The organism is Saccharicrinis aurantiacus (assembly GCF_947489045.1).
GTDB lineage: Bacteria > Bacteroidota > Bacteroidia > Bacteroidales > Marinilabiliaceae > Saccharicrinis > Saccharicrinis aurantiacus.
In genome coordinates this window covers 1-56,009 of the sequence record NZ_CANLCN010000026.1, presented here as the reverse complement: position 1 = coordinate 56,009, position 56,009 = coordinate 1, and the positions used below count along the sequence as shown (strand labels likewise).

General features: G+C 34.7%; 37 protein-coding genes and 1 tRNA gene. 26 read left to right on the top strand and 12 right to left on the bottom strand.

Going from position 1 to position 56,009, the window contains the following annotated elements; genetic code table 11:
• Positions 1-2: 2 nt before the first annotated feature.
• Positions 3-76, top strand: a tRNA-Met gene (locus QMO11_RS20080).
• Between the two features lie 226 nt (positions 77-302).
• On the opposite strand, the gene QMO11_RS20075 is transcribed toward QMO11_RS20080, so the two are convergent.
• Together QMO11_RS20075 and QMO11_RS20070 are read right to left on the bottom strand one after the other, a co-directional pair.
• Positions 303-3,242: a glycoside hydrolase family 2 protein gene (locus QMO11_RS20075; RefSeq protein WP_282039605.1), complete on the bottom strand. Its 2,940-nt coding sequence runs from the start codon at positions 3,240-3,242 to the stop codon at positions 303-305.
• A 154-nt stretch (positions 3,243-3,396) separates the two neighbouring features.
• Positions 3,397-5,520 carry a hypothetical protein gene (locus QMO11_RS20070; protein ID WP_282039603.1) on the bottom strand — a complete coding sequence of 708 codons (2,124 nt, stop codon included), beginning with the start codon at positions 5,518-5,520 and terminating at the stop codon, positions 3,397-3,399.
• Positions 5,521-6,023: 503 nt separating this feature from the next.
• Between QMO11_RS20070 and QMO11_RS20065 the strand changes: the two genes are divergently transcribed.
• Both QMO11_RS20065 and QMO11_RS20060 read left to right on the top strand, forming a co-directional pair.
• Positions 6,024-8,759 carry a TonB-dependent receptor gene (locus QMO11_RS20065; RefSeq protein ID WP_282039602.1) on the top strand — a complete coding sequence of 912 codons (2,736 nt, stop codon included), beginning with the start codon at positions 6,024-6,026 and terminating at the stop codon, positions 8,757-8,759.
• A gap of 92 nt (positions 8,760-8,851) precedes the next feature.
• Positions 8,852-10,048, top strand: a complete 1,197-nt coding sequence (locus tag QMO11_RS20060; protein WP_282039600.1) for a hypothetical protein — start codon at positions 8,852-8,854, stop codon at positions 10,046-10,048.
• An 83-nt stretch (positions 10,049-10,131) separates the two neighbouring features.
• Here QMO11_RS20060 and QMO11_RS20055 read toward each other — a convergent pair whose 3' ends face one another.
• Positions 10,132-11,262 (bottom strand): AI-2E family transporter, encoded by a 1,131-nt coding sequence (locus QMO11_RS20055; RefSeq protein WP_068471728.1) that lies wholly within the window; start codon positions 11,260-11,262, stop codon positions 10,132-10,134.
• A gap of 269 nt (positions 11,263-11,531) precedes the next feature.
• Between QMO11_RS20055 and QMO11_RS20050 the strand changes: the two genes are divergently transcribed.
• Both QMO11_RS20050 and QMO11_RS20045 read left to right on the top strand, forming a co-directional pair.
• On the top strand, positions 11,532-12,962 hold the full coding sequence (locus tag QMO11_RS20050; protein ID WP_282039597.1) for a hypothetical protein: 1,431 nt from the start codon (positions 11,532-11,534) through the stop codon (positions 12,960-12,962).
• Positions 12,913-13,908, top strand: a complete 996-nt coding sequence (locus QMO11_RS20045) for an endonuclease/exonuclease/phosphatase family protein (RefSeq protein ID WP_282039595.1) — start codon at positions 12,913-12,915, stop codon at positions 13,906-13,908. Before QMO11_RS20050 ends, QMO11_RS20045 begins: the two co-directional genes overlap by 50 nt.
• On the opposite strand, the gene QMO11_RS20040 is transcribed toward QMO11_RS20045, so the two are convergent.
• Both QMO11_RS20040 and QMO11_RS20035 read right to left on the bottom strand, forming a co-directional pair.
• Complete coding sequence (locus tag QMO11_RS20040) at positions 13,897-14,415, bottom strand: TrmH family RNA methyltransferase (RefSeq protein WP_282039594.1); 519 nt, start codon at positions 14,413-14,415, stop codon at positions 13,897-13,899. The genes QMO11_RS20045 and QMO11_RS20040 overlap by 12 nt on opposite strands.
• A gap of 1 nt (position 14,416) precedes the next feature.
• Positions 14,417-15,841, bottom strand: a complete 1,425-nt coding sequence (locus QMO11_RS20035) for a CCA tRNA nucleotidyltransferase (RefSeq protein WP_068471730.1) — start codon at positions 15,839-15,841, stop codon at positions 14,417-14,419.
• Between the two features lie 147 nt (positions 15,842-15,988).
• Between QMO11_RS20035 and trxA (QMO11_RS20030) the strand changes: the two genes are divergently transcribed.
• The 5 genes from trxA (QMO11_RS20030) (at position 15,989) to QMO11_RS20010 (ending at position 21,250) form a co-directional block, all read left to right on the top strand.
• A complete protein-coding gene (gene trxA, locus QMO11_RS20030) occupies positions 15,989-16,348 on the top strand; it encodes a thioredoxin (RefSeq protein ID WP_068471731.1) in 360 nt (119 codons plus the stop codon).
• Between the two features lie 15 nt (positions 16,349-16,363).
• Complete coding sequence (trxA, locus tag QMO11_RS20025; protein ID WP_282039592.1) at positions 16,364-16,807, top strand: thioredoxin; 444 nt, start codon at positions 16,364-16,366, stop codon at positions 16,805-16,807.
• Between the two features lie 94 nt (positions 16,808-16,901).
• Positions 16,902-17,516, top strand: a complete 615-nt coding sequence (locus QMO11_RS20020) for a thiamine phosphate synthase (protein ID WP_282039590.1) — start codon at positions 16,902-16,904, stop codon at positions 17,514-17,516.
• A 385-nt stretch (positions 17,517-17,901) separates the two neighbouring features.
• Positions 17,902-18,561, top strand: a complete 660-nt coding sequence (locus QMO11_RS20015; protein ID WP_282039589.1) for a thiamine phosphate synthase — start codon at positions 17,902-17,904, stop codon at positions 18,559-18,561.
• Between the two features lie 262 nt (positions 18,562-18,823).
• Positions 18,824-21,250 carry a TonB-dependent receptor gene (locus tag QMO11_RS20010; protein ID WP_282039588.1) on the top strand — a complete coding sequence of 809 codons (2,427 nt, stop codon included), beginning with the start codon at positions 18,824-18,826 and terminating at the stop codon, positions 21,248-21,250.
• 25 nt (positions 21,251-21,275) lie between these two features.
• Here QMO11_RS20010 and xseB read toward each other — a convergent pair whose 3' ends face one another.
• The gene (gene xseB, locus QMO11_RS20005; RefSeq protein ID WP_068471736.1) at positions 21,276-21,482 is read right to left on the bottom strand and encodes an exodeoxyribonuclease VII small subunit; all 207 of its coding nucleotides are present in this window, start codon (positions 21,480-21,482) and stop codon (positions 21,276-21,278) included.
• 295 nt (positions 21,483-21,777) lie between these two features.
• On the opposite strand from xseB, the gene QMO11_RS20000 reads away from it, so the two are divergent.
• Complete coding sequence (locus QMO11_RS20000; RefSeq protein WP_282039586.1) at positions 21,778-22,914, top strand: BamA/TamA family outer membrane protein; 1,137 nt, start codon at positions 21,778-21,780, stop codon at positions 22,912-22,914.
• 291 nt (positions 22,915-23,205) lie between these two features.
• On the opposite strand, the gene QMO11_RS19995 is transcribed toward QMO11_RS20000, so the two are convergent.
• Positions 23,206-27,408: a hybrid sensor histidine kinase/response regulator transcription factor gene (locus QMO11_RS19995; protein ID WP_282039585.1), complete on the bottom strand. Its 4,203-nt coding sequence runs from the start codon at positions 27,406-27,408 to the stop codon at positions 23,206-23,208.
• A gap of 140 nt (positions 27,409-27,548) precedes the next feature.
• The gene (locus QMO11_RS19990) at positions 27,549-29,735 is read right to left on the bottom strand and encodes a glycoside hydrolase family 3 C-terminal domain-containing protein (RefSeq protein ID WP_282039583.1); all 2,187 of its coding nucleotides are present in this window, start codon (positions 29,733-29,735) and stop codon (positions 27,549-27,551) included.
• A gap of 305 nt (positions 29,736-30,040) precedes the next feature.
• On the opposite strand from QMO11_RS19990, the gene QMO11_RS19985 reads away from it, so the two are divergent.
• From QMO11_RS19985 to QMO11_RS19950, 8 genes are all read left to right on the top strand, one after another.
• The gene (locus QMO11_RS19985) at positions 30,041-32,518 is read left to right on the top strand and encodes a glycoside hydrolase family 2 TIM barrel-domain containing protein (protein ID WP_282039582.1); all 2,478 of its coding nucleotides are present in this window, start codon (positions 30,041-30,043) and stop codon (positions 32,516-32,518) included.
• An 882-nt stretch (positions 32,519-33,400) separates the two neighbouring features.
• Positions 33,401-36,502 carry a SusC/RagA family TonB-linked outer membrane protein gene (locus QMO11_RS19980; protein ID WP_282039580.1) on the top strand — a complete coding sequence of 1,034 codons (3,102 nt, stop codon included), beginning with the start codon at positions 33,401-33,403 and terminating at the stop codon, positions 36,500-36,502.
• Positions 36,503-36,589: 87 nt separating this feature from the next.
• Entirely contained in the window at positions 36,590-38,368 is a 1,779-nt protein-coding gene (locus QMO11_RS19975) for a RagB/SusD family nutrient uptake outer membrane protein (RefSeq protein ID WP_282039579.1), read from the top strand.
• A 14-nt stretch (positions 38,369-38,382) separates the two neighbouring features.
• Complete coding sequence (locus QMO11_RS19970) at positions 38,383-40,014, top strand: hypothetical protein (protein WP_282039577.1); 1,632 nt, start codon at positions 38,383-38,385, stop codon at positions 40,012-40,014.
• A gap of 58 nt (positions 40,015-40,072) precedes the next feature.
• A complete protein-coding gene (locus QMO11_RS19965; protein ID WP_282039576.1) occupies positions 40,073-40,630 on the top strand; it encodes a hypothetical protein in 558 nt (185 codons plus the stop codon).
• Between the two features lie 617 nt (positions 40,631-41,247).
• Positions 41,248-42,111 (top strand): YitT family protein, encoded by an 864-nt coding sequence (locus QMO11_RS19960; protein ID WP_282039574.1) that lies wholly within the window; start codon positions 41,248-41,250, stop codon positions 42,109-42,111.
• A 16-nt stretch (positions 42,112-42,127) separates the two neighbouring features.
• Complete coding sequence (locus QMO11_RS19955; protein WP_282039572.1) at positions 42,128-42,988, top strand: YitT family protein; 861 nt, start codon at positions 42,128-42,130, stop codon at positions 42,986-42,988.
• Positions 42,989-43,078: 90 nt separating this feature from the next.
• Positions 43,079-44,344, top strand: coding sequence for a M23 family metallopeptidase (locus tag QMO11_RS19950; protein ID WP_282039570.1), 1,266 nt, complete (start codon positions 43,079-43,081; stop codon positions 44,342-44,344).
• Positions 44,345-44,426: 82 nt separating this feature from the next.
• Here QMO11_RS19950 and purN read toward each other — a convergent pair whose 3' ends face one another.
• A complete protein-coding gene (gene purN, locus QMO11_RS19945) occupies positions 44,427-44,999 on the bottom strand; it encodes a phosphoribosylglycinamide formyltransferase (protein WP_282039569.1) in 573 nt (190 codons plus the stop codon).
• Between the two features lie 171 nt (positions 45,000-45,170).
• Here purN and QMO11_RS19940 point away from each other — a divergent pair, with 171 nt between their 5' ends.
• From QMO11_RS19940 to rprY, 5 genes are all read left to right on the top strand, one after another.
• The gene (locus tag QMO11_RS19940) at positions 45,171-45,407 is read left to right on the top strand and encodes an acyl carrier protein (protein WP_027470525.1); all 237 of its coding nucleotides are present in this window, start codon (positions 45,171-45,173) and stop codon (positions 45,405-45,407) included.
• A 20-nt stretch (positions 45,408-45,427) separates the two neighbouring features.
• Entirely contained in the window at positions 45,428-46,675 is a 1,248-nt protein-coding gene (gene fabF / locus QMO11_RS19935; RefSeq protein ID WP_282039566.1) for a beta-ketoacyl-ACP synthase II, read from the top strand.
• On the top strand, positions 46,647-47,435 hold the full coding sequence (gene rnc / locus QMO11_RS19930; RefSeq protein WP_068471750.1) for a ribonuclease III: 789 nt from the start codon (positions 46,647-46,649) through the stop codon (positions 47,433-47,435). Before fabF ends, rnc begins: the two co-directional genes overlap by 29 nt.
• Before the next feature lie 92 nt (positions 47,436-47,527).
• Positions 47,528-49,132, top strand: a complete 1,605-nt coding sequence (locus QMO11_RS19925; protein ID WP_068471751.1) for a sensor histidine kinase — start codon at positions 47,528-47,530, stop codon at positions 49,130-49,132.
• Complete coding sequence (gene rprY / locus QMO11_RS19920) at positions 49,105-49,788, top strand: response regulator transcription factor RprY (protein WP_068471752.1); 684 nt, start codon at positions 49,105-49,107, stop codon at positions 49,786-49,788. Before QMO11_RS19925 ends, rprY begins: the two co-directional genes overlap by 28 nt.
• Before the next feature lie 73 nt (positions 49,789-49,861).
• On the opposite strand, the gene lepA is transcribed toward rprY, so the two are convergent.
• Together lepA and sucC are read right to left on the bottom strand one after the other, a co-directional pair.
• Positions 49,862-51,649, bottom strand: a complete 1,788-nt coding sequence (gene lepA / locus QMO11_RS19915; protein WP_068471753.1) for a translation elongation factor 4 — start codon at positions 51,647-51,649, stop codon at positions 49,862-49,864.
• A gap of 178 nt (positions 51,650-51,827) precedes the next feature.
• Positions 51,828-53,015 (bottom strand): ADP-forming succinate--CoA ligase subunit beta, encoded by a 1,188-nt coding sequence (gene sucC / locus QMO11_RS19910; RefSeq protein ID WP_282039560.1) that lies wholly within the window; start codon positions 53,013-53,015, stop codon positions 51,828-51,830.
• A 141-nt stretch (positions 53,016-53,156) separates the two neighbouring features.
• Between sucC and QMO11_RS19905 the strand changes: the two genes are divergently transcribed.
• Positions 53,157-53,687, top strand: coding sequence for an RNA methyltransferase (locus QMO11_RS19905; RefSeq protein ID WP_282039558.1), 531 nt, complete (start codon positions 53,157-53,159; stop codon positions 53,685-53,687).
• A gap of 56 nt (positions 53,688-53,743) precedes the next feature.
• Here the strand turns inward: QMO11_RS19905 and QMO11_RS19900 are convergent, their stop codons facing one another.
• Positions 53,744-54,865 (bottom strand): DEAD/DEAH box helicase, encoded by a 1,122-nt coding sequence (locus QMO11_RS19900; RefSeq protein WP_282039556.1) that lies wholly within the window; start codon positions 54,863-54,865, stop codon positions 53,744-53,746.
• 359 nt (positions 54,866-55,224) lie between these two features.
• Between QMO11_RS19900 and QMO11_RS19895 the strand changes: the two genes are divergently transcribed.
• Positions 55,225-55,866 (top strand): helix-turn-helix domain-containing protein, encoded by a 642-nt coding sequence (locus QMO11_RS19895; RefSeq protein WP_282039554.1) that lies wholly within the window; start codon positions 55,225-55,227, stop codon positions 55,864-55,866.
• Positions 55,867-56,009: the final 143 nt, after the last annotated feature.

Here is a 56,009-nt window from a genome sequence, read left to right as displayed (position 1 = left end):
ATGCCGAGGTAGCTCAGCTGGTTAGAGCGCATGATTCATAATCATGAGGTCGGCGGTTCAAGCCCGCCTCTCGGTACATAGAATACATCAATAATGGTAAGCCTTGCAGATACTCTGTGAGGCTTTTTTTTGTGCTTTAAAGTGGACTTTCGAATCTTTATTATATTACTGCTTGAATAGTTCTTGTGTGAGGGATTGAACTAGCATCCTTTGTGATATTAATCTTGTAGGTAGTGATTTATATTTGGAGCTAAAAAAACGAGACCATCTTATCTTGAGATAGTCTCGTTGTAAGCAATATGTTATTTATCTTTCCAACTACTTAAAGTAAATGCGTTTAACCAAATACCTTTGTTTGTTTCTGCATCTTTAAAAGTTATTGTAACCGGGTTAATACCATCGGATGTAAATATAGTGGTAGATTCTGCAACTCTGTCAAATTGCATATTTTTACCATTTGTTGGTTCTACAGTAGAGTAGAGTTCATCATTAACACTGATGCTTATTTTATTAGCATACGGCATTGATGTGATACGAGCTGATTTTAATTTGTCGACATTTGTATCCATTAAATCAGAGTTTGTTTTTGGCGCATGATGAATGGTATTTAGCTTATATGTGCCTTTCGGAATATTTGTAAAACTTAGTTCTAAACCTTTTTCATCTATAGCCATAACACCTTCGCCATATGTAAAACCATACTTGCCAATGACATTCATTTCTCCCAACCAGCGAATTACACCATTATTTGATGCTGTGCGTATGTTTGCTTTGATTCCACCAAATATATCCAAATCTTTTGAGGAAGGTTTATTGTCCTCACTGTTCCAAGGTGTCCATCCGAATTGAATTAATTGGTCGTTTGCACCTAAATCCACTTTGATGTTTTCAAAATCGTAAATTGGTTGTGCATTCGCAATTATCATATCGTTTTCTTTGGGGGTAGAAATAACTGTTGCTTTTGCAGTTTTTAAGCCCTTACTTTTTGCAGAGATTGTGATTTTCCCAGTATTAGTGTCAGCCTGTATTAAAACAGGAGCTTCACCGTTCTCAATGAACATTGGGTTAGCATTTATGTTTGCGTTATCGCCATAAATTTTTGCTGGCCCTGAAATGCTAAATTCTACCTCTCCAACAGAATCTCTAACAAGAGTTCCATTTTTGTCTAAGACTTGTGCATAAGCAACTAATATATCAGATCCATCAGCTTCGAACTTTCGGTTTAAAGTATCTAAAACTAAATTTAAGTGATGTGGTTTTAATGGAGTTTGTATAGTTTGAGTGACAAACTCATTCCCGTTTTTATAACCTATAGCCTTAAGTTTTCCTTTTTTATAATTATCTATCTTAAATAAATAAGGAGGATGATCTAAACCAATATAGCTTGTATCACTTGATGGTTTTTGCTTCATAAATGATTTTCCATTAAGAAATAATTCAATCTCATCGGCATTACTATAAATATTGAGCTCCTTTACATTTGGAGTCCAGCCCTCTTCGATGTGTAAATAAGGTTCTTCACACATCTCTGATGGATACCAAAGTAATCCTTTTTTAGGTTGGCGAAAGATTGTCATAGCGCCACTTCGGGTTCTATCTTTCATGCTTTTGTATTTGGGGTGAGTAGGGTGAAATGTATAATAGGCATGAGCCGTCCAGGAGATGATACCTGCCATTTTTGGATCGCGTTTATGTACGGCCACTGTTGCTGGTCCATGATGACCTTCCATTGCAAACATCGGTTCTGATCTGTCCCAGATGAATGGGCCATATAGCATATTTGCATTAATGTCAGTTAAACCAGAGGCTTGCCATCCGGTCCATCTTGCCCCTTGTGAGGCTGTTAGTCTTACTGGATCTTCTTGTTTAATAGCGCAATGAATTTGAGGTACATAACCACGATGATTAATACCAGCTCCCCATATTACAATTGATGGATGATTGCGATGATTACGCACCATCATGCGCGCAGATAGTTCTAAATTATCAAACCATTTTTCTGTAGCATTCATTGTAGTCCATGTTGGAGCTTCCTCATAAACTAAAATTCCTAACTCATCACATGCTTCCATAATAGCATTATCGTGAGGATAGTGCGCCGTTCTCATTACGTTAAATCCAAGTTGCTTGAATTGCAGCATATCTTTTTTATGGAGAGAATTTGGTAACGCATCGCCTAGATAGGCATAATGTTGATGGCGATTAAAGCCAACTAGCGTTATAGGTTTACCATTAAGTATGAATCCTAATTCATTATCTAAGCGAAAAGAGCGAATTCCTAGTCTATTTTCAAGGCAGTCAATGCTTTTTCCATCAATAAGCACCTCGGTATTTACACGGTATAAGTAAGGATTGTCAACATCCCAAAACTGTACATCATCCTCTATGCTACCAATCTGATTAAACTCAAATTCACGGCCAGCTTCAATGGTTTCTTCTGCTTTAAGTTTTAAAACTACTATTCCCTCGTTATTAATGATGCGTTGAATCACCTCGCATTTTCTAGAGGTAGAGTTTTCATTTTTCACTACGGTTTTAATATCGATAACCGCATTTTTATTCACTACATCAACAGTAGGAGTGGTTATATTTATACCTGCTTTTAATGCTTCCCAGTTAAAAGTAATATGTACTTTATCGGTTTCAACCAGATAAACATCGCGGTATAGTCCACTAAATTTAACGTAATCAAAAGGTCCTGGGTCTGGTGGAATGTTCTCGTTGCGACGGTTGTCAACCATTAGGGTAATTTGATTACTTGCCCCACGATTCACGAAATTGCTTATATCGAAGTGAAAAGGCGTATATCCAGTTACTGCAAACTCACCAACATGCTTGCCATTAACCCAAAGGTTGGTAACTTGATGCGCTCCTTCAAATTCGAGAAATACTTTTTTATCGGAATTGCTGCTAACTTTAATATCGCGGCGGTACCATCCTACCGTTCGGTGGAAGGTAGGTTGTTCTTTACTATCTTCACATAAATCGAGGGTTAAGGAGGTTGGTTTTAAAGTGTGAGGTACACTAACCATTTCCCAATTACTGTCGTTAGTACTTGTTTCATAAAACTTAGCTTCAGGATCGCCTAAATGAAATCGCCAGTTGGTATTAATGCATTCTTTCGAACGTTGAGAGTTTCGGTAACCATAAGGCAGTTTTTTGTTTTCTGCATTTATATTACCTATTAAAATAAAAGCTAGTAATAAGCTTATGAATAGGTATTTGCTTTTTAATAATATCATGGATAATTATTTATAGAGGCAAATTACTAGAATTATCTGATAACAAGGAGGTGATAATTGTTTGGCAAGGAGGGGGTTTTTATGCCTCAGTATTTTTAAATAAAAAACCACCACCTAAATTAATAGATGGTGGTAAAAAAAACTAAAACTACTCTTATTGTAGAATTATCTTATTGGTATAAAATGCCCTTACACCTTTTAATCGCACAATATATAGTCCCTTGGGAAAATTAATATTAGTTAAAGTAAGTTTGGTATCATCATTATTAATAGCTTGACTATAAACGATTGAGCCATTTAATGACAGAATATCTAATTGATTAAAAACCCCGTTTCTACTCATATTAATATTCAGCGTATTATGTGTGAGTACTGTTGGATATATAGTGACTTCTGATAGTTTATCTTCATCTACTTTAACATTTGATTGCTCATCTAATAAGTCGACTTGAAGAACTACAGAGCTAATTTGTCCACCATTATCTGAAAAGTTTATTGTTACAACATTTTCTCCCTCGGCAATTAAATCAATTGGCACCGGTATTTCAATCATTCCAAAGAATGTTTCACGAGCTTCTTGGTCATATCCTGCCCAATTATCAGGTACAGTTACATTGCTTCCGTTTAGCGTAACGCTTGGTTTTTTACTTTTATCATGCGTTCTACCAATTGACATTCTGATATAAGCATAACCCCCATTTAAGTTTGTTTCAACATTGTTAAACGTAAAAGATTTTTCTCCGTCAATTTGTACTATATGGTTTTCGCAATAGTATTTTGATGTTCTTATATGGTTATCTTGTTCTAGAGTATTGTTGAAATAATATTCCAAAATAACAGTTTCTCCAGGTAAAAGTATAACATTGGTTGGATTCTCACTTAGTGTTGTTTCTGAATATTCATGAGGTTTAATTGGATCACCTGCCTTTTCTATCCAGTATATTTTAAGTGATTTTTTCACAACTTGACTAAGGCCACCAGCGATGTTAAAACCATCGAAATTATCTAAGTAAATATTTTCTTCTTCATCGCCCAGGTTATTTAGGGCTAATTGAAAACGGTTGCCATCAACTAATGCGTGTGTTTGAATATCAGGATTCATTGTTTTTACCAATGCTCTTTTACCTTCAAAGTCTTTCCATAAATCGTAAAAGGTAATTTTGGGTGTGTACATCCATTCGGTTGCATTAGTGATTGGCTTACCCATATATTCGTCAGTAGGGCGAAGGGTAACTGCTCCATATGGTGTATATCCATTATTATTGTAATGCCATTCTGATTTATCCGTGTTAAATGGTACAGATATCAACAGGTCATTCTCTCTGTTTAAGAAATTAAATAATAGGTGGTTATTTGAACGAACCGATTGTACAGCTTTGCCATCATCCCATCCTGCTGGGTAAATACCACCTTCATCAGTTCCTTTAAAAATACCTCCATACTCAGATAATGCGTGTGGTTTAACAGTTCCCCATTTTATCCAGCTGTAAGTTTCAATCAAATCCAAAACAGCCTCGCTATTAGAACCGGAACGTTGAACAGGACTGCCTGTTACATTTGTACCATCATAAAGGTGTGTTGCAAAACCATCCATATTTTCACCTGCGATATCCATAAAGAGCTTTTGATTATCATCCCAGTGGCCAAAATCAGATTTTTCCATTTCTGGCCATGCCGATGAGTAACCAATTATTTTCATGTTTTTAAGTTCAGGTGTAGCATGTATTGCTTTACCAACTTCGCTGAACACCTCAGACATTTGTTCCTTAATGGTTGTTTGTGTTACACCACTTCCTTCAGGGATATACTCCCAAGCATGAACGAATGGTTCATTCATAGGCTCAAAATACTCAGCAACTGAGCCGTTAGAAACTTTATTCATATAGTATTGAGCTGCCCATCTACCAGCTTCTACAGCATCAATATCATAAACATAAGTGGTACTAGGGTGTTCTGTTTGAATATAATTTTTGACTACTTGTCTTTCTATTCCTGGATTTAGATGTGCCTCTTCAGGCGGAAATACACCCGGATCTGTTTTACTATCTGAGAAAGCTCCCCAAAAGCCACGTGTTTTCATCACATTGTAATCTTCATAGAACTGATCTAACTCTGTATCCGATTTTGTGGAGTGTAAATTAAAATATTTGGCTCTATCTATTTCAGAAACATCTCCTAAATGCCTTTGTATCTTGGGAGAGAAAGTTACTTTAGTTTGAGCACTAGCTCCATTAACAATTGCTAATAGTAGAGCTCCGCCAAGTAGAATTCTTTTCATATTTATAGAAATTTTAAGTGGTAAGAAATTCGTTAACTATATATTCTTTTTACAAAGCAACTTATTATCGCACTAAATGGAGAAACAGATAAACGTCTATAAAGGGGGTATTTTTCTACCTGCTAAGTGAAGACTATTTATAGGCTTAATTTTAATCAACAATGTTCTTAAAGTTTATCATGCCAAAAGTAACTTGAGTTGAGATGAGCTTTAAAAAGGTGTTAAATTTTAACACTCATTAAGGTTTTGGTTTTGCTGATGTGATTCTATAGTTAGTTTTATTCAGGGCTCTATTACGCAGTATCCGTAATTTATTAACATTATAAAGATCTCTTCTTTAGTGGAATTATGTATTAACATAATCTAATGTTAACTATATATCAACCTACTCTTGCTAAACTGTCAATTTACATATTCTAACATTTTTAGGAATAATTATGGCATCTATTCGTGTGAAGATTTAATAAAAATATCAGACAGAATATTACAAACTCAAATTGAAAATGAAAAACAAATTATTGTTATTAACGGTACTCTTGGGATGGAGTATTGTTATGTCGGCCCAAAACGGAATAATAAAAGGTATTATTACCGATAAACAAACGGGTGAAGAATTAGTAGGAGCGGCAGTTGTGATTGATGGCACTACAATTGGTACAATCACAAATTTTATGGGAGAGTATGAACTCCCTCCATTATCTGATGGTACTTATAATGTAAGAGCACAGTTTATTTCATACGATCCGATATTAATTAATAACGTAACTATTAGTAACGGAGAAGTAAAAACAGTTAACATTCAATTATCCGCAGCTACAATGGATATTGATGAAGTACAAGTTGTAGCTAAAGCCAACAGAGAATCTGAAAACATGCTTCTAATGGAGCAGAAAAATGCAGTTATTGCAGCTCAAGCAATTGGTGCACAGGAGTTATCTCGAAAAGGTGTTAGTGATGCCGAAGGTGCTGTAACAAAAATATCAGGGGTTTCGAAGCAAGATGGCGTAAAAAATGTTTTTGTACGTGGTTTAGGAGACAGAACAAACTCAACCACCTTAAATGGTTTTCCAATGCCATCTGAAGATCCTAGTTATAAGAATATTGCTTTGGATATGTTTCCTTCAGATATCATTCAAAGCGTTAGTGTAGATAAAGTTTTCTCTTCAACAACCACAGGGGATGTTGGTGGAGCTAACATTGATATTAAAACCAAAATATTACAAAGCGATCAGGAAGTTGCCATTAGTGTTTCTGGAGGTGCGAATGCTCAAGTTTTAGACGGTAATTTTATGAAAGCTGATGGAGTGAATAGTTTTGGCTTTGCCAATAATTATAGTGGCCCAACAGGAACACATCCAACAAGCTTCGATTTTCAGAATAACCTTGACCCATCGGCAGTTGATTATCGATTTAATCAAAGTTTAGGAATATCGGCTGGGAAAAAAGTAAAAATTAATGATAACGACCTATCAATGTTTATTGCTACCTCTTATAGTTCGTCTTTATCAAATCAAGAAGGCGCTCAAAGATCAATGATTAACGATGGTACAGTAGATAAAGATTTATCATTCGACAAGTATGATATTAATACTAACCATATGGTTATGGGTAATCTTGATTACCAGTGGTTGAATGGAAACAATATCGCATACAATATTCTATTAGTACATACCAATAGCCAGTATTTTGCTGAGTTTGAAGGTTACGATAATGATGCGCTTCAGTCAGGAGCTGCACGTGACTCCTTATTACTTCATCGTCAGCAAGTCAATGATAACCTATTAATGGTGAATCAACTTTATGGTAGTTTTAATTTGACTCATAACTTGAAACTTAATGCAGGACTTGCCTATAACTCAATTAATAGTAACGAACCAGATCGTAGAATTAACTTTTTATATCTCGATGATGGGCAATATCAGACCTATACCCGAAAAGGTATGAACCAAAGGTATTTTTCGGTTTTAAATAGTAGTGATTTAAACATGCGAATGATGTTTGATCTGGATTTAAACGAAAACTCTGATAAATTATCGCAGCTATCCTTCGGATACACAAATCGTCTCGTAGCCGATAGTTTTGATGCGGTACAATATGAGATGCGACTACAGAATGTTGAGACTATTGTATTTAACTCTAAAGAGGATGTGTCGTTTGATTATATATATAATGAACAACGATTTAATGAGGGTGAAATCTTTCTAGAGCGTATTAATTCCATCTACGATGTTAATAAATATGTTCATTCTGGACTTGTTAATGGAGTACATGAGTTTAACTCTAAACTTGTTGGTATGGCCGGAATTAGAGTTGATTACGTTGATATCTTTGTTGATTTCGCAGGTAGTGTTGCTGATGACGGGACTTTGCACGGACGTGAAACCAACGGTAGTCAAAACTTATTTATACTACCAAGTGCAAACTTAAAGTATAGTATTAACGATAAACATGCTTTACGATTTGGTGCCAGTAGAACATACACTATGCCTCAATCTAAAGAACTTGCTCCTTTCGAATATATCGGGATGACATTTAAAGAGCGTGGTAATCCAAACCTACAGCCTGCTACTAATAATAACCTTGATGCCAAGTGGGATTACTATTTGTCAGCGGGAGAGATTATCTCTATAGCAGGTTTTTATAAACACATCCAAGATCCGATAGCACGATACAGTTCAAATAATGCAGGAGGTTTTCTATTATATGATAACGTTGGAGATATGGCTACAGCAGCAGGTATCGAATTTGAAATGAAGAAGAACCTTTTGTATAACAACGAAAGCGAAATTGGTAAGTCCCATAAATTAACATGGGGTTTAAATGCATCGTATATATATACCAATGTAAAATTAAGGGTTGACCCAGGTTCTCAGCCAACAGACCCCAACTCACAGCTTGAAGGCGCTGCCCCTTATATAGTTAATACCGATTTATCATACACATATAAAAAGAATAATAGTTCAATTACGGCTACAGCTCTTTTTAACTACTTCAGTGATAGAGTATACTCCATCGGATACGATGGTATGCCAACTTTAATGGAAAAAGGTATTCCAACATTAGACTTTGCAGTAACAGGAAAAATAAATAAACATATTGGTGTTTCTGTTAAGTTGTTGAATGCCTTGAATCCAGAATTTGAATATTACAGAACTATTGAAAATACTGGGCAAAGAATAGAATTAGAGGAGTATAAAAAGGGAAGTTCACTTAGCATAGGCTTAACATATACTTTTTAGTAGCTTAACATAATATAGCGTTATTTGACCTTTATTTGCAGAAGAATATTTTAATAAACGATTATAATTTAAATCAAAAACAGTAACAGAAAATGAAAAAGTTTTATTTAGGACTAGCAGTTGTAGCAACTCTTTTTGCTGCATGTAATGATGATGACAACACAAATGGTGGTGGAGAGCCAACAGCAGAAAATGAGTTAATAGGAGAAATTAAAAATGACTCAATATTAGATGCGTCTGTTGAATACATCCTTAAAGGTACATTACGTATTAGTGATGGAGGTAAATTAACAATTCCTGCAGGTACTACAATAAAAGCTGAACCAAGTTTCTATAGCTATATTATGGTTGAGCAAGGAGGTAAAATATTTATTAATGGTACGGCAGCAGAACCTGTAACATTAACTTCTAATGCTGCAAACCCAAAAGCTGCTGATTGGGGTGGATTACACATCAATGGGTATGCTCCAATTTCTGGTGTTACTGAAGGAACAACAAATCGCGCAGAAGTAGATGCCAATGTAATATATGGTGGTACTGATGCTAACGATAATTCTGGTTCTATTACTTATATGAAGTTAATGTATACTGGAGCACGTTCATCTGCTGATGTTGAGCATAATGGTTTAACATTAAATGGTGTTGGTAATGGTACTACTATTGAAAACATTTACATTCCTTACGGTGCTGATGATGCTGTTGAGTGGTTTGGTGGAACTGTTGATATCAAAAACCTTTTAGTTGTAAATCAAGATGATGATATGTTTGATGTTACTGAAGGTTGGAGTGGTACATTAGAGAATGCTTACGGTATCTGGACAAAAGGTTTTCACTCTACAGAGGCTGATCCTCGTGGTATTGAAGCTGATGGAAACATGGATGGAAATGGTCCTGATCATGTAGGTCAATCTGACTTTGTTATGAAAAATGTTACAATTATTAATAACTCAGAAACAGAACGTTTCTCTAATACTCCTGATGGTGCAAAAGGTTTACGTGAATTAGTTAAAATTCGTCGTGGAGCTAAAGCAACTCTTGAAAACATCTTATTAAAGAACGGTGACTGTGATGTATTAATTGATTTTCAAGATGGACGTGGTGATGGTTTAGCTTCATCATCAATTACTTATACTGTTGAGGATGTTACTTTTGATGATGCTACTTATGGTGAAGATGGCGTAAGAATGCCTGTTGAAGGTGATGCAACTGTTACTGAAAGTGATTCAAATGCAGGTTGTCCTAATCCACAAGAGTTATTCGAATGGACTGGTTTTACTGAGTGGAACTAAATAATATTGTTTGATAACTTGTTTTAAACAAGTTATTAAATCTTCAGAGAGCAGCCATTTTCCCATGGCTGCTCTTTTTAGTTTTATTCAAAGTTTTTATCTGAGAATATATCCGCACCTTCTTCTTCATCAATATCTTTTTGCAGTACAAAACGGTTGTAGTACGAAAACAACAGTGTTGTAAGAGGCAATGCCACTAACATACCAAGAAGCCCAAGTAGGCTACCCCATATCGAAAGTGAGAGTAATATTATAGCTGGATGCATTCCGTAAACACGGCCCATTATTTTAGGAACAAGTATGGTTTCTTGTATAATTTGTACAATTGCCATAACAATTGCTGCTGCCAATAATATCTGCCAAAAACTCTGATTCGATTCCATGGCCTTTAGTAAAGCAAGAAGCATTACCGGAAAAAAACCAACTACTTGTAAATAAGGCACAATATTTAAGGCCCCAATAAAAAGACCTATCATAACAGCCAATGGTAAGCCAATAATTTTAAAACCTATTGCTAGCAGTATTCCTACAATTAAAGCAACTAAACCTTGGGCTCTAAAGTAAATATTCATTGCCGATGATAGATCATCAAACACATGCTGTACTGATTTTCTATAAGTAGGCGGTATAAGATTCACCCATCCTTTTGATATTTTAGAGAAGTCGATTAGTAGAAATACCAAATAAACCAATACAATTAATGCACTGATTACGCTAACCGCAAAGTTTATCGATCCTGAAAAAATATTCCAAGCTTGGCCAAATATCTTTTTTAGAGAGCCTGCTATATTTTGAGGGTTGAGAATATCAGAAAAATCCGTTTGGTTGATATAAACCGAAATCCAATCAATTACCTCCTGTGGTAATATCTTATCTACCCCACCTACCTGAAGATAGTTGCGTATTAAAAAAACCATACGGGTCATTTCATTAATAAACTGCGGTACCAGCAAAATAACCAATAAATAAATGGTGCCTAAAACTATTATTAATGAAGCAAGTACAGATAAACCACGTGACTTAAACCGGGCTTTCTTTTGCAGGAAATTCACAAGAGGGTTCATTAAATAAGCCAATAATACAGCAATTAAAAAGGGAATGAGTACACTACTTAATCGTTGTAATAAATAATAGATTATAAAGAAAACTGCAACAGACAGTACCATTCTAACTACCCTGTCGAATGTATATGGTTTATGTGAATTGTTACTCATGTTGTTATTCGAATTTAGATTTGCTTGGAAAGATAATTATTATGTAGTGACATAAAAAATAAATACTAAGATTGTACGTTAGCTCTAATGTAGTAAATACTAGATAAATGTTATAAGTTGTAAAAAAATGTTATTTTTGTGAAATTAATTTATAGGCAACTTACTAGCTTTTATTTTATTGATAAATAGTTGAACTAAAACATAAATTAGATAGATGAAATATTATGTGAAATTATACTTTTGCATTAATATTCAAAACTAAGCAGATTATGACTCGAATAATTAAGTATCTATTCATATTAACAGTCTTTGTAGCCGGTTTCTCTTGTGAAAGGGAGTATTCGTACAATACAGGAGCTAAGGCTTTTGAGTTTTCGGTGGATACATTAATGTTTGATACCGTTTTTTCTGAGATTGGCTCAGCAACCCTTAATTTTAAGATTTATAACCCACACCCTGAAGATTTTATTATCGATAAGATAGAATTAGCGGGAGGTGATGTAAGTGAGTTTAGACTAAATATTAATGGTTTTGCCGATAATAAAGTTGAGAATTTACGAATAAATGCAAACGACAGTCTTTATGTTTTTGTGGATGTAACTATTAAACCTGATGAAACTAATAACCCTTTTGTAGTTAACGATTCTATTATTGTTGTTTCAGGAGCATTGAATCAGCAAGTGCAACTATTAGCATATGGTCAGAATGTAGAGGTGTTAAAGAAGCATCATATAACAGAGTCAACCACTTTTACCAATGAGAAACCTTATTTGATTTTTGATTATGCGGTGGTTGATGAGAATGTAAATCTTACCATAGAATCAGGAACAAGTATTCACCTCCATAATGATGCTAGTTTAATTGTATTTGGTTCCATGCAAGTTGATGGTACTTTTGAAGAGCCTGTATTATTTCAAGGACACCGATTAGAAGAATTTTATAAAGAGACCCCGGGCCAATGGAATAAAATCCATTTTATGCCGGGAAGTAAAGATAACTCAATCAATTTTGCTGAAGTTAAGAATAGCATAATGGGAATAGTTGTTGACTCAGTAGGTTTAGGCAACGATCAGCCATTTGCAATTGATAATACTTTAATTGATCATGCCAGTAAATATGGTTTAATTGCTCAAAACTCAAATATTACGGCTTCTAACTTGGTAATTGGTCATTGTGGAATTCATTCTTTGGCCTTAACATTTGGTGGGACTTATAACTTCTACCACAGTACTATTGCCAATTACTTTTCTCTTCGAAATTTCTTTAGAAACACACCTGCGCTTCTACTAAATAACTATTTCATTGACGATGATGAAACAGAAATCATAAACCCATTGTTGGAGGCCAATTTTTATAATTCCATTATATACGGAAACAATACAAACGAAATTGGTTTAGATTTTAAAGAGTATGGTGGTGACAATGCTAGTGCCTACAATTATTATTTTGAAAGTAGTGCCATTAAATCAGGAAGTACCGACATATCCAATGAGGAACATTTTAAGGATGTGATTGCCAATACAAATCCTAATTTTATTGCAGAAAAAGAATTTAATTATCAGTTAGATACATTGTCGATATGTAAGGATGCTGCCAATGTTGAAATTTCTGAAAATTACCCAACAGATATACTTAATACAAGCCGCCTAAATGACCAAGGACCTGATATGGGAGCTTACGAAAGAATTGAGGAGAATTAGATGCATTTTCATATTCGTAGCTCTTTTTATATGCAGTAACAGTTTATTACTGCACTCGCAGCAACGAAATATATTATTTTACAACGTCGAAAATCTTTTCGATGTTAAGAATGATTCTTTAAAGCAAGATGATGAGTTTTTACCCAATGGGGTTCGTCATTGGAGCTTTTCAAAATACCAGCAGAAACTTTTTAATATAGCCCAAGTAATCTTTGAATCGGATGGTTTTAATTTGCCAATGCTTGTTGGTATGTGTGAGGTGGAGAATAAAGCCGTATTAAACGACTTGATATTTAAAACGGGTCTATCAAATGTAAATTACTTTCCTATACATATTGAATCGCCTGATTTACGAGGGATTGATGTTGCTTTATTGTATAAAAAGGATCTGTTTACCATTGATTCTGTTGAAGCCATTCCTGTTGTTTTTGAAGCGCCTGCCCGTCCAACAAGAGATATATTACATGTTTTTGGTGTAACTAATGATTCCATAGGTTTGCATATTTATATAAACCATTGGCCTAGCAGATATGGCGGTGTAATGCAAACACATCAAAAAAGAATTAAGGCGGCAAATGTTTTGGCTCAGTCAATTCAGCAAGTTTATAAAAAGGATGCGGATGCTAAGTTTGTAGTTATGGGCGACTTTAATGATAATCCGGATGACGAAAGTTTAAAGGACTTGGTGCAAAAAGCAGAACTAGTAAATTTAAGTTCAAGTAAAAACGGCAGCATAAAACATAAGCATGCATGGTATTTATTCGATCAGTTTTTGGTGTCCGAAAATCTACAATCGAAAAGTAGCTTTAGGATAATTGATTTCCCCTATTTACTTGAGAAGGATGAAACAAATTCGGGCTTTAAACCCAAGCGAACTTACTTGGGTTATAAGTATCATGGTGGCTATAGCGATCACCTACCCATCATGCTTAGTTTAGATTTCTAATACATTTTGTGAGCTCCAAGCATAAAGGCTTGCGCAACATGCCTGTGTAACGTTCATCGATTTTATAACTCCAGGCATGGGAATATGATAAAATGACTCGCACATATTAAGAAGCGTTTCAGACATGCCATGAACTTCGTTACCCAAAACCAGCGCCATTTTATTAGGCAAGGCAGAAGAGTGCATATTCTGAGAGCCTTTAGTGGTTTCTATTCCAACAACAGTGTAATCGTCAGGAAGGTGGGTTTTAATTTCGTGTGCGCTACAAAACAGCCAGTTTACCTGACCATATGCTGCTCCGGCTATTTTCTTTATTTTACTGAGGCGTACTTCACTATCCTCTTTAACTAAAAGAACCTTAGCGCAGGCAAAATTTGCGGCTAAGCGAATGATATGCCCCATGTTTTCTGGGGTTCTGAATTGGTCTGCAATAATTATAGGATAGGCGCTACCTTCCTTTAATTTGTAGTCTATTTCAGAAAATAATTCCCCAGATTTAGTATTCATCCTAGTTTTTCTTCAAAGTTAAGCCTAGTTCCTGACCTTTTACTTTCATCAATTCATAGGCTTGTTCAAAATTGTTTTCGATGTCACCATCTAAAATAGCATCCTTAATGGCTGTTTTTATATCGCCAATCTCTCTACACGGAGTTATATCAAAAGCTTCCATGATGTCCTCACCACTAACCGGAGGCTGAAAGTTTCTTACTTTATCCTTTTCCTCTATTTCCTTTAGCTTGCGACGCACCACTTTAAAGTTTCGCATGTAGCGCTTCACTTTTTCTTCGTTTTTAGAGGTAATATCTGCTTCGCAAAGTGTCATTAATGATTCTATATCATCGCCCGCATCAAACAATAATCGTCGAACCGCCGAGTCGCTTACAATATCTTCTGATAAAACAATAGGGCGCATATGTAGGAAAACCATTTTTTGCACAAACTTCATTTTATCATTCATCGGGAATTTCATCCTTTTGAATATTTGCGGCACCATTTTTTGTCCGATGTGATTGTGGGCATGAAATGTCCAACCTAATTTTTTATCAAAGCGCTTGGTCGCAGGTTTAGCGATATCGTGAAATATAGCCGACCATCGCAACCAAACATCATCCGTGTTGGGTACAATTCTATCAAGCACTTCAAGCGTATGGTAAAAATTATCCTTATGTCTTTTGCCATTCACTTCATCAACGCCTTTCATGGCCGCAAATTCAGGCAAAATTTTCACAAGTAGACCCGTTATATCAAGAAGCTTAAAGCCCATTGAAGGCTTATCGGCCATAATCATCTTGTTCAACTCATCAACAATACGCTCTTTCGAGATAATATCAATGCGTTCAACATTATTTTTAATTCCTGCAAAAGTATTCTCTTCAATTTTAAAGCCGAAGCGCGTTGCAAATCTAATGGCACGCAACATTCTTAAGGGATCATCAGAGAATGTTATTTCCGGATCAAGAGGCGTTCTAATAATACCATTTTCTAAATCCTCCATTCCATTAAATGGATCAACAAGTTCGCCGTAATTATCTTTGTTTAAGCTCAGCGCCAGGGCATTGATTGTGAAATCTCGTCTGTTCTGATCATCCTCAAGTGTACCATCTTCAACAATAGGGTTTCTTGATTCGCGTTGATAAGATTCCTTACGCGCACCAACAAATTCAACCTCAACATCTCGGTATTTAAACATCGCAGTTCCATAATTTCGGAATACCGAAACTTTTACACCACCTAGTTTTTTGGCCACTTTTTCAGCCATTTCAATACCACTGCCTAGCACAACAATATCAATATCTTTGGATGGTTTATCAAGGTATATGTCACGCACATAGCCCCCTATAACATAGGTTTCTATTTTCTCGAATTGAGCAACACTTGCAATGGCTTTAAAAACAGTGCCATCTATATATTTTTTTACATTAATATCTGCCATAATGTGAAATTAGGATGACAAAATTACAACTTTATTATGGCTTTGAGCATAAAAATGTAGTAATTTGACTTTGGTACAGTTATTGATATCTAGATATTGAGATTATTAGATATTTAATTTGTAACATTATTATTAAAAAATATAATTATGGTAGAGCATTTAACTAAGGAAACATTTAAAACTAAAGTTTTTGACTTTGAGGCAAGTAAAGAGTGGAATTTTTCGGGAGACAAGCCAGCCATTATCGACTTTTACGCAGATTGGTGTGGGCCTTGTAAAGCAGTGGCGCCTGTTTTAGATGAATTGGCTACCGAATTTTCAGGTAAAGTGGATATTTATAAAGTAGATACTGAAGCACAAAAAGAGTTAGCGGGTATGTTTGGCATACAAAGCATCCCATCAATATTATTTGTACCAAGTGAAGGGCAGCCACAAATGGCACAAGGTGCATTGCCAAAAGAAAGCTTTATAAAAGCGATTAACGACGTGTTAAAGGTTTCATTATAATTGAAAATTAGTATTATGAAGAAGGTACTATTTATATTTTCTGCTATTCTATTTTCTGCCACTGTTATGTTTGCAGCTAATGGAGAAGGAGAGAAGGAAGGTGTTATTTACTTGAATAAAGAATCTTTTAAAACCGAAGTATTCAATTACGAAACCCAAAAGGAGTGGAGTTACAGTGGTGATGTACCAGCTATACTTGATTTTTATGCAGACTGGTGCGGACCCTGTAAAATGTTAGCACCCATTTTGGATGAGTTGCAAAAAGAATACAAGGGTAAGATTCAGGTTTTTAAGGTAGATACTCAGAAAGAGAAAGAGTTAGCAGCTGTTTTCGGAATTAAAAGTTTACCAACCATTGTGTTTATTCCTACAAATGGAGAACCACAGGCTGCCATGGGTTTTAGAGATAAAGCAGGTATGGAAAAAATGATTTCAGAGATTCTTAAAGTTGAAAAGTAGCATTAGAGCTCACAACTTCAATATATAAACGAAGGATAATCCTATTAAAGGCTTATCCTTTTTTTGTATTATTGATGCAGAAAACTAACAATGCATGAAGCTAATTGTAATCACAAATCCAGATGAAACTGAAAATGAGGCAGCTCTTATTAGCGCTATTATTGAGAGCAAACTAGCTGATATTCATTTCCGAAAGCCTTCGTTTTCTGAAGAAGAGGCCGAAGCTTACCTTCTACAATTTCCCTTGGGTATTAGAGAAAACATTGTAACCCACACCCATCCTCAATTAACAGAGAAGTTGCAATTAAAAGGCGTTCACTTTACAGGAAATACCAAGCATACCATTGCGTATTATGATGCCATTGATTGTTCAAAAAGTATATCTACGCACAGTTACGATGAAATTACGGAATGCCATACATCTTTAAATTACTATTTCCTTAGTCCCATATTCCAAAGTATCTCAAAGCAAGGATACGGCGGAAATGCTTTTGATAAATTAGAATTGGCAGCTTTTCTGAGTAATCACAAAGAGAAATCAATTATTGCCTTAGGTGGTATTGACATGCAGCATATTGCAGCATGCAAAAGTCTGGGTTTTGCCGGTGTGGCAGTCCTTGGCTCAGTATGGCAGCTTTATCAGAAAACTAAAAGTATAAACGAGGTATTAGCTTATTTGAAAACGCTACGTTCGGTTTGGGAACAATAATACAGCACTGATAAATTGGCGTGAAGAAATTTTACGCCCCTATTTTTTATTGAGGTCGTGAAATTATTTCACGGTCACTCTTTTTTTTGAGCTCGTGAAATTTCTTTAAAGCTTGCCCAAGCCTTTGGTGAAGCTTTAAAGAAATTTCATTGCTCCAAAAAATGCTTTTTCTTCCAATGAGGAAATTTCATTGCGTGTTTTACGCTTTGGTGGAGCTTTAAAGAAATTTCATTGCTTCAAAAAATGCTTTTTCTTCCAATGAGAAAATTTCATTGCACGTTTTATGCTTTGGCCGAGCTTTAAAGAAACTTCAGAATAAATAGATTCGTATAAATCTCCCAAAAGCTAAATCATTGAGTATATTTGCGGCAAATTCTTATTTATTATGAATAAACCAATAAGCAAACTTCAGTTTATTACTTTACAGGATGGAACTAAAACACCCGAACAGCAAACCGTCGAATATTGTGCAGGTGGCGGTAGTTGGGTTCAGTTGCGATTAAAAGATCTTTCGGAAGAAGAAATTACGGCTGAGGCGGTTAAATGTTTAAAGGTTTGTATTAATTCCGAAGCTACTTTTATTGTGAACGATCATGTGCATATTGCTGAAAAGATTGATGCGGATGGTGTGCATTTGGGTAAGAATGATATTAGTGTTTCTGAGGCTAGGGCTATACTAGGACCTGTTAAAATTATTGGTGCCACAGCAAATACTTTCGAAGATGTAAAACGCTTGAGCGAAGAGGGTGCTGATTACATTGGCCTAGGTCCGTATAAATTTACTACCACCAAAAAGAACCTCAGCGCAACACTAGGATCTGAAGGATATCAATCGATAATTGAGCAGTGTAAAGCGGCAAATATTACCACTCCTATTATTGCCATTGGCGGAATCACTCCAGATGATCTGCCTGAAGTTTTTGCGACTGGTATACATGGTGTTGCACTTTCATCTTACATTGCCGAGCATAACAATATTGGTTTAGAAACGCTAGAGTTACTGAAGCAAATTGGTAAGCTACATTCATTGAATTTTAGAAAATAATAAACTCCCCTTATTTAGAATTATTCTTAGTAATATTTGCTAATAAGATATTAAGGTCTTATTTTCGCACCCGATTTCTATAATGGGGTGCCACATTATTGGCTGAGAGTATACCCTTTGAACCTGGGCAGGTAATGCTGCCAAGGAAAAGTATATGCCTAGCAGGCATTCTCCATTACAGTATCTCAATTACTTATTTTTAATATTCAATGTATCTAACTAAATTGAAGGGTACATCACTTACATTTAAATCCATCTAAGAATGAAAAATTTAATTCTTTTAATGCTATTCTGCATTATTAGTGCGTATTCATTTAGTCAAAACACCCTATCCGGAATAATTACGAATACTAAGGGCGAGCCTTTGGCAGGCGCCAATATTGTTTTAGAGAATACAAAATTTGGTATGAGTACCAAGTCCGATGGTTCTTATGTTTTTAAAAATGTGAAGAACGGAAACTATAAAGTTTCAGTTTCGTTTATCGGCTATGCAGCCTATTCTAACGAATTTAGTATCACTGGCGACCTTAACTTACCCATAGTGTTGGATGCTAAAAATCAGATTACTGATGAGGTAATTGTATCGGCAATACGCGCGGGAGATAAATCGCCAGTTGCCAAAACCAATATTACCAAAGATGTTTTAAAGTCGCGCAACGCTGCAGACGATATACCTATTATGCTTAGTTTAACACCTTCAGTTGTATCTACTACTGAATCAGGTATAGGTATTGGTAATACCAATATGCGCATTAGGGGTACCGATGCAACGCGTATAAATATTACGGTAAATGGTATTCCGCTTAATGATCCTGAAAGTCAGGGTGTATATTGGGTAAATATGCCCGATTTCTCTTCTTCGGTAGAAGAAGTTCAGATACAACGCGGAGTAGGTACTTCTACAAACGGGGCAGCCGCATTTGGTGCCACCGTTAACTTTAATACCACCAGTTATCATGCAGAGCCATTGGCAGAAATAAGCACCACAATGGGTTCGTTTAATACCTATAAATACGGTATTAATGCCAGTACTGGCTTAATTAAGGATAAATATTCGTTTGATGTTAGATATACCGATTTACAATCGGATGGTTATATCCGTCATGCCTTTTCTGATCACAAATCCTTATATATGAGCGGAACCATGAAATTGAATAATGGTCTTGTAAAAGCCAATATTATACATGGTGATCAGCGCACAGGTATTAGCTGGTGGGGGATAGATCAGGAAACCCTTGAAAATGATAGAAGGTATAACCCGGCTGGCGTTTATACGGATGAAAATGGCGAGGAGCAATACTACGAAGATCAAACTGACAACTATATTCAAACACATTACCAATTGTTTTATAGTGCCAATTTAAACGATAAGCTACACCTTAATACTGCGGCATTTTATACACGAGGCGATGGATATTATGAGCAATATAAAGAGGATGAAGCTTATGCGGATTACGGATTGCCCAACGTGACATTACCTGATGGAAGCGAGATGAGTAGTACTGATTTAATCAGACAAAAATGGTTGGCGAATGATTTTTATGGTTTCACAGCTTCGCTACTTTATAATACATCGCGTGCAAACTTCACTTTAGGTGGAGGATGGAACCGCTTTGATGGTGATCATTTTGGCGAGGTTATTTGGCAACGTTATGCAGGTGCTTCTGAAAAAGGAGATCAGTGGTATTTTAACAATAGCATTAAAACCGATGGAAATATTTTTGCCAAGGTAGATTATAGCTTAACGGATCAATTAAATATTTATGCAGATATGCAATATCGTGGTATTAATTATACCATGAAGGGAAGCGATGATGATTTGTCCTCCTTAAACCAAGCGCATAATTACAATTTCTTTAACCCTAAGGCAGGTATTTTTTACACCTTTAATAAGCAAAATCAAGCCTATGCTTCATACGCTGTAGCCAACAGAGAACCCTCTCGCGCTAACTTTAAGGATGCGAATGGCGATTTAAACGCTACGCCGCAGTCAGAACGATTAAATGATTTAGAAATTGGATACCAATACAAGTCGCCCAAGTTTGCTAGTAATGTGAATTTCTATTACATGCAATATAAAGATCAGCTTGTGCCTACAGGCGAAAAAAGTGATGTGGGTTACGATATAATGACCAATGTTGATGACAGTTACCGAACTGGTTTAGAGATTGAAGTAGGCGTTAAAATACTTCCGTATTTACGATGGGATGGGAATACTACTTTGAGTATGAATAAGATTAAGGAGTTTACCGAAACGGCTACCTTAGTTGTAGAGGATGATTGGTCGGTTGTAAAAGATACCTTAATACAGCATAAAAACAGTACCATTGCTTATTCGCCATCAGTAACAGCAAATAGTATTTTTACCATTGAACCTATAAAAGGAAACTCAATAAAAATTATTAGTCAATATGTGGGCGAACAATATTTTGATAATACCGAAAGCGAAATAAATAAGCTTGATGATTATTTAATTTGGAATGCTGTAGTGACACAACAATTTAAACCATCGTGGATGGATTTGATTGAAGTTCAGTTAACTGTAAATAATATATTCAATCATTTATATTCAAGTAATGCTTATAGTTGGGGACAAAATTATTACCAGAATGGTGAAATGGGCTCGTGGAACTATTATTATCCACAAGCAGGTACCCATTTTTATGCACGCGTAAGATTAATGTTTTAATATACTGTGAATGAAGGTGAGTAAACTACTCATCTTCATTCATTAATTTCAATACGTTTTCAACATCCTTCTCTGTCTTTTTTAATTTATCATTACAAATTTTTAATAAAACAGATACACGTTTTACCTTTTCACCAAGGATATCTACATCTAAATCACCACTTTCTAGTTCTTCTAATATTCCTTCAATTTCAGCAGTTGCATCTGCATAGCTTATTTTTTCTTTTGCCATTTTATTTGTTTTTATGGGGGCTAAATTAGTAATTGCGTCAATTAATAAATGCTAAGTATAAAAAATAGTTTAGTCTTGGCTACTTTTTTTTGTCTTGTATTATACTTTTTTCCTATTCTTAAAGTTGTATATCATGGTAAGCCATTTTATTGGTATTTTTTAATGTAAAATGTTATACCTTCGCTATACAAGTAAAATCAATACGCACTTGTAATATCTGTTCATCTCAATGAAACAACAGTTTTTTTATCATAAAATAAAAAAAGCAGGGTTTTCTATATTTATTTTTCTGTTGATGTTTTTTTGTCAAGTTAATGGGCAAAAGAAATTGAAGGTTGCACAATCGAACTCTCCGGAGGTGCACGATACAATGTCAGTGGATAAACGAAAACGAAACTTTATGCTTACGCCTTATGCAGCGCCTTCGTATTCGCCTGAGTTGGGCGTTTTGTTTACGGCCGGAGGGTTAATGTCGTTTAAAATACAACCCAACAATCAGTTTTTAGAGCGATCAAGTATTCCGTTCTCGGTGGGCTATAGTACCAATGGCTCAGCAACCATAACTGTTTTGCCTTATATATACGGACGAGACAATAAATATAAGATTCAAACACAGTTTTATTATAAGAACATGCCCGATAACTATTGGGGTGTAGGATATGATAATGCTATCCGCACAAGCTCTCCAGATTCTACAACTTCATACCATCGAGAGTGGTGGTCATTAGCAGGGCAAATGGTTTTTAAGGTGAAAAGTGGATTTAATTTAGGATTTGTATATGATATCAATGCTACTACAGCATCAAGCCTTAACTCAACCATGGAGCAAGATCCATCTGTTTTAAAGTTTGGTACGCATGTTCGCAACTTAGGTTTGGGAATTGCCATTGAATTAGATTATAGAGATAATGCGCAAAATCCATATTCAGGCTATCTTCTTAACATGGGCTTACTTAATTATAATGGCATGATCGCCTCTAATCCGAATAACTTTAATAAAGTAACATTAGATGCACGTAAGTATTTTCCGGTTGGGGATAGGAAAACGGTAGCCCTGCAGTTTAGTACGGAGCATACTGGCGGTGATGTGCCTTGGAGTGAGATGCCACAAGTTGGTACTCCTACCGATTTACGTGGCTACCAATGGGGACGATTTAGAGACAAAACTGCCACTTTCGGTATTGCCGAATATCGTCATATGATTACACGTAAACGGATAAACAAGAAGGGTTCTTACGATAGTAGATTTGGTTTTGCCACATGGGTAGGAGTAGGTTGTGTATCGGATAATTATGCCACTATGTATAATTGGATACCCAATGGAGGTATAGGCTTGCGGGTTGAGATTCAACCACGAATGAACTTACGTATTGATTACGGAATAGGAAAAGATAGTAATGCCTTTTACATCATTTTTAGTGAGGCTTTTTGATAACTATTAATATCAAATAATCTGTATGTTTTGTGTAAAGGTAATTGTGGCTGTGCTAAGATTTAATATTTTTGCTCTCAGCTAAATGTATAAATTACCCTAAACATGAAAAACTATCTATCCGGCAAGCTATTATGGCTTATTGTGCTTATTCCCATCACTGTTTCTTCTCAAACTCAAGTAAAAAGAAAGAGTACCATTGCACAGTGCTTATTTCAGAAGAGGTTAAATAATAGATTAGATATTAAAAGAGCTTGATTGAAGTTTAAATTCGATCAAGCTCTTAATAATTTAGTTTTCCTCTTCTATATTTTCATTTGGTTCGTTGCTTTTTGCATATTCAGTTGGTGTTTTATTAAACTGCTTTCTAAAACACTCTCTAAAATATTTTACATCGTTAAAACCAACTTCATAAACAATATCAGTTACTGATAGTCGGCCTAACTTTAACAACTGACCTGCACGTTTTAGTCTAATTGAGCGAATAAATACATTGGCAGTCTGTCCTAATAATGCTTTTAGTTTCTTATTAAGTATTGATTGGCTCATACCCACTTCATCAGCCAACTGAACCACTGTAAATTCTGGGTTTCCAATGTTTTTCTCAACAACCTTTAATAATCGCTCTATTAGTTTTTCATCAATAGAAGTAAAGGTTACTTCCTCCGGTTGAATCTCAAATGACTTAGAGTACTTATTAATTACCAATCTTCGTGCCTTCAGTATAGAGTTAATTTGTGCATCTAACACTTCTATACTAAATGGTTTTGATACATAGGCTTCAGCCCCTTCGCCAAGTCCAGTCAGTTTGTCCTTATCTGTTGTTTTGGCTGTAAGCATAACAATAGGAATATGGCAAAGTAAGGTATCCTTTTTAATTTCATTCACCATTTCAAAGCCATCCATTTCCGGCATCATTACGTCACTAACAATAAGGTTGGGTAAATGCTTTTTTGCAGCCTCTAAGCCTTCTATTCCATTAAAGGCCTGAATGCAATTATACTTTTCTTTAAAAGCATCCATTAAAAGTACTTGTACATCAGGATTATCTTCTACTAGTAAAATGGTTTGTTTACTTGAATCAATTTTGATGTCTTTGTTCTCGTATTGGTTCGATTCAATTGTATTTACTTCATTAACAATAGGCAATGCGTCATTACGTTCTATATTAGATTCTAAAAGGAAATCATCTTTAGCATAGTGTAATTTTCCTTTTTTAAGATAAACTGAAAATACAGTGCTTACATCAGCTTCGCTTTCAACTGTAATTCTACCAGAATGCAGGTCTACTAAATTTTTAGCAAAGGCTAAGCCAATTCCAGTACCAGAAACTTTTGATAATTTATGATTACCCGTTTGGTAAAAACGATCGAATAAATAAGGTATTTTATTTTTTTCAATACCTGGGCCATTATCCGTTACGTCTATTTTTACCCATTCGTGTCCTTCTAGTTCCACTTCTGATAAAAGGATAGATATTTTGCCTCCAGTTCGGGTAAACTTAAATGCGTTTGATAGCAGATTAAAAAGCACCTTTTCAATTTTATCGTAATCAAACCAGAGTTCCATTACCTTGTATGAGCTTCGAATTTCAAAGTTGATACCTTTTGAAGAAGCTACATCTTCAAATGCAGAACTTACATCATTCACTAAATCGCAGATATTACCTCGGCCCACTTCTAAAGGCATTTTACCTTTTTCAAGCTTTCTAAACTCCATGAGCTGTGTAATTAATCGGTTCATTAGCTGAATGTTTTTCATCATTACAGTGTAATTTTTCTTTCTAAATTCAACTGTACTTGTTTCAACTTTAGTGATTAACTGTTCTAGTGGAGCCTGAATAAGCGTAAGTGGCGTTCTAAATTCATGCGATATGTTGGTGAAAAACTGAAGTTTTAACTGAACCAATTCTTCACTTTGTTCCTGTTTAAAATGTTCCATCATTAGCTTATTCTTCTGTGTAACGGCAATAACAGAGTATCGTCTGAAGAAGAGTAACATGGCCAATAGTACCAATATATATAGTATCATTGCCCAAATGGTTCGCCAAAATGGAGGAATTATTTGTATTTGAATGGAACTAGGAACGGTATTCCAAACACCATCATTATTTGTTGCTAAAACCTTCAGGGTATAAGATCCGGATGGAACATTTGTATAAATAGCCTTAGGGTTAATACTAGAAGCGTGGTTCCAATTTTTTTCAAACCCATCTAGCTTATATTTATATTTTATTTTATCAGGAGCCACAAAGTGCATCCCTGAAAATCCAATGCTAAAGCTATTTTCATTGTATTGAAGATCTAGTTTTTCTTCTGAAGCTAAGGCTTTATTAAGTATGATTCGGCCATTAATTTCTTCTCCAGGGCCAACGTGTTGGTTCAACACATATAATTCGGTAAACTGTATTGTTGAAGCATAAGGGTTATCTTTGATGTCTGAAGGATAAAACGAATTGAATCCATTAACACCTCCAAAAAGTAATTCTCCATTTCTGCGTTTGCACGATGCCGCTTCACTAAACTCAAAACCTTGTAAACCATCAATAACAGAATAGTTTCTGATTTCTTCATTTTCAGGGCTAAAACGTGTAAGGCCATTATTGCTCGAAATCCATAAATTACCGTTATTATCTTCTTCAATTGCTTTAATTACATCATTGGGTAATCCATTTCGTGTAGAATAACGTTTAAATATATAATTGTCATTTGCCTTATTCAGAATAAGCGATAAGCCACCACCCATAGTTCCTACCCAGCTACGACCTTTACTATCTATGAAGAGCGATAATACATAATTATGCCCTAAGGAAGTTTCAACATTAGGGTTATGTTTAACGTTAATAAACCTGGGTGACGTTTCTGTAATTTGGTTGTGCTGTAAAATACTTAAGCCATTGTCAGTTCCTACTAAAATATTCCCTTCCTGATCTTCTGCTATGGCTCTAATTTTGTTGGAGGCCAATTCTGAGGCACCGCCATTGTTTGAGAAATAATGAGAAATAACCTCAAGTTGGTCTGATTTTTTATTGTATCGGGTTTTATACAAACCATCACCATAGGTACCTAACCAAATATTCCCTTTGCTGTCTGTAAGACTTGAGAATACCGAATTTTTCACTAAATCAGGGAAAGGTTTAAACTCGATAGTTCCTTTTTTTGATGCTCTGGCAAGTATTACCTTATGTGGATAGCCAGTACCTACTATAACTGCATTATCAAGTTGAGGAATGGTGGTAAAACTATATACAAAGTTTTGACTGGATGCAGTGGTATAAATATCTTTATTAATAAAGCTTTTGGTATAATCTCCTTTGTTCTTTGCTGGAAGTAAAGAAATACCTCCACCTTCTGTTCCGAACCATATATTACCAACTTTATCTTCGGTAATATCTCGTACTTTATTATACGCTAGGCTAGATTCTTGAGTTGTTTGGTAATAGTGATTAAATTTTTTCTCATTTAGGTCTAGTTTATTTAATCCTCCACCATTGGTTCCAACCCATAGAAGTCCTGCATTGTCTTCAAATAAGGTAACAACATTATTTTTAGATAGACTTTTTAGATTATTAAATTCTGACTGAAAGTGATTTATCTGTTCGAGTTTTTTGTTGATAGGGTCCCACTTGTACTGGTATAGGCCAGAAGGGTTTCCTCCAAAATAATAGCCCATCGAGGTTAATAAATGTGTGTTAAAGAAATGATCTGTTAGGTATTCTGGTTTTATTCCATTTCTAATATCATCGTTAGTAAAATAGCAAGTGCCCAAATAACTTGTAGCTAAATACCCACCTTCTACTTCTGAAAAGTTCATGCATGTACTAGGAGGTAAAATTTGTATACGTTCAGTTCGTAATTCAAATTGTTCATTTAGATGTGCCTGAAATAAACCGTTATTGCTTCCAAACCATATTTCACCTTTTGTATCTTCTTTTAAAAAATAAATATTGGTAATGCTTTTAGCTATTCCTTGGCTTTCTTTCGAAAAATCAGCTTTATAATAAACTCCTTTATATTCTCCATTTTTATAGGCGTTAAGATCTATTATACTTAGGCCACGAGCAGTTGGAACCCAAAGTCTATTATCAGAATCAAGATATATCTTTATCACTTGTTTATCTGTAAAAAAACGCTGGCCATTATGCTCATATGGGAATTGATGAAATTCTTCTTGCTCACGATCAAAGTACCAAATGCCGTCGTCAGAAGTTCCTATCCAGAAGTTGCCTAAGTCATCTTCTACCATGCAATATGGCAAATTACTTCCAATAGGATGTGTCATTGGGGTTGTAAATTGATAAACTTTCATGGTCAGTCCATCATACCTGTTGAGTCCATCAACAGTACCAAACCACATAAAACCTTTCGAGTCCTGATGTATGAAATTGATATCGTTTTGAGAAAGACCGTGTTTTGTATTTAGGTATTCAAAATCAGATTGAGCAACTAGAGATAGGGAGAGGATCAACAAAAGTGATAATAGTACATTACGCATAATCATTTGTATTGAATATTTTAGAATGTGATCTTTCGATAGGCAATATTGAAAGAAATATCCTCGAACCTATAAAGAATCGAGGATATATTATACATATTTTAGACTAAAAAGTTACTCTATTAAAAACATCTTGGTATTTATTTTACAATAAACTTTAATACAACAGGTTTTGAAGCTCCAAGTCTTGCATAATCTTTAACTGGAGATGTAGCCCCAATTATCAGCGTATATTCCCCTTTAGCAATAACTCTTTTCCCTTCTTCAGTATATTGCCCCATTTGTTCGGGTTTAATATCAAATGAAACTTCTGTTTTACTTCCTTTGCTTAGGTTTATTCTGTCAAATCCAACTAGTTTCTTGTATGGTGCATCATCTCCTGCACCTGGTTGAATTAAATAGGCTTGCACCACTTCTTCACCATCTCTATCTCCAATATTCTCAATATTACATGATACTGTAATTGCATTACCTCTTTTAATCTTTGTTGCACTAGCAGTGGCATCAGCATAATTAAATTGCGTATAACTTAAGCCAAAACCAAATGGAAATAATGGATCTGTTTCCATGTATTTATAAGTACGCCCTTTCATTGAATAGTCTTCGTAAGCTGGCAGACCATCTAATGTTGATAAGAAAGTTAATGGTAAACGACCTGAAGGTGATATTTTACCAAAAAGAACATCAGCAACAGCTGTTCCTCCATCTTGACCAGGATACCAAGCCCATATTATAGCATCGGCCAATTCAGCAACTTCAGGAATCACCATTGGGCTACCTCCTGTCATTACAACAATTACAGGTTTGTTATTGTCCTTGCGAAGCTTTCTTAAAAAGTTGAGTTGATTTTCTGGTAAGTATGGTTTTATTCTATCTCCTTTAGAGTCTGAAGCAATGGCTTCACCCTCTTCCCCTTCTATTGCACCGGTAATACCTAAAACTGCAATAATAGCCTCGGAGTCTTTAGCTTCACCAGTTGTCCAGTCAATCGGATTAACATTTTCTCTGTAAGGAAGACAACCTTGCTTATAGTTGATAGTGGTTCCTGCGCTTACAGCAGCAGTAATACCTTCAAGCATGTTTACAAGCTTATTACTCATCCCATAATAATTACCTAGTAACACTTCACTATTGTTAGCTTGTGGGCCAGTAACGTACAGGTTATTAATATTAGGTGATAATGGTAATACATTGTTTTTGTTGGTTAATAGAACAATTGACTTACGTGCAGCTTCCAGAGCGATGTCACTATGTTTTTGACTACAGATTACTTCTTCGCCTACGTTATTGTATGGGTTTGCCTCAACTGGATCAAATAAACCTAGTTTAAACTTAGTGCGCAATAAAGAGCGTAGTCTTACATCAATAGTATCTTCAGTAACTAAACCTTGTTTGTGTGCACTTAATAGGTTTTTATATACACTTCCACAGTTTAAATCAACCCCGCTATTTATCGCTAGTGCCGCTGATTCTTCAGGTGTTTTAGTTACTTTATGATATAGATGAAAGTCTGAAATAGCACCACAGTCGGAAACAATATGCCCTTTAAAACCCCATTTTTTTCGTAATATATCTTGCAATAAAAAAGGACTACCACAAGCAGGCTCTCCTAATACTCTATTGTAGGCACCCATTACCGTTTCAACACTAGCCTCTTTTACTAATGCTTCAAAGGCAGGTAGGTACGTTTCGTATAAATCTTTTTGTGTGGTGAAGGCATCAAACTCATGACGAAACTCCTCCGGACCTGAGTGTACAGCATAATGTTTTGCACAGGCAGCAGCTTTTAAGTATGTTTCATCATTACCTTGTAATCCATTCACAAATGCAACTCCTATTCTAGAAGTTAGATATGGATCTTCTCCATATGTTTCTTGTCCACGGCCCCATCTAGGATCTCTAAATATATTTACATTAGGAGTCCAGAACGTAAGACCAGCATAGCGTGATCTATTTTCTTTTTGAATAGCAATATTAAATTTGGCTCTAGCTTCATCTGAGATAGCCGTTGATACTTCTTCTATTAAGTCAACATCAAAGGTTGCGGCTAAGCCTATTGCCTGAGGAAAGACTGTAGCTCTACCATTGCGAGCCACCCCATGCAAACATTCGTTCCACCAATTGTATTCCGGTATATCTAATCGAGGAATTGCTTTACTAACGTCTAATAATTGGGAGGCTTTTTCTTCCAAAGTCATTGCCTCAATTATGAGGTCAATACGTTCTTCAGTTGGAAGGTTATGATCTAGCCATTTAAATTCTGTTTCCTGTGCTATTGAAACTTTTGTAACAATAAACAAAGTGAGTATTAGGATTACATTTTTCATTAATAAAATATTTAGCAATTAAATTGATTTTAATGTTGGAATCAAATCTACAAAAAAAGGAAAGATAATCTCTTGGTTATTTTGATAATATGAACAGGGGTAAATTGGGCTATTTTGAAGTAGTGAAAGTTGTAAATAACAAATAGAGAGTGCTTAAGTGATGTTGTCTGAGAAAGAGCTATTATTTCTTTTAACTAATTCCCCCCCCTATTAGTGTATTATAATTTCATACTCTACTCTCAATTTATCGATAGTTTTACATTAAACTAAAAAATAGAAAAGTAATGCACAATAATAAGTATGTAATGAATAAAGTTACAAATGCTTTAGTTGGTCTTTTCGCGTTAATTATACTCAGTTCGAGTAGTTGTGAGAAAAAAGACTATGAACTTGATCAGGATTTTAATTCCGGTTGGGCTTTTAATAAGGGTGATGTAGATGGTGTTGAGGATATAGATTTTGACGATTCTAATTGGCGCAAAGTTACCTTACCACATGATTGGGCAATTGAAGGGCCCTTTAGTAATGAATACAATGCTCGTACTGGCGGATTACCAGTGCATGGTATTGGTTGGTATAGAAAGCACTTTACTGTTGATGAAAAACATGTAAACAAAATTATTTCAATTGAATTTGATGGTGTAATGAGTAATTCAGAGGTTTGGGTAAATGGGAATCATGTGGGTACCCGACCAAATGGATACATCGGATTTGAATACGACATCACTAAATATATTAACCTTGGTAAGGTTAATGTTATTGTAGTAAAGGCTGCACCTGAGGATTTGGGAGCAAGGTGGTATACTGGAGCTGGTATTTATAGAAATGTACGTTTAAAAATTAACAATAAGGTACATATTCCACAATATGGTACTTATATAACTACTCCTAAAATCACAAGTGAGAGTGCAATTGTTAATATAGAGACTTCAGTTGTTAATAATACTAACTCTGAAACTTCAGCCCATTTAGTAACTTGTATTATAGATCCTAATGGGGTAGAGGTTGCTAAATCAACAAAGGATATTATCGTCCAAAAAGGAAAAACGGGTATTGCAAGTGTTGACCTTGCTGTTAAAGCGCCAATACTTTGGGAAATTTATCAGCCAAACTTATATAAAACGGTAAGCGAAATAGTTATTAAGGGTGAGGTAGTAGATCATTATGAAACTACCTTTGGAATTAGAGACATTGAGTTTTCTAGAGACAAAGGGTTTCAGTTAAATGGTAAAACAGTAAAGCTTGAAGGTGTATGTATGCATCACGATCAAGGTGCACTTGGGGCAGCTATAAATTATAGGGCAAAAGAACGCCAGATAGAGATAATGAAAAGTATGGGTGTTAATGCCATCCGCACAAGTCATAATCCGCCGTCTCCTGAACTATTGCAAATTTGTGATAAAATGGGAATTGTTGTTCAAGTTGAGGCTTTCGATGAGTGGAAATTGGGCAAAGTTGAAAACGGTTATCACAAATATTTTGATATGTGGCACGAGCGTGATTTAACAGATATGATTAAACGCGATAGAAACCACGCCTGTGTTATTATGTGGAGTATTGGAAACGAAATTTTAGAGCAGAGTAGAAAAGATGGTTGGAAATTAACCAAGCATTTAAATGATATTTGCCATAGGGTTGATCCAACGCGCCCAACAACAGCCGGGTTTAATTATTTCCCAGCTCCGTTTAAAAACAAGTTGGCCAATTATATCGATATTGTTGGAATGAACTATTGGCCTTTAAATTATCAAGAGATTCTAGATGAAAATCCGAATATGATTGTATATGGTTCTGAAACTTCATCTCAAACAAGTAGCAGAGGTGTGTATCATCTACCAATTGAACCGATGCACCAACATAGCACAAATCATGTCTCTAGTTATGATGGAACAGTTGGGCCTCCTTGGGCATACCCGCCTGATGTGGAATTTGAGCAACAAGAGAAAGTGACTTCTTCTTTGGGTGAGTTTATGTGGACAGGTATAGACTATCTGGGAGAACCAACTCCATATGGCGGTAGAGATAACTCAACAAATGGATATTGGAATGATGATTGGCCTTCTCGTTCATCTTATTTTGCCCCAGTTGATTTAGCTGGTTTTCCGAAGGATAGATATTATTTGTATCAAAGTCAATGGACTGAAGAACCAATGGTGCATGTATTGCCGCATTGGAATTGGGAAGGAAAAGAAGGAGATATAATCCCTGTTTATTCTTATACAAACTGCGATGAGGTAGAACTTTTTGTAAATGGTAAATCTATGGGTAAAAAGGTAAAGGGTTTTGATTTGACTCCTATTCCTGCTGAATTTCACTTTTTCGAGAAAGGAACTTACGAGTCAAAATACCGTTTATCATGGGAAGTGCCTTATCAAGCCGGAAATATTAAGGTAGTAGCCTACAAAGATGGCAAAGCAGAAGCAACTAAGGTAATTCATACAGCAGGTAAACCAGATCGTATTGAATTAGAAGTAGATCGTGATGCGATAACTGCTGATGGTACTGATTTATCGTTTATAACAGCTAGGATTCTTGATAAAGACGGAAACTTTTGCCCAATGGCTGATAACAGAATTACATTTAGCGTAGAAGGTTTTGGTATTTTAGCAGCTACTGATAATGGAGATCAAACTTCTCTTGAATCATTCCAGGCGGATAATAAAAAAGCGTTTAATGGTATGTGTTTGGCCATAATTAAAGCAACTAATAGTGCAGGAACAATTAATGTTAAAGCATCAGCAAAAGGTATTTCAGGAGCAAGTATTTCTATTGTTACAAAGTAATAATAGAGTGGTATATAAGCCTATGTAAATAGCGTAAGCATATTTATAATCAAATATATTAAAGCATCATATGGTAAAGCATATGATGCTTTTTTGCTTAAAGAATATGGCTTAGCCTATTATTTGATTATTGTTACTAGACCCAAAATAGCACCTTTATTCTCATTTTTAGTCATGCTGGAGTTGGTATAGATTGGGCAAACTCGAATTAGCTTAATGCTTCTAACAAATGTTCTTCAATGTTTTTCATAGTTTGTCTGAAGTAGAGTTTGTATTAGCAGAACAAATTCGAATGAATTATATATTAAATGCTATTTCTTATTCTTGGAATATTCTGATTGATTATTGAGGATTGATGTTGACTAGTTTATTAAATTGAACCATAAGGTAGCTTTATTCAATAAACTAAGGGCTTTAAGTTAAGCTGTTCAAGTTATTTAAAGCAGTTAATGAATAAGACAATGAATAAGTGGTGAAGGTTATAATTTATAATACAAATCCTTGTCATTTTCCTATACTCATTTCTAAAAATGCATATAGTTAAAAAATGTAAATTATATTTTTTGCATTATATGTGCATGAGGGGTATTAGTAGTTGTCCTTTTGTAGCTATATTTCGGTTTTTAAGGTCTCTTGTTTTATTCTAGTTATAATGCGATAGGTTATTTAATCAATTATAATACAATCTATTGTGATGTATAGGGGGTATAATAAACCCCCTATGACCTCCTCTCTAATCAAAAAAATCCCCCGTTATTGATCATACTTTATAGAATATCGTTAAAGGATGTTAATGTAGTTTTGAAATCACAAAAAGTGTGTAAAAATATTAAATCCGAAAGTGTGTAGTATGTCTAATACTTTAATCTTAAAAATGAAATGATGAAGGAAAATCTTAATCGAATGCTGAAAACTTCTAATAAGTGGTTGTTATTGCTTATTATGAGTTGTATTAGCATAAGTGCTTTTGCACAAGAATCGATAATTACTGGTAATGTTATTAGTCAAGAAGATGGTTTGGCAATACCAGGAGTTAGTGTTGTAATTAAGGGGACAACAAGTGGAACAATTACTGATTTTGATGGTAATTTTAGTCTTAAGGCAAAGGTGGGCGATATATTGTTGTTCAGTTTTGTTGGAATGAAAAACCTTGAGCAAACAGTTACCTCAGCTAAAGTAAATGTAAAATTAGAACCTGAGTCTATAGGGTTAGATGAGGTAGTTGCAATTGGATATGGTACTCAAAAGAAGAAAGAAGTATCTGGTGCTGTTGTGCAAGTAAAAGCAGAAGCTCTTGAAAAAATCTCTACTTCCGATTTAGGTACTGCATTGCAGGGTAATATTGCAGGGGTTAGTGTTCAGGCTAGTTCTGGAGCACCAGGAGCTACAGCTAATATTCAAATTCGTGGTGTGAGTTCAATAAATGGTCAAAATGATCCATTATGGGTTGTTGATGGGATACCTCAGTCAGGAGATCCTGGCTTAAGTAGTAGTGAAATCGAAACAATAGATGTTCTTAAGGATGCGGCGTCTTGTGCTATTTATGGTACGCGTGGTGCAGCAGGAGTTATATTAGTTACTACAAAGCAAGGTAAGGCTGGACAAATGAAAATCTCGGCTAATGGCTATTATGGTGTGCAGAAAATTACTTCAGGGATTAATCTACTTAACTTTGAAGAGTATTTTCAAACGCATTTTTATAATAAAAGACATTTAAATGAAACAGCTCATTCAGATAATATTTGGACTTCACTTGAAAATGGCGTAGATAACTTTACAAATAATACAAATATTGTTGATGTAATTGAAAATGATAACGCACGTATTCAAAATTATAGTTTAAATATTTCGGGTGGTACCAAAGATCTTACTTATAATGTAGTTGGGTCATTTTTTGAACAAGAAGGAACATTAATTAATACTAATTACCAAAGGTTTAATGTAAGAGCTAATACCTCATATAAAAAAGGAAAATGGAGTGTTAGAACAGGTTTAGGGTTTAGGGTTGATGAGCAAGCTTATGCTGCTTATAATCTCCTTTATGATGCTTATAAGTACAAGCCTTATCAACCAGAGATTGATCCTAATGCGAATACTTTTAGCGAAGGGGGGCAGGAAAATGATCGTCTACAACTGGGTAATGTTATGGGTAAACTAAAGCAAACAGATGTACGCAACGGGGAGTCTTTTAACGGTAATATAGATGTGAATTTTGAAGTTCTTAAGGGCTTAAATATGACTTCGCGTGTAGGAGTAGTTTATGGAAATAATACGCGAACTAAAACAAACCCTTTATTTGAGGTATATGATGAAGAAGGGGAGTTGGTTATAAACTCAAATACTCGTTCTGGAATTAGAAATGAAAGTAATCGTAATACTAGTTTTACTTTTGAAGGAGGATTCAATTATACTAAGAAGGTAGGTCAGCATAAGTTTAATTTTCTTGCAAATGCTTCCGTAGAAGAGTTTAAGTATACTAGCTTTTGGGCTTCTGGAAAAGACTTAACAAGTAATGAGGTGCCTAATTTAGGACAGACTACAGCTGATTTTGCTGTTGGTATTGGAAATGATTGGACGCAAGATAAGACGAATAAGTTATTAGGATATTTAGCTAGGCTACAATATAATTTTAAGGATGGTCGATATAACGTTAGTGTTAGTGCACGTCGTGATGGATCTTCTCGATTTGCTTCAGAAAATCAATGGAAAACTTTCCCTTCTGCTGCTGCTAGTTGGAATGTGGCAGATGAAAACTTTTTTCAAGGTTTAACTTCTACCATCAATGCTTTTAAAATTAGAGCAAGTCTTGGTACTACTGGTAATCAAAGTATATTAGATTATAGTTATGCACCTACAATTAGTTCGGGTTATGATTACGCGATCGGAACAGAGCAAACCACAGCTATTGGTCTTGGTTCTATTCAAACGGGTTATGCTAATCCTGAGGTGCAATGGGAAACTTCTATACAAAAGAATATTGGATTTGATTTTGGTTTCTTTAGTAATAAATTATCCTTAAATGTGGATTTATATGATACTGAAAAGCGTGATCTACTTTTTCCATTGTTAATACCTACAGCTGCAGGGGCAGGACAAAACCAAAGTGTGATACTTAATGTTGGAGACATGCGTAACAGGGGTGTTGAGATAGCGGCAGGTTATCGTCATCATGGTAAATTTTCTTGGGGTGTAAATGCAACATACACTAAAAATATTAATGAGGTTACTAAGATGGCTGGTTCAAACCCTATATCTTATTTCTATAATGGTTACCCTATTAATGTAAGTGGTAATGATGATAAAATTACTGTTATCCGTGAAGGTTACGAAGCAGGAGCGTTTATGGTAATGGAAACAGGAGGAATCATTAATACCGAAGAAAAGCTTGGCGAATATCAAAAAATTGAACCTTCAGCGAAAATGGGTGATTTGATTTATGTTGATCAAAATGGCGATAATGTTATTGATGAAAGTGATCGTGTTTACGGAGGAAGTGGTACACCTGAATTTGAGGTGGGGTTAAATTTTAACTGTGATTATAAAGGTTTTGATTTCTCAATGCAGTGGTTTGGAGCATTTGGTCAAGAAATTATTAATGGTTCAAGAATTTACTCTTTTACTACTGGAACTCATAAAGATTTAATTTATCAATGGCATGAGGATAACCCATATGGTGTCATTCCTGCAAACCGTGGTGGTAGCCATGATAACTACAGATCTTATGCTGATATTTGGATTGAAGATGGATCGTATATTCGTTTACGAAATGTAATATTAGGATATCGTTTGCCTAAGCAATTAACAGGTAAAGTTGGTATCTCAAAATTAAGAATCTATATTGCTGCAGATAATCCATTGACCTTTACAAAATATACAGGTTATGATCCAGAGGTTGGTAATGATGGTCTAGCTACTAGAGGATTAGATAAAGGGAATTACCCAATTAGTTCACAGTTTAGAGCAGGTATTCAGCTAGATTTCTAATATTAAAATTGAGAGTTATAAAGCAATACATTCTTTTTGTATTAAGAGCTTTTTATTAAATATCTCAGAAATTAAAACATTAATAAGATGAAATTAAAATATATAAAATATATAGCAGCTGCTTTAACGATCATATCATTAAGTAGTTGTGAAGATTACCTTACTGAGGTTAATCCTAATGAAATTTCTACAGAAAGTTTCTGGCGGAATTTGAGTGATTGTAATACTGGCTTAAATGCAGTTTATAATCAGTTTAAAAACCCTGGTTTAATGGGTGTAAGTGAGGAATTACGCAGAAGCGATTTGTGTTTTCCTGGTTGGGGACGTCCGAACACATCAGATCCTTATTATCTTCAAATGTTTACTGCTTCATCAGACGGGGCAAATAACAAATGGGATAATTTGTATAAGGGAATATTTAGAGCAAACCAAGTAATTAATGGTTTGAATGGAATTGAGGCAAACATGCAAATAGAAGAAGATAAGATAGAGTGGAGTCAACAAATGGGACAAGCTCGTTTCTTTAGAGGCTTATTTTATTTTTACCTGCACAGTTCATTCAATAATGGAGATGTTATCTTATATGATTTTGTACCAGAAGGCGAAGCTGATTTTAATCAGCCTTTAACGCCAGCTGCTGAGATACAGGAATTTTTTCGTGCTGATTTGGAGTATGCAAAAGAAAACTTACCTCAAAGCTGGGTTAATTACGAAGGGGGTACTCCTACTGAAACTGCTGGTGATTTAGTGCGGGTTACCTCAGGTGCTGCTCGTGCTGTACTTGGTAAAAGTTATCTTTATGAAAAACAGTATGATGAGGCTGCTATTTATTTTAGAGAAATAATAACTAGTGGTGCTTATATGCTTATGGAGGACATCGGGGATAACTTTACTACTAAGAATGAGTTTAACCAAGAGTCGGTTCTTGAAATTAGTTATGATGAAGATGCTAAGCCAAGTGAAACAGAATGGTCTGCAGAAGGAACAACGAATACGTATCATATGCAATTTAGCCCTGTTGGTGGGTGGCGTTCAAACTATCCTGCCAATTGGTTGATTATGGCTTATAAAGAAGATTCTATGGACCCTAGTGATGTACGTAATATTGTTACAGAGGAAGATGGAACGCAAAGGTTAAGAAAGTATTCTTTAAGAGCTTCACATTCTATTGCCTTAGTTGATGATGATGATATGACTTATTATGGTGCTTACATTACAGCTGATGCTACTAATTTTAACAATAGAGAATGTGGATATTGGAGAAAAAATACAAATTGGGATATTTACGAAACTGAAAAAGTAACAAACCAAAAGTCAGGTGTTAACTATCGAGTAATTCGTTATTCTGATATTTTATTAATGTATGCAGAGTGTTTAATAAAAGGAGGAACGGATGATGGTAATATTGATGCAGCATTAGCTTATGTAAATCTAGTGCGATACCGTTCAGCGCTTACATTATTAGGTGAAAAAGCCAATAGTCCGTTTGGAGGTTCTACACATGATGAAAAGGTTTATACTGCTCAATCGTTAATGGATCATCTAATGAAGATCGAGCGTCCGTTAGAGTTATCAGCCGAAGGTTACGCAATCCGTCAATTAGATATGAGAAGATGGGGGATTACAAAAGAAAGGTTAGAGTATCTTGGAGAACAATTCTACAAACGTAGTGATTATGCTTTCTATAGTGAGAAACAAGAGAAAGATGCAACACGATGGGGTAGTGTTCTAGAGCATTCTGATGAAGCGGAGTCTGATCCTGGATCAAGCGAGTTTATTCAGTCAGCTTTAAACTATTCAGATGAGCAAGATGCTTACTGGCCTATTCCAACAAGTGAAACAACGGCTAATTCAATGATTAACTAAAAGCACGAAGAACGATGAAACATATAAAAATATTATTCACATTGTTTTTAATGGTAACCTTGTTTGCCTGCGAAAATGAATATGAACCGTTAAACGAATATTCTGATGTAGATTGGTATACTAGCGGTTTTCAAAATGACAAAGTAGTAGGTCTAAATAAGTACATGTCATTTTCGGACCTGTCGCATAACGCAATGTCTCACTCCTGGTCTTTTTCAGATACAAGTGGATGTAAATTTCTAAAAGGAAATATTACGCGCCAAGACTCAACTTACATCCCTTTTATTGATGAGAGTCTGGATACAATATCTGATGCAGGAACTGTTCATGTATTGTTTACCACACCAGGTCTTAAACATATTCGCTTGCGAAATACATTTGTTGATAATGTCTCTTTTAAAGGTAATGATACTTTAGAGGCGGTTAACCAAAATGGAGAATGGCTTATTGATACATCTTTTGTTGTTGATGTTTATGACTCTATTCAGTCTGCTTTTAAAGTATTTAGAGATGGTATTGAATTAGTAAATGTTGATTTTGACCAGCAAGTGTTCTTGTCAGATTCCTCTTCTTGGCCGGTTCAAGAAGTTATGGCAGGTGAAAAGTTAGAGTTCGTTGATATGTCAACAGTTGGACGCCCAGATAGTAGAACTTGGTATCTCAATGGTGGTAATCCATCAACAAGTGCAGATTCAGTAGCTCTTATCAATTATTATAAGTTGGGTACTTACTATGCAAGAATGGTATCTTCTAGAAGTGGTCAAAATATACCTGCTGGTAGTAAAATGAAGTATATCCCATTAAAAGTAGAAGTAATTAAATCAACTCTTGCTTTTAAACTTTCAGACGATATCGTAGAGACTGACGATGAGGTGTTAATACTAAACATGACTGGAGAGGTTTCGCCATTTAGTGGTTTGGAAAGTGATTTTACTGTTCATGTTACTAATGCAAATGGTTTTGATCAAAATATTGAGGTTCAGAGTGCTAGTGTAAGTGCAACAAGTGGTACTACTATAGAGCTTAAGCTTGCTGAGCCAATTTATAACTCAGATGTTATTACAGTATCTTACGTTGGTGGGACAATTAATTCCTTAGATGAGAGACAATTGGAGGCATTTAGTTTAAAACCTGTTACTATGTATCAGCCAAACCTAATCACAAATCCTGGGTTTGAAGATACTGATAACCTTTGGGGAACACCACATACTTTTACTGACGGAACAACTCCTGCAAAAGGAGCAGAACTATCTATGGATAATCCAAAGAATGGTGATTTTAGTATGTATGTGAATAAGACTGTGGATGATGCTAATGTTGGTTTTGGTAATAGTGGGTCATTCATACTAGAAGCGGGTGTTAAATATACTTACAGATATGATTATTATATAGTAAATGATGGTGCTGCTGTTTGGGAACCTCGTATCTCATTAGCAAATTCTGATGGTACTGTAGTAAATGGCAAGCTTTATGGTGGCTGGTTTAATCCTAATGGTGAAGGTGTTTGGCAAACAAAAGAAGATGTTATCAATGGTGATGCTGGTAGTTATACTGTTGCATTCTTATGCTACGGAGGAGGAAAATCTATTGAAGCTTATTTAGATAATTTCTTTTTGGGTGTGTACGAAGGTCGTCCAACGGAATAGTTTAAGAATAAAATTATTTCCCACCTCCTAGTTGAGGTGGGACTAAAAAATAAAACATATGAAGAATATATATAAAATATTCGTATTATTATTTGTTGGTTACTCAATAAGTAGTTGCGAACCGGATGCATATGAAGTGCCGGATATAGATTTAACGCCTGTTTATTACTTAACAGAAACAGGTAATAACACTTATAAAGATCTGAATATTTATAAAGAAAAAGATCTTTTTATAGTATGGGATAAAGATGGTGCTGTTAGTGTTTCGAATACTCAAGCATACACAGATTCATCAGATACGGAGAATTATTCGGTAACTTTTGTCGTTGAATTAGACGAATTAGATACCATTAATACCATTATTGATGAAAGTACAATTGAAGAAGTTATTGCAGAAACTTCAATAGTAACTGATTATCACTTAACAGGATTAGTTGCTGAAGACCAAGGTCAACTACTAATTGATGAGACTAAAACCATTATTGAAACAAAAACTACCTTTATCACAAATGAAGATGGTAGTATAACAGAAGATGCTGAAGACCCTACCACTACAGAGGTAGAGACTACTACCGTAGTTACAGGTATGCTAAGTAATCAAGAGGTTTATAACTAATAAGCCCTTAAAATGAAATAATATAGAGGAGGTCCTAATTGGATTTCCTCTTTTTTAGTTTAAATATACGCTCGTATTATTATTTGAATAAATATCCTAATTCTTTATTAGTCAGCCTATAAGGCGGATTGATTGATGTGTGCATGTCCTTTTATTACCGAGATATTAGGATATTTAATTAAAGTTACGATATAGATGTTACTACTGTATAAATCTTCAATACTAACTTCAGGGATTTCTAATTCAATTATATTTTAAGGGCTTACAACTAATAGATATTTGTGTTAATAGAATTTACGAAATAATCATACAATAGGTGCTATGATATTGTTTGTGTAATTCCTACTTTACTCTATATTGTTTAACTATTGATAACTATATACGAAAATAGCTTGCTTGTATTTTTTTTGTATTTAAAATTACCTATTGACACTATTTATCAAACTGTAATTTTAGCAAATACAATCTGAGCATGAGAAAAATCACTACAATTCTCCCACTTATTATGACTTTTGATATGCTTTTATATAAGCATCTTTTCTTTCCTTTGCCGAAAATATTGAAAGTTTATAATTAAGAGTTAATTTAAATATTATCAAAAGTTTAGGTGCAGAATCATGACTAAAGAAAAAATCCTAAAAGAATCGAAATCCTATTTCATTCTAACCTTTGCGCTTTTTATGGCAAGTATTGGCTGGTCGGGCTTTATTATACCAACAGGAGTTGTTGGTGGTGGAATAACCGGATTATCAACAATGGCCTATTACTTATGGGGGTGGGATGTTGGTTTAACGGGTTTCGTTATTAACATTTGCCTTATTTTAATGGCTATTAAAATACTTGGTTTCTCATTCGGAGTTAAAAGTGTTTATGGTATCGTAGTGTTTGCTATTTTTATAGATGTTTTAATGGAGCAATTTGGCGGAGAGCCATTGGTTAGTGATGCTTTTATGGCAACTCTAATTGGTGCTTCAATGGCAGGTACTGGTGGTGGACTTATCTTCGTAAATGGGGGTAGTACTGGCGGAACTGATATAATTGCCATGATAATTAATAAGTACCGTAATATCAGCCTAGGGAAACTTCTATTAATGCTTGATGTTGTAATTATTCTATCCGCATATTTTGTTTTTCATGATATAGAAAAAGTAATGTATGGTTTTATAACTATGGCAACATTTGGATATGCTGTTGATCTGGTTATTTCTGGTAATAAGTCAACTGTGCAATTGTTTATCATAAGTCCTAAGTATAAAGAAATATCAGATAAGATTATTAAAACAGCTGAAAAAGGAGTTACTATTCTCGATGGTATGGGAGGTTATTCCGGAGAAAGTAAAAAAGTTTTGATGGTCATCTCAAAAAAGCGTACATCAACCGTTTTGTTCCGAATCATAAAAGAAATCGATCCAGAGGCATTCGTAACTATGGGATCAGTTTCTGGGGTTTATGGTAAAGGCTTCGATCAAATAAAAATCTAATACATAATCTGTAACTATGACAACTCAAAAAATACTTCGCGAAATAAAATCGTACGCCATTTTATCCATCGCTGCATTAATCTGTAGTGTAGGTTGGGCCGGATTTATTATACCATCAGGCATCGTTGCTGGTGGAGTAACAGGTTTGTCAAGTACATTCTATTTCCTTTGGGGATGGGATGTCGGAATCACCTCGTTAGTTATTAATATAGTTTTGATACTCCTAGCCATAAGGATTTTGGGTTTATCCTATGGTATTAAAACCATCTATTGCATTATTTTATTTTCAATGCTACTAACGGTATTAACAGGTTATTTTACCGAGCCAGTTGTTCGCGATATTTTCATGGCTACCTTAATTGGTGCAACCATTGGCGGAATAGGAACCGCTATGCTTATTATAAACGGTGGAGGAACAGGAGGAACCGAGATAATCGGAATGATCATAACAAAATATAAGAATGTAAGTCTTGGTAAGTTATTATTAAGCTTTGATGTAGCTATTATTTCTAGTTCGTATTTTATCTTCCATGATATTGAGAAAATTATGTATGGCTTAATAACCATGGCCATTTTTAGCTATGTGTTAGATTTGGTTTTAACCGGAAATAAGCAATCTGTTCAGATATTTATAATAAGTGAAAAGTACGAAGAATTAGCAGAAACCATTTTAACTCTCGGCAATAAAGGGGTTACTATTATTGATAGTATTGGTGGTTATACAAAGGAGAATAGAAAAATATTGATGGTAATTTCAAAAAAACGTACATCTTCAGTATTATTTAAGATTATTAAGGATATCGATCAAGACGCTTTTGTAACCATGGGAAATGTTTCAAATGTATTTGGACAAGGGTTTGATAAGATTAAAGCATAATATCTCTTTATATATAACTTTAATAGTACTATCCGTTTTGTTTTTAAATGCGTAAGGTATAACTTGGCAGCTCTTAAATTTTTAGATTATATGCATATCATCAAAAAGCTTTCATTAGCCTTAAGCACCGTATTTATAATAGCATTTTTTTTTAGTTGTAATAACTCAAGTAAAAAAGAAAATACAGAAGAAGAAATTGTTGTAATTGATACAATAATTCCAGAACCAGAGAATTTATTGTATGGTATTAATGTAGATTCGTTTGCTATCGAAAATAATAAAGTTAGAAGGAATGAATTTCTCGCCTCAATATTATTAAAATATGATATTGCCTATAAGCAAATTGGTGAATTAGCTGATAAGAGCAAGGATGTATTCGATGTGCGCAAAATTAAAGTGGGTAATCCATATTTTGTTTTCTTAGAACCCGACACAACTTTAAAAGCAAAGTATTTTGTTTATGAAATTGATAAAATTAACTACGTTAAGTACGAGTTTGGCGATTCTATAACTGTTTCAAAAGGACAAAAGGAAGTAAGAAGTGTACAAAAGGAAGCAACAGGTCTTATAACTTCTTCTTTATGGAATGCCATGGCTGAGAATAATACGAGTCCTGTATTATCATTACACCTATCCGATATTTTTGCTTGGACAGTTGATTTCTTCGGAATTGAAAAAGGTGATTATTTTAAAGTATTATATACTGAGGATTATGTGGATTCAACTTCTGTAGGAATATCATCTGTAGAGGCTGCCTTATTTCACCATAGAGGTGAAGATTATTATGCCTTTAATTTTGAAGAAGATAGTTTAACAACAAATTACTTTGATGAAAAAGGGAAGAGCCTTAAAAAAGCCTTTTTAAAAGCTCCACTTAAGTTTTCTCGTATCAGCAGTCGTTTCTCAAATAGCCGATTACATCCTGTATTGAAAATTAGAAGACCGCACCATGGTATTGACTATGCAGCACCGAAAGGTACACATGTGTATTCTATCGGAGATGGCCGTATTATCGCTCGAGGCTATCAAGCTAAGGGAGGTGGAAATTATTTAAAGATTAAGCATAACAGTGTTTATACAACTGTTTATATGCACTTAAATGGTTTTGCAAAAGGAATGAATAAAGGAGTACAAGTTAAACAAGGTCAATTAATAGGTTATGTTGGAGCTACAGGCTTAGCAACGGGCCCTCACCTCGATTTTAGAGTGTACAAGAATGGTAAGCCAATTGATCCACTTAAAGTGAAAGCGCCTCCTGTTGAACCCGTAGAGAAAGAAGATATGGATAGGTTTAAGGAGTTTTATAAGCCGCTCAAACAAGAAATAGATGCTTTACCTTTGAATACAGTAGAATAATTTTCATGATTTAATATTAAGTGGCAAAAGCTCATCATATAAATAGTATGATGAGCTTTTGTCATTTTATTTATATAACCGTTTAATTTCTTTCAGAAAGTAGTTCTTCAACCACCAAAGGGTAGTGTAGGTATTCTAATTCGTGAATCTTAGCCTCAATATCAGCTGGAGTATCATTCTTATCTATTCCTACAGATATTTGCGATATAATTTTACCCTCGTCGTAATTAGAATCTACGTAATGAATTGTAATTCCAGTTTCTGATTCCTTATTATTATAAACCGCTTCGTGAATTTTGGCTCCATACATACCTTTACCTCCATATTTAGGTAAAAGGGCAGGGTGTATATTAATTATCTTGTTTTTGTATGTAGAAACCAAATTGTCTGGAATTAACCATAAAAAACCAGCTAATACGATTAAATCACAATCAAATTCTTGTAGTATATTAACTATATTTGAGGTCTTTGTAAATTCTTCTTTTGTAAAGTTTATGATATCAATTCCTAATTTCTGCGCTCTTTCGTTCACAAATGCTTTAGAGTTGTTCGTCAAAAAGAGGAAATCAACATCTTTTTGATGCTTATTAAAGTATTTTACGATATTTTCTGCATTGGATCCAGATCCAGAGGCAAATATGGCTATTTTGTTCATTTGTTGAATTTTATGAGGTTTTAAGTCCTGTAATATTAGTGTGCAAAAGTAGAAAAAAAAGCCCCTAATTGTATTTTATTTAAATATTATTTGAAATATTATAGGTATTTTTTTTCCTTTGCAAAGTTATTTAAATCAATAAATTTTAATTATTAACTAAAATTAAAAGCTATGTCTGACATTGCATCAAGAGTTAAAGCTATTATTGTTGACAAATTAGGTGTTGACGAAACAGAAGTTACAACAGAAGCTAGTTTCACAAACGATTTAGGCGCTGACTCTCTTGACACTGTTGAATTGATTATGGAATTCGAAAAAGAATTTAATATCGCTATTCCAGATGATCAAGCAGAAAACATTGGCACAGTAGGTGATGCCGTTTCTTATATCGAGGAAAACGCTAAATAAGTAAAACTTTAAAAGAAGTTATGGAGTTAAAAAGAGTAGTAGTAACGGGATTAGGAGCAATCACTCCTTTAGGTAATTCTATTGATGAACTATGGAAAAACCTTGTTGAAGGAGTAAGTGGTGCTGCACCCATTACTCGATTTGACGCCACCGATTTCAAGACGAAATTTGCTTGTGAAGTAAAAGATTACAACTCGAACGATTATTTTGATCGTAAAGAGGCAAGAAAACTTGATATGTTTGCTCAGTTCGCATTAATTGCAGCTGAGCAAGCTGTTCAAGATTCTGGCATTGACCACGAAGACATCGATACAGATCAAGTTGGTGTTATTTGGGGAGCTGGAATTGGTGGAATTCAAACATTTTCAGATGAGATTAAAGGGTTTGCAAAGAATGATTTCAAGCCTAGATTTAATCCATTTTTTATACCGAAAATGATTAGCGATATTGCTGCTGGTCATATTTCAATGAAATACGGTTTTAGAGGACCAAATTTCAATACAGTTTCAGCTTGTGCATCTTCAACAAATGCAATTGGTGATGCTTTTAATCTAATTAGATTAGGTAAATCAAAGGTTTTTGTAACAGGTGGTTCTGAAGCCGCTATTTGTGAAGCTGGTATTGGTGGATTTAATAGCATGCAGGCCTTGTCAACAAGAAATGACAGCCCAGAATCAGCATCACGTCCTTTTGATAAAGGAAGAGATGGTTTTGTTATGGGTGAAGGTGGTGTATCTCTTATTCTTGAAGAATATGAGCACGCAAAAGCTCGCGGTGCAAAAATTTACTGTGAAGTAATTGGTGCTGGAATGACTGCTGATGCTCATCACTTAACGGCCCCACATCCTGAAGGATTAGGCGCTAAAAATGTAATGCTAAGTGCATTATCTGATTATGATACAAAACCTGAAGAGGTAGATTATATTAATGTTCATGGTACTTCAACTCCTCGTGGAGATATTGCCGAAACTTTAGCAATTAAAGAAGTGTTTGGAGAGCATGCTTACAACTTAAATATTAGTTCAACAAAGTCAATGACTGGTCACCTTTTAGGTGCAGCCGGAGCCATTGAATCAGTTGCTTGTATTTTAGCAATTAGAGATGGAGTAGTACCTCCAACTATTAATCATTATGAGGACGATCCTGAGATCGACCAAAAATTAAATATGACTTATCACAAAGCTCAAAAGAGAGAGGTAAAGGTTGCTTTATCTAACACCTTTGGATTTGGAGGTCATAATGCATCTGTTATTTTTAAAGCAATTTAATATAATTGTGTTAAGAAAAATATTATCTAAAATAAAGCTTTCTCCAGAACGGAGAAGGCTTTATTTTTTGCTACATACTATATTAGGTTATTATCCTAATAATCTCTCTTTATATGAATTAGCACTTGTTCATAAATCTGCATTGCTAAAAGATTGTGATGGGAAGGTTATGAATAATGAGCGGCTTGAGTTTTTAGGAGATGCTATCCTTGGTGCAATTGTTGCCCAAGAATTATATAACAAATACCCTGATGTAAACGAAGGCTTTCTTACCAAAACGCGTTCTAAGATTGTAAATCGAGCATTCTTGAATAAAACCGCTTTGCAATTAGGCTTGAAGGATATAATTAGTTCGCAATCTAAAATAGCACTGAATAAAACAAACATTCCTGGAGATGCTTTAGAGGCACTGATAGGTGCCATATTTGTTGATAAAGGCTATGATAAATGTGCGAAATTTGTTTTAAGCAAAATATTGCATCCCTTCGTTAACTTAAATGAAATTACTAAGCATGATAATAATTTCAAATCTATGCTAATTGAGTGGGGACAGAAATATAAGCGCGAGATAAATTTTGAGACTGAGGAGGTGTCAAGCACTTCAGATCATGCTCCTATATTTGTGTCAAATGTTGAGATCGAAACCATTGTATATGGCAGGGGAGAAGGTAATTCAAAAAAGGAATCTCAGCAAAATGCAGCAATGGAGGCGTTGCAGAATATCTCTATAAAAGAAAATAATCCGAACTATAAAGCTTAAAAGTTCCTCTCTATTCAATTTAAATTCATTGCAATTAGCTATATTGCATAGCTTATTTAAACCACATACTATTACATAGATTTATTATAAGTATGAGTAAAAAATACATTTATCTTTTAGCATTTATCATTGCAGCGAGTTTGTTCGGGATCATTTATGTGCAAACACTTTGGATGCAAGATGCCAGTGATATAAAGGAACTAGAGTTTAATAAGCAAATCAAGCAGGCCATGACCCAAGTGGTTAATAAGCTTGCGCGAGATGAAAGTACAGAGCAAGCAGCTCTAATACGATCGCAAATTAAAAAGCAATCAACATCAAACCTACCAAAGGAGCTAAATAGAAAACCCCGATATTTAAACGGAAACGGAAGTGAAGGTACAAACCTCGATGAGAGTTTTGATATTTCTTTTCGCTTTCAGTTGCAGGATAAGCAAATCAGTACGACGATGCTTACCTTTAATGAAGATTCTTTAATTTTTAGTTTAAATAATCAAACGCCAGTTTCTACACGTACGAGTAAATTTGGCCCATTAACAAGTGCTTTTTTAAGTATTCAAGATGAACTTAATGCAAAAGTTGAGGGAAAAAGTGAGATGCTTTTAAATGCCTTATTTCCTAAAAGATCAATCGACCAGCGTGTAGATAGAGAAAAGGTTGATGTGATGCTGATGAAAGCACTTGAAGATAGAGGGATTATTTTACCCTTCGAATTTGCAGTGTTTGATGGTAAGGGAAAATTGGCCCTTGCAACAACAGGCTATAAGCCTGACGAATCAAAAATCGTATATCAAAAATATCTTTTCCCAAATGATCCACATCCCGAAGCCCATCATATTAATTTATATTTTGCAGAACGTCCTAACTTCTTGATGCAATCTATTAATCTAATAATACCTTCTGCTACTTTTACCTTAGTAATGATATTAACCTCTATTATTACTATCTTAATTATTTTAAGGCAAAAGAAAGTTGATGAAATTAAGAACGATTTTATCAATAATATGACCCATGAATTTAAAACACCTATTTCAACTATTTCTTTAGCATCACAAATGTTAAAGGATCCGAGTGTTGCAAAAACACCAAAAGCATTGCAAAGAATGTCTAGTATCATTCAGGATGAAAGTAAAAGATTAAGCTTTCAGGTTGAAAAAGTGCTACAAATGGCTATATTTGAAAAAGGGAAAGCAGGTTTAAAAATAAAAAAACTTGATATAAACCAATTAATTCACAATGTTTCTACTAACTTTAAGCTGAAAGTAGAAAATAAGAATGGTGAGATTGTAGAAAGCCTTGATGCTAAAAATGGTGACGTTTATGTTGATGAGGTGCATTTTACAAATGTGATTTATAACTTGTTTGATAATGCTTTCAAATACCGGAAAGGTACTCCAATTCTTCAAGTTAAAACTTGGAATAAGAATGATGGATTAGTTATTTCTATTAAAGACAATGGTTTAGGGATATCAAAAGAGAACCTAAGCCGTATATTTGAGAAATTCTATCGCGTTCCAACAGGAAATGTGCATGATGTTAAAGGTTTTGGCCTAGGTCTTGCATATGTTAAAAAGATTGTTGAGGATCATGGTGGAACAATCAATGCAGAAAGTGAAGTTAACGTTGGAACAAAATTTGAGATTTTCTTACCGATAAAAAGTACTAAGGAATGGAAAAAGAATATAAGTTGCTTTTAGCCGAAGATGATGAAAACTTAGGTATGCTATTGCGCGAATACCTAGAGGCTAAAGGATATGAAACTGATTTAATGCCTGATGGGGAAGAGGCATATAAGGCTTTTACAAGCAATACATATGATTTGTGTGTATTTGATGTAATGATGCCTAAAAAAGACGGTTTTACTCTAGCTAAAGAGATTAGGTTAATCAACGCCGAAATTCCTATTATATTTCTAACTGCTAAATCTATGAAAGACGATGTATTTCAAGGGTTTAAGATAGGGGCTGACGATTATATTACAAAACCTTTTAGTATGGAAGAATTGCTTTTTAGATTAGAAGCTATTATTCGTAGAACAAAAGGTACAAATAACATTCAGGATGTCTATCAGTTAGGAAAGTATAAATTCGATACTCAAAAACAACAATTGATAGAAGGTGATGTGGTTGTTAAATTAACAACAAAAGAATCTGAACTTCTTAAGTTATTATGTAATAATGCAAATAAAGTGTTAGAGCGTAATTTTGCGTTGAAAACCATTTGGGTAGATGATAATTACTTTAATGCGAGAAGTATGGATGTTTATATTACTAAGTTAAGAAAGCATCTTAAAGAAGAAACTTCTGTTGAAATTATCAATGTGCATGGTAAAGGTTATAAGTTGGTAATGTAATTGCCAATTAACATTAAATAAAAAGGCCAATATTCAATTTGAATATTGGCCTTTCTCATATATCTAAAATTTCTTAATCAAGCTTTAGTACTGCTAAAAATGCCTTCTGTGGTACTTCAACATTACCTACTTGTTTCATTCGTTTCTTACCTTTCTTTTGCTTTTCAAGGAGTTTTCTTTTACGACTGATATCACCACCATAACATTTTGCTGTAACATCTTTTCTTACTGCCTTAACAGTTTCTCTAGAGATAATTTTAGCTCCAATTGCAGCCTGAATTGCAATGTCAAATTGTTGACGAGGAATTAATTCTTTTAGTTTCTCACAAATACGTTTCCCTAAAGTATAAGCATTATCAAAGTGGATTAATGTAGATAGAGCATCAACGCTTTCGCCATTTAGTAAAATATCTAATTTAATTAATTTGGCACTTTTAAAACCCGTTTGGTGGTAATCAAACGAAGCATATCCTTTAGAGATACTTTTTAATTTATCGTAGAAGTCAAAAACAATCTCCGCTAGCGGCATATTGTAATTTAACTCTACTCTATCAGAGGTAAGGTAATGTTGTTTAATTAATTCACCTCTTTTATTCAAACAAAGGCTCATTACCGGACCAATAAACTCCGATTTAGTAATAATTTGAGCGTGTATATATGGCTCCTCAATCTTTTCAACTAGTGTAGCTTCAGGTAATCCTGATGGATTATGTACTTCTAATAATTCTCCTTGTTTAGTGTGTACGTTATATGGTACGTTGGGTACAGTTGTGATCACATTCATATCAAACTCACGATCTAAACGCTCCTGAATTATCTCCATGTGTAGCATACCAAGAAATCCACATCGGAATCCAAAACCTAATGCTGCTGAACTCTCTGGCTCAAATGTTAATGAGGCATCGTTAAGTTGAAGTTTTTCCATGGCAGCTCTCAGGTCTTCGTAATCATCACTTTCAATCGGATAGACCCCTGCAAATACCATTGGTTTAACTTCTTCAAATCCATCAATGTGAGTTTCACAACCATCTTTAACAGTTGTAATAGTATCTCCAACCTTAACCTCTTTACTAGTTTTAATACCTGATATAATATAACCTACATCACCAGTATGGAGCGCTTTCCTTGGTTCCATATCTAATCGTAGAACGCCAACTTCATCGGCATTATACTCATGCTCTGTGGCCATAAATTTAACCAAATCACCCTTTTTAATTGAACCATTTACTACTTTAAAGTAGGCGATGATTCCTCTAAATGAGTTAAAAACAGAGTCAAATATTAAACATTGTAATGGAGCTTTAGGATCTCCAACTGGAGCCGGAACTCTATGAATAATTGCTTTTAATATTTCATCAACACCAAGACCTGTTTTACCACTGGCAGGAATAATGTCTTCACGCTCGCCACCAATTAAGTCTAAAATTTGATCTTCCACTTCGTCGGGCATTGCATTGGGTAAATCCATTTTATTCATTACCGGTATAATATGCAAATCGTGCTCAATGGCTTGGTATAAGTTAGAAATAGTTTGTGCCTGTATACCTTGTGTAGAGTCTACAATTAACAAAGCTCCTTCACATGCAGCAATAGATCGAGATACTTCGTAAGAAAAATCAACGTGTCCTGGTGTGTCAATTAAATTTAAAACATACTGTTCTCCATCTAATTCATAATCCATTTGTATCGCATGACTTTTGATAGTTATGCCACGTTCTCTTTCAATATCCATATCATCCAATACTTGAGCTTGAGCTTGACGATCAGATACTGTTTGAGTAAACTCAAGTAATCTATCAGCTAATGTACTCTTCCCGTGATCGATATGTGCAATGATGCAAAAATTCCTTATATTCTTCATGTTCTATTACTTCCGTGTAAATGCAAGCATATATTGTTGCAGTATTCAATTTGCAAAGATATTTAATTCTCGATAATTTACGAGCTTTTTAGGTTTATTGTTTTAGCTGTTGTTATTGACTGTAAACAACAAAGGCTTCGAAAAACGAAGCCTTTAAAATATTATAGTCTATTCTTAATTATACGAGCTCTTGAACTAAGTCTGCTGCTTCTTTTAAAGTAATAGCAGAGAATACTTTTAAACCAGATTCATCAATAATCTTTTTGCCACCTTCTGCATTAGTTCCTTGTAGGCGAACAATGATTGGAACGTTAATTTCTCCAATCTTTTTATAAGCTTCAACTACACCATTGGCTACCCTATCACAGCGAACGATACCACCAAAAATATTGATTAGAATTGCTGTAACATTTTCATCACTTAAGATAATTTTTAGGCCGGCTTCAACTGTTTGGGCATTGGCACCACCTCCAACATCTAAAAAGTTAGCTGGGTCACCACCCGAAAGCTTAATGATATCCATTGTTGCCATTGCTAAACCAGCTCCGTTTACCATGCAACCTACATTACCATCAAGTTTTACAAAGTTAAGATTGTGCTCAGAGGCTTCTACTTCAGTAGGATCCTCCTCTGTTAAATCACGCATTTTGGCTAAATCTGGATGCTTGAATAAAGCATTATCATCTAATGATAGTTTAGCATCAATTGCCATTATTAAATCATCTGATGTTTTAAGTACCGGGTTAATTTCAACCAAAGAAGCATCGGCCCCTATATATGCATTGTATAACGCAGGAACAAATTTTGTCATTTCCTTAAAAGCTTTACCTGATAAGCCAAGGTTGAAAGCAATTTGCCTAGCCTGGAATGGAAGAACTCCTTGTCCTGGGTCAATTTCTTCTTTATAAATTAAATGAGGAGTTTCTTCTGCAACAGTCTCAATATCCATACCTCCTTCGGTAGAATACATAATTATATTTTTCCCTGACTGTCTGTTTAGTAAAACACTCATGTAATACTCTTCGGGTTTCGAATCTCCTGGGTAAAATACATTTTGAGCGATTAATACCTTATTTACTTTTTTCCCTTCAGGACCGGTTTGGTGTGTAACCAACTGCATTCCTAATATTTGATCGGCAAGTTCTTTAACTTCGTCTAATGATTGAGCTAATTTAACTCCACCACCTTTACCTCGTCCGCCTGCATGTATCTGAGCTTTCACTACCCATTTATCTGTGCCGGTTAATTTGGTAAGTTCTTTGGCGGATTCAACAGCCTCTTCAGGAGTATTTGCAATTAGGCCTTTGGAGACTCTAACCCCGAAGTTGGATAAGATTTCTTGTCCTTGATATTCATGTATGTTCATAGTAGAAATTTTTCTAGATTGATTACTAAAACTAATATCACTTAAAATAACACCAAACTCTAGTTTTAGTTTTGTTGTGATTAAGATTTACCATTAAAGCTACAAGGATTTAGTTATTTTTGTACAAAATAGAAAGTTAGTATGCGAAAATTACGAAATAAAGAGTTAAACAGGTTGTCGGTAGAAGAATACAAGGCATCAGATAAAACTCCGATAATTGTGATATTGGATAATGTTAGAAGCTTGAATAATGTAGGTTCTGTTTTTAGAACCTCTGATGCATTGCGTTTGAAGAAGATTTATTTGTGTGGAATTACCCCAACGCCACCTCATAATGATATTCATAAAACGGCGCTAGGTGCTGAAGATTCTGTAGATTGGGAGTATTCAGAAAGTACTGAGGAGGTTATTGAAAAATTACAAGAGAAAGGTTATGAAGTAAACTGTGTTGAGCAAGTTGAAAATAGCACCTTTTTAACTGATTATAAAGTAAAGCCTCAGGTGCCAGTAGCTTTAGTGTTTGGTAATGAGGTAAAAGGAGTAAGGCAAGAGGCAATTAATATTTCTGATGGATGTATAGAAATTCCTCAGCACGGAACTAAGCATTCTTTTAACATTAGTGTTAGCGCAGGGATTGTATTATGGGAAATTAGTAAGCAGATGCTATATTAAAAATAAAAATGGAGGCTAATGCTATTATTGGCCTCCATTTTATAATGACTAAAAATCTATTTCTTTCTTCTAATTTGTTTGAAGCTTATTTTGAGATTCTTCTCGAAGTAACGTATTTGTTTAACCTCTTTTGATTCTATTAGGGCTAATGAAACGCCTCTATTTCCTGCTCTAGCAGTTCTTCCGCTTCGATGTGTATAGTATTCTTCTTTATCTGGCAGTTGGTAATGGATTACGAAATTTAATCCTTCAACATCAATTCCTCTTGCGGCTAGGTCTGTAGCCACTAATACACGGTGTGTTCCATTTTTAAACGCCCTCATTACCTTATCACGATCTTTTTGTTTCAGATCGCCTTGAATAGCATCAGTTGCAATGTTTTTAGCAATGAGTTGTTTTGCTAATGTTTGAGCAGCATTCTTTGTTTTACAAAATATTACCCCTCTACTATCTTTATCAGAACCTAGAATCTGCATTAGAATTGCAAACTTCTCCTTTTCATCACAGATCAAAAACTGATGATCAATATTTTTATTGACAACATTTCGTTTACTAAGCTGAAAAAACTTCGCGCTAGGAGAAAGGTGTGTTTTTATTATTTGCTTAATCGATGGAGGCATTGTTGCTGAGAATAACCACTTATTTTCAACAAACGATGTTTGTGTTAATATTTCGTCAAGTTCTTTTTTAAAGCCCATGCTCATCATCTCATCCGCCTCGTCTAAAATAATGGTTTGAACTTTTCTTATATCTACAGCTTTTCTTTTTATGAGGTCAATTAAACGACCAGGTGTTGCTACAATTATATGAGTAGGTCTTCTTAATGAAGATATTTGTTTTTCAATTTGCGCTCCACCAAAAACAGATTCTACAAATATTTTGTCGGTATATTTAGTGAACTTAAATAGTTGTTTGGCAATTTGCTGACCTAATTCGCGAGTGGGGCATAGTATTAAGCCTTGCACTACATTCAGTTTAGGGTTAATGCGTTCAAGTAATGGTAAGCCAAAGGCAGCAGTTTTACCAGTACCTGTTTGTGCTTGTGCAACGATGTCAGAATTACTTTGCATTAAAAAAGGAATAACCTCAGCTTGTACTTCAGTTGGGGTTTCAATTCCGATTTCTGCAATGGCTTTGACGATATTTTTTCTTAAGCCAAGATTTTTAAAATTTTCCAAAACTTTTATTTTATATTCGTGGTAAATTTAGATATTCTAGTTTTAATAAAATTGCTTAAGGGGATATATTCTCATTAAATTCTTTTAATGTTTGTTTAAAAGAGAAGAAATGTATTGTATATACACAAAGAACGGTAGTTGAATTGTGGCATTAGTCAGCAAATTTCGTTCATACATCTAACAATATTATAATAGAATTATAACTATATTGTAATAAGCCTTATAATTTTATAAATTAGTACATGATAACTTAATTGGAAGCCTATTTAACTAACTAAAATAATCTTATACCGATAATGGTATAATGAATAATTGTACCTCAATCTTTTATAGAGGGGTATTCTTAAACTCTTGCAACAATGAAAACGAAAAAAATAAAAGTTAATGGGATATCTCAAGAAATTGAGGTAAGTATGGATGGTAAACATATAATCTACAAAGATAAAGAGGTGCATCAGTCACTTGTGAAACCAAATAATAGTAGAAATGGATTCTACCAAGTGAGTATTGAGAGTAAAATACTATACGTTCACCGTTTGGTTGCTCAAGCGTTTATAAGGAACGAGAAGCCAGTTTCTTATAAAATGGTTTTGCATATTAATTGTGTTACAACAGATAATAGTGCCGAAAACCTTGAGTGGGGTGATTTTAAGAAGTTAGCGATTAATAGAGAGAAACAAGGCTTATCTGGGGCCAAAAATCTTGATTATAGAGGAAAGTCTACTATAACTTATGAAGAGGCTTTAAAGATTGCCAAACGTTTAGATGCTGGTGAATTTGCGAAAGATATAAGCAAGGAGTATAATGTTTCAGAAATGAGTATAGCTAGAATTAGAAAACGCTATTGCGAGAAAAAGTCTGCTAGCCCCCGCTATACGGAAGATGTTAAGAAGAATATTGTAAAGTTATTAGAAAAACATCCAACAAAAAGGGTAGCCGAAATTTCAGGTATACCGTATGAAACTGTTTATAAGTGGAAACGGAAGTTTATGAATAACTAATTAATCTTATAAGAATGATTTAAAGATTGAGCTTAGGATAAGTTTTAAATTCTACATAAAAAAAAGCTTGGATTCAAGGGTCTAGTGCAACAAAGTTTGTTTTTGTATTGGATGCAAATTAGCATAATTAATTTTTATTTGTA

What these genes read in the sequence shown, in the direction of transcription:
- QMO11_RS19975 (WP_282039579.1), top strand. Translation starts at nt 36,590, where the DNA reads ATGAAATTAAAATATATAAAATATATAGCAGCTGCTTTAACGATCATA.
- QMO11_RS19895 (WP_282039554.1), top strand. Translation starts at nt 55,225, where the DNA reads ATGAAAACGAAAAAAATAAAAGTTAATGGGATATCTCAAGAAATTGAG.
- QMO11_RS20045 (WP_282039595.1), top strand. Translation starts at nt 12,913, where the DNA reads ATGACCAAGGACCTGATATGGGAGCTTACGAAAGAATTGAGGAGAATT.
- QMO11_RS20010 (WP_282039588.1), top strand. Translation starts at nt 18,824, where the DNA reads ATGAAAAATTTAATTCTTTTAATGCTATTCTGCATTATTAGTGCGTAT.
- QMO11_RS19985 (WP_282039582.1), top strand. Translation starts at nt 30,041, where the DNA reads ATGAATAAAGTTACAAATGCTTTAGTTGGTCTTTTCGCGTTAATTATA.
- QMO11_RS20070 (WP_282039603.1), bottom strand. Translation starts at nt 5,520, where the DNA reads ATGAAAAGAATTCTACTTGGCGGAGCTCTACTATTAGCAATTGTTAAT.
- QMO11_RS20055 (WP_068471728.1), bottom strand. Translation starts at nt 11,262, where the DNA reads ATGAGTAACAATTCACATAAACCATATACATTCGACAGGGTAGTTAGA.
- QMO11_RS19960 (WP_282039574.1), top strand. Translation starts at nt 41,248, where the DNA reads ATGACTAAAGAAAAAATCCTAAAAGAATCGAAATCCTATTTCATTCTA.
- trxA (WP_282039592.1), top strand. Translation starts at nt 16,364, where the DNA reads ATGAAGAAGGTACTATTTATATTTTCTGCTATTCTATTTTCTGCCACT.
- QMO11_RS20040 (WP_282039594.1), bottom strand. Translation starts at nt 14,415, where the DNA reads ATGAATACTAAATCTGGGGAATTATTTTCTGAAATAGACTACAAATTA.
- rnc (WP_068471750.1), top strand. Translation starts at nt 46,647, where the DNA reads ATGCATCTGTTATTTTTAAAGCAATTTAATATAATTGTGTTAAGAAAA.
- fabF (WP_282039566.1), top strand. Translation starts at nt 45,428, where the DNA reads ATGGAGTTAAAAAGAGTAGTAGTAACGGGATTAGGAGCAATCACTCCT.
- purN (WP_282039569.1), bottom strand. Translation starts at nt 44,999, where the DNA reads ATGAACAAAATAGCCATATTTGCCTCTGGATCTGGATCCAATGCAGAA.
- QMO11_RS20015 (WP_282039589.1), top strand. Translation starts at nt 17,902, where the DNA reads ATGAATAAACCAATAAGCAAACTTCAGTTTATTACTTTACAGGATGGA.
- QMO11_RS20065 (WP_282039602.1), top strand. Translation starts at nt 6,024, where the DNA reads ATGAAAAACAAATTATTGTTATTAACGGTACTCTTGGGATGGAGTATT.
- QMO11_RS19995 (WP_282039585.1), bottom strand. Translation starts at nt 27,408, where the DNA reads ATGCGTAATGTACTATTATCACTTTTGTTGATCCTCTCCCTATCTCTA.
- QMO11_RS20035 (WP_068471730.1), bottom strand. Translation starts at nt 15,841, where the DNA reads ATGGCAGATATTAATGTAAAAAAATATATAGATGGCACTGTTTTTAAA.
- QMO11_RS19990 (WP_282039583.1), bottom strand. Translation starts at nt 29,735, where the DNA reads ATGAAAAATGTAATCCTAATACTCACTTTGTTTATTGTTACAAAAGTT.
- QMO11_RS19965 (WP_282039576.1), top strand. Translation starts at nt 40,073, where the DNA reads ATGAAGAATATATATAAAATATTCGTATTATTATTTGTTGGTTACTCA.
- QMO11_RS19925 (WP_068471751.1), top strand. Translation starts at nt 47,528, where the DNA reads ATGAGTAAAAAATACATTTATCTTTTAGCATTTATCATTGCAGCGAGT.
- sucC (WP_282039560.1), bottom strand. Translation starts at nt 53,015, where the DNA reads ATGAACATACATGAATATCAAGGACAAGAAATCTTATCCAACTTCGGG.
- QMO11_RS19950 (WP_282039570.1), top strand. Translation starts at nt 43,079, where the DNA reads ATGCATATCATCAAAAAGCTTTCATTAGCCTTAAGCACCGTATTTATA.
- QMO11_RS19980 (WP_282039580.1), top strand. Translation starts at nt 33,401, where the DNA reads ATGAAGGAAAATCTTAATCGAATGCTGAAAACTTCTAATAAGTGGTTG.
- QMO11_RS20075 (WP_282039605.1), bottom strand. Translation starts at nt 3,242, where the DNA reads ATGATATTATTAAAAAGCAAATACCTATTCATAAGCTTATTACTAGCT.
- QMO11_RS20000 (WP_282039586.1), top strand. Translation starts at nt 21,778, where the DNA reads ATGTTTTTTTGTCAAGTTAATGGGCAAAAGAAATTGAAGGTTGCACAA.
- QMO11_RS19955 (WP_282039572.1), top strand. Translation starts at nt 42,128, where the DNA reads ATGACAACTCAAAAAATACTTCGCGAAATAAAATCGTACGCCATTTTA.
- QMO11_RS20060 (WP_282039600.1), top strand. Translation starts at nt 8,852, where the DNA reads ATGAAAAAGTTTTATTTAGGACTAGCAGTTGTAGCAACTCTTTTTGCT.
- rprY (WP_068471752.1), top strand. Translation starts at nt 49,105, where the DNA reads ATGGAAAAAGAATATAAGTTGCTTTTAGCCGAAGATGATGAAAACTTA.
- QMO11_RS19970 (WP_282039577.1), top strand. Translation starts at nt 38,383, where the DNA reads ATGAAACATATAAAAATATTATTCACATTGTTTTTAATGGTAACCTTG.
- QMO11_RS19905 (WP_282039558.1), top strand. Translation starts at nt 53,157, where the DNA reads ATGCGAAAATTACGAAATAAAGAGTTAAACAGGTTGTCGGTAGAAGAA.
- QMO11_RS19940 (WP_027470525.1), top strand. Translation starts at nt 45,171, where the DNA reads ATGTCTGACATTGCATCAAGAGTTAAAGCTATTATTGTTGACAAATTA.
- QMO11_RS20050 (WP_282039597.1), top strand. Translation starts at nt 11,532, where the DNA reads ATGACTCGAATAATTAAGTATCTATTCATATTAACAGTCTTTGTAGCC.
- trxA (WP_068471731.1), top strand. Translation starts at nt 15,989, where the DNA reads ATGGTAGAGCATTTAACTAAGGAAACATTTAAAACTAAAGTTTTTGAC.
- lepA (WP_068471753.1), bottom strand. Translation starts at nt 51,649, where the DNA reads ATGAAGAATATAAGGAATTTTTGCATCATTGCACATATCGATCACGGG.
- xseB (WP_068471736.1), bottom strand. Translation starts at nt 21,482, where the DNA reads ATGGCAAAAGAAAAAATAAGCTATGCAGATGCAACTGCTGAAATTGAA.
- QMO11_RS20020 (WP_282039590.1), top strand. Translation starts at nt 16,902, where the DNA reads ATGAAGCTAATTGTAATCACAAATCCAGATGAAACTGAAAATGAGGCA.